General features: G+C 43.0%; 54 protein-coding genes, 1 pseudogene and 1 riboswitch (1 of these 56 running past the window's edge). Of the genes and pseudogenes, 31 read left to right on the forward strand and 24 right to left on the reverse strand.

Annotated features, from left to right (window positions below; genetic code table 11):
• The first annotated feature begins 172 nt into the window (after positions 1-172).
• The 4 genes from dfrA (at position 173) to OW495_RS13445 (ending at position 2,692) form a co-directional block, all read left to right on the forward strand.
• Positions 173-658 (forward strand): trimethoprim-resistant dihydrofolate reductase DfrA, encoded by a 486-nt coding sequence (dfrA, locus tag OW495_RS13430; protein ID WP_136996270.1) that lies wholly within the window; start codon positions 173-175, stop codon positions 656-658.
• A 138-nt stretch (positions 659-796) separates the two neighbouring features.
• The gene (locus OW495_RS13435) at positions 797-1,189 is read left to right on the forward strand and encodes a hypothetical protein (protein ID WP_065104056.1); all 393 of its coding nucleotides are present in this window, start codon (positions 797-799) and stop codon (positions 1,187-1,189) included.
• 137 nt (positions 1,190-1,326) lie between these two features.
• Positions 1,327-2,172 (forward strand): MBL fold metallo-hydrolase, encoded by an 846-nt coding sequence (locus tag OW495_RS13440; protein ID WP_289886982.1) that lies wholly within the window; start codon positions 1,327-1,329, stop codon positions 2,170-2,172.
• 238 nt (positions 2,173-2,410) lie between these two features.
• A complete protein-coding gene (locus tag OW495_RS13445) occupies positions 2,411-2,692 on the forward strand; it encodes a hypothetical protein (protein WP_099165482.1) in 282 nt (93 codons plus the stop codon).
• A 409-nt stretch (positions 2,693-3,101) separates the two neighbouring features.
• On the opposite strand, the gene OW495_RS13450 is transcribed toward OW495_RS13445, so the two are convergent.
• Positions 3,102-3,590 carry a DUF1993 family protein gene (locus OW495_RS13450; RefSeq protein WP_289886986.1) on the reverse strand — a complete coding sequence of 163 codons (489 nt, stop codon included), beginning with the start codon at positions 3,588-3,590 and terminating at the stop codon, positions 3,102-3,104.
• 494 nt (positions 3,591-4,084) lie between these two features.
• Between OW495_RS13450 and OW495_RS13455 the strand changes: the two genes are divergently transcribed.
• The 16 genes and pseudogenes from OW495_RS13455 (at position 4,085) to OW495_RS13535 (ending at position 13,576) form a co-directional block, all read left to right on the forward strand.
• Positions 4,085-4,456: a DUF4440 domain-containing protein gene (locus OW495_RS13455; RefSeq protein WP_289886989.1), complete on the forward strand. Its 372-nt coding sequence runs from the start codon at positions 4,085-4,087 to the stop codon at positions 4,454-4,456.
• Between the two features lie 145 nt (positions 4,457-4,601).
• Complete coding sequence (locus tag OW495_RS13460) at positions 4,602-5,048, forward strand: DUF4262 domain-containing protein (RefSeq protein ID WP_289886991.1); 447 nt, start codon at positions 4,602-4,604, stop codon at positions 5,046-5,048.
• Positions 5,049-5,084: 36 nt separating this feature from the next.
• Positions 5,085-5,483: pseudogene (locus OW495_RS13465) on the forward strand (NUDIX domain-containing protein).
• 34 nt (positions 5,484-5,517) lie between these two features.
• Positions 5,518-5,883, forward strand: a complete 366-nt coding sequence (locus tag OW495_RS13470; protein ID WP_029223528.1) for a cupin domain-containing protein — start codon at positions 5,518-5,520, stop codon at positions 5,881-5,883.
• Between the two features lie 397 nt (positions 5,884-6,280).
• Positions 6,281-6,727, forward strand: a complete 447-nt coding sequence (locus tag OW495_RS13480; protein ID WP_102578832.1) for an Imm26 family immunity protein — start codon at positions 6,281-6,283, stop codon at positions 6,725-6,727.
• A gap of 271 nt (positions 6,728-6,998) precedes the next feature.
• On the forward strand, positions 6,999-7,355 hold the full coding sequence (locus OW495_RS13485) for a hypothetical protein (protein ID WP_289886996.1): 357 nt from the start codon (positions 6,999-7,001) through the stop codon (positions 7,353-7,355).
• A 133-nt stretch (positions 7,356-7,488) separates the two neighbouring features.
• Positions 7,489-7,947, forward strand: coding sequence for a GNAT family N-acetyltransferase (locus OW495_RS13490; RefSeq protein WP_102315283.1), 459 nt, complete (start codon positions 7,489-7,491; stop codon positions 7,945-7,947).
• 245 nt (positions 7,948-8,192) lie between these two features.
• On the forward strand, positions 8,193-9,194 hold the full coding sequence (locus OW495_RS13495; protein WP_289887002.1) for a metal-dependent hydrolase: 1,002 nt from the start codon (positions 8,193-8,195) through the stop codon (positions 9,192-9,194).
• A gap of 62 nt (positions 9,195-9,256) precedes the next feature.
• Positions 9,257-9,676 (forward strand): GNAT family N-acetyltransferase, encoded by a 420-nt coding sequence (locus tag OW495_RS13500; RefSeq protein ID WP_289887003.1) that lies wholly within the window; start codon positions 9,257-9,259, stop codon positions 9,674-9,676.
• 164 nt (positions 9,677-9,840) lie between these two features.
• A complete protein-coding gene (locus OW495_RS13505; protein WP_289887005.1) occupies positions 9,841-10,323 on the forward strand; it encodes a tetratricopeptide repeat protein in 483 nt (160 codons plus the stop codon).
• Between the two features lie 101 nt (positions 10,324-10,424).
• The gene (locus OW495_RS13510) at positions 10,425-11,015 is read left to right on the forward strand and encodes a Crp/Fnr family transcriptional regulator (protein ID WP_289887006.1); all 591 of its coding nucleotides are present in this window, start codon (positions 10,425-10,427) and stop codon (positions 11,013-11,015) included.
• A 60-nt stretch (positions 11,016-11,075) separates the two neighbouring features.
• Positions 11,076-11,522 carry an isoprenylcysteine carboxylmethyltransferase family protein gene (locus tag OW495_RS13515; protein ID WP_289887007.1) on the forward strand — a complete coding sequence of 149 codons (447 nt, stop codon included), beginning with the start codon at positions 11,076-11,078 and terminating at the stop codon, positions 11,520-11,522.
• A gap of 193 nt (positions 11,523-11,715) precedes the next feature.
• The gene (locus OW495_RS13520) at positions 11,716-12,048 is read left to right on the forward strand and encodes a YnfA family protein (RefSeq protein WP_289887009.1); all 333 of its coding nucleotides are present in this window, start codon (positions 11,716-11,718) and stop codon (positions 12,046-12,048) included.
• A gap of 83 nt (positions 12,049-12,131) precedes the next feature.
• A complete protein-coding gene (locus OW495_RS13525; protein ID WP_192854305.1) occupies positions 12,132-12,602 on the forward strand; it encodes a GNAT family N-acetyltransferase in 471 nt (156 codons plus the stop codon).
• 241 nt (positions 12,603-12,843) lie between these two features.
• On the forward strand, positions 12,844-13,086 hold the full coding sequence (locus OW495_RS13530; RefSeq protein ID WP_289887014.1) for a hypothetical protein: 243 nt from the start codon (positions 12,844-12,846) through the stop codon (positions 13,084-13,086).
• Between the two features lie 139 nt (positions 13,087-13,225).
• Positions 13,226-13,576, forward strand: coding sequence for a hypothetical protein (locus OW495_RS13535; protein WP_289887015.1), 351 nt, complete (start codon positions 13,226-13,228; stop codon positions 13,574-13,576).
• 208 nt (positions 13,577-13,784) lie between these two features.
• On the opposite strand, the gene OW495_RS13540 is transcribed toward OW495_RS13535, so the two are convergent.
• The 3 genes from OW495_RS13540 to OW495_RS13550 all read right to left on the reverse strand — a co-directional run bounded on the left by OW495_RS13540 (position 13,785) and on the right by OW495_RS13550 (position 18,079).
• A complete protein-coding gene (locus OW495_RS13540; protein WP_289887016.1) occupies positions 13,785-14,618 on the reverse strand; it encodes a universal stress protein in 834 nt (277 codons plus the stop codon).
• Between the two features lie 9 nt (positions 14,619-14,627).
• Positions 14,628-16,115, reverse strand: coding sequence for a SulP family inorganic anion transporter (locus OW495_RS13545; RefSeq protein ID WP_289887017.1), 1,488 nt, complete (start codon positions 16,113-16,115; stop codon positions 14,628-14,630).
• Between the two features lie 491 nt (positions 16,116-16,606).
• Positions 16,607-18,079, reverse strand: coding sequence for a carboxypeptidase M32 (locus tag OW495_RS13550; protein WP_289887018.1), 1,473 nt, complete (start codon positions 18,077-18,079; stop codon positions 16,607-16,609).
• A gap of 296 nt (positions 18,080-18,375) precedes the next feature.
• On the opposite strand from OW495_RS13550, the gene OW495_RS13555 reads away from it, so the two are divergent.
• Complete coding sequence (locus tag OW495_RS13555; protein WP_065104032.1) at positions 18,376-19,011, forward strand: LysE family translocator; 636 nt, start codon at positions 18,376-18,378, stop codon at positions 19,009-19,011.
• Positions 19,012-19,116: 105 nt separating this feature from the next.
• Here the strand turns inward: OW495_RS13555 and OW495_RS13560 are convergent, their stop codons facing one another.
• The 4 genes from OW495_RS13560 to OW495_RS13575 all read right to left on the reverse strand — a co-directional run bounded on the left by OW495_RS13560 (position 19,117) and on the right by OW495_RS13575 (position 24,147).
• On the reverse strand, positions 19,117-20,592 hold the full coding sequence (locus tag OW495_RS13560) for an aerolysin family beta-barrel pore-forming toxin (RefSeq protein ID WP_289887019.1): 1,476 nt from the start codon (positions 20,590-20,592) through the stop codon (positions 19,117-19,119).
• Positions 20,593-21,148: 556 nt separating this feature from the next.
• On the reverse strand, positions 21,149-21,610 hold the full coding sequence (locus OW495_RS13565; RefSeq protein WP_017110824.1) for a hypothetical protein: 462 nt from the start codon (positions 21,608-21,610) through the stop codon (positions 21,149-21,151).
• Positions 21,607-22,413: a winged helix-turn-helix domain-containing protein gene (locus OW495_RS13570; RefSeq protein ID WP_102308367.1), complete on the reverse strand. Its 807-nt coding sequence runs from the start codon at positions 22,411-22,413 to the stop codon at positions 21,607-21,609. The genes OW495_RS13565 and OW495_RS13570 overlap by 4 nt, the downstream gene beginning before the upstream one ends.
• Before the next feature lie 363 nt (positions 22,414-22,776).
• Positions 22,777-24,147: a sodium:alanine symporter family protein gene (locus tag OW495_RS13575; protein ID WP_102344120.1), complete on the reverse strand. Its 1,371-nt coding sequence runs from the start codon at positions 24,145-24,147 to the stop codon at positions 22,777-22,779.
• 128 nt (positions 24,148-24,275) lie between these two features.
• Positions 24,276-24,395, reverse strand: a riboswitch (glycine riboswitch).
• A gap of 609 nt (positions 24,396-25,004) precedes the next feature.
• Here OW495_RS13575 and OW495_RS13580 point away from each other — a divergent pair.
• Complete coding sequence (locus tag OW495_RS13580; protein ID WP_102353182.1) at positions 25,005-25,739, forward strand: chromosome partitioning protein ParA; 735 nt, start codon at positions 25,005-25,007, stop codon at positions 25,737-25,739.
• A gap of 122 nt (positions 25,740-25,861) precedes the next feature.
• Here the strand turns inward: OW495_RS13580 and OW495_RS13585 are convergent, their stop codons facing one another.
• Positions 25,862-26,764, reverse strand: coding sequence for a LysR family transcriptional regulator (locus tag OW495_RS13585; RefSeq protein ID WP_102513395.1), 903 nt, complete (start codon positions 26,762-26,764; stop codon positions 25,862-25,864).
• A gap of 104 nt (positions 26,765-26,868) precedes the next feature.
• On the opposite strand from OW495_RS13585, the gene OW495_RS13590 reads away from it, so the two are divergent.
• Together OW495_RS13590 and OW495_RS13595 are read left to right on the forward strand one after the other, a co-directional pair.
• On the forward strand, positions 26,869-28,131 hold the full coding sequence (locus OW495_RS13590) for an MFS transporter (RefSeq protein ID WP_102513392.1): 1,263 nt from the start codon (positions 26,869-26,871) through the stop codon (positions 28,129-28,131).
• 233 nt (positions 28,132-28,364) lie between these two features.
• Complete coding sequence (locus tag OW495_RS13595) at positions 28,365-28,547, forward strand: hypothetical protein (RefSeq protein ID WP_102315299.1); 183 nt, start codon at positions 28,365-28,367, stop codon at positions 28,545-28,547.
• A 96-nt stretch (positions 28,548-28,643) separates the two neighbouring features.
• Here the strand turns inward: OW495_RS13595 and OW495_RS13600 are convergent, their stop codons facing one another.
• The 6 genes from OW495_RS13600 to OW495_RS13625 form a co-directional block, all read right to left on the reverse strand.
• Positions 28,644-30,185, reverse strand: a complete 1,542-nt coding sequence (locus tag OW495_RS13600) for an alanine/glycine:cation symporter family protein (RefSeq protein ID WP_065104025.1) — start codon at positions 30,183-30,185, stop codon at positions 28,644-28,646.
• A 681-nt stretch (positions 30,186-30,866) separates the two neighbouring features.
• On the reverse strand, positions 30,867-32,027 hold the full coding sequence (locus tag OW495_RS13605; RefSeq protein ID WP_102513391.1) for an ABC transporter permease: 1,161 nt from the start codon (positions 32,025-32,027) through the stop codon (positions 30,867-30,869).
• The gene (locus OW495_RS13610; protein ID WP_102513390.1) at positions 32,024-33,295 is read right to left on the reverse strand and encodes an ABC transporter permease; all 1,272 of its coding nucleotides are present in this window, start codon (positions 33,293-33,295) and stop codon (positions 32,024-32,026) included. Before OW495_RS13610 ends, OW495_RS13605 begins: the two co-directional genes overlap by 4 nt.
• A 7-nt stretch (positions 33,296-33,302) precedes the next feature.
• The gene (locus tag OW495_RS13615) at positions 33,303-34,277 is read right to left on the reverse strand and encodes an efflux RND transporter periplasmic adaptor subunit (RefSeq protein ID WP_065104022.1); all 975 of its coding nucleotides are present in this window, start codon (positions 34,275-34,277) and stop codon (positions 33,303-33,305) included.
• 3 nt (positions 34,278-34,280) lie between these two features.
• Positions 34,281-35,735 (reverse strand): TolC family protein, encoded by a 1,455-nt coding sequence (locus OW495_RS13620; RefSeq protein ID WP_017108186.1) that lies wholly within the window; start codon positions 35,733-35,735, stop codon positions 34,281-34,283.
• Between the two features lie 215 nt (positions 35,736-35,950).
• Positions 35,951-36,178: a hypothetical protein gene (locus tag OW495_RS13625; protein ID WP_017110762.1), complete on the reverse strand. Its 228-nt coding sequence runs from the start codon at positions 36,176-36,178 to the stop codon at positions 35,951-35,953.
• Between the two features lie 641 nt (positions 36,179-36,819).
• Here OW495_RS13625 and OW495_RS13630 point away from each other — a divergent pair.
• The 5 genes from OW495_RS13630 (at position 36,820) to gnd (ending at position 43,342) form a co-directional block, all read left to right on the forward strand.
• Complete coding sequence (locus tag OW495_RS13630; protein WP_198599785.1) at positions 36,820-38,430, forward strand: sensor histidine kinase; 1,611 nt, start codon at positions 36,820-36,822, stop codon at positions 38,428-38,430.
• A gap of 69 nt (positions 38,431-38,499) precedes the next feature.
• The gene (locus OW495_RS13635; RefSeq protein WP_017108183.1) at positions 38,500-39,195 is read left to right on the forward strand and encodes a response regulator; all 696 of its coding nucleotides are present in this window, start codon (positions 38,500-38,502) and stop codon (positions 39,193-39,195) included.
• Between the two features lie 454 nt (positions 39,196-39,649).
• On the forward strand, positions 39,650-41,152 hold the full coding sequence (gene zwf / locus OW495_RS13640; RefSeq protein WP_065104020.1) for a glucose-6-phosphate dehydrogenase: 1,503 nt from the start codon (positions 39,650-39,652) through the stop codon (positions 41,150-41,152).
• Complete coding sequence (gene pgl, locus OW495_RS13645; RefSeq protein WP_102513388.1) at positions 41,149-41,865, forward strand: 6-phosphogluconolactonase; 717 nt, start codon at positions 41,149-41,151, stop codon at positions 41,863-41,865. Before zwf ends, pgl begins: the two co-directional genes overlap by 4 nt.
• 28 nt (positions 41,866-41,893) lie before the next feature.
• A complete protein-coding gene (gnd, locus tag OW495_RS13650) occupies positions 41,894-43,342 on the forward strand; it encodes a decarboxylating NADP(+)-dependent phosphogluconate dehydrogenase (RefSeq protein WP_004733587.1) in 1,449 nt (482 codons plus the stop codon).
• Between the two features lie 159 nt (positions 43,343-43,501).
• Here gnd and OW495_RS13655 read toward each other — a convergent pair whose 3' ends face one another.
• The gene (locus OW495_RS13655) at positions 43,502-44,662 is read right to left on the reverse strand and encodes an HD domain-containing phosphohydrolase (RefSeq protein ID WP_017110757.1); all 1,161 of its coding nucleotides are present in this window, start codon (positions 44,660-44,662) and stop codon (positions 43,502-43,504) included.
• Between the two features lie 423 nt (positions 44,663-45,085).
• Here OW495_RS13655 and OW495_RS13660 point away from each other — a divergent pair, with 423 nt between their 5' ends.
• Positions 45,086-45,499 carry a VF530 family DNA-binding protein gene (locus OW495_RS13660; RefSeq protein WP_065111249.1) on the forward strand — a complete coding sequence of 138 codons (414 nt, stop codon included), beginning with the start codon at positions 45,086-45,088 and terminating at the stop codon, positions 45,497-45,499.
• Between the two features lie 185 nt (positions 45,500-45,684).
• Here the strand turns inward: OW495_RS13660 and OW495_RS13665 are convergent, their stop codons facing one another.
• The 7 genes from OW495_RS13665 to OW495_RS13695 all read right to left on the reverse strand — a co-directional run bounded on the left by OW495_RS13665 (position 45,685) and on the right by OW495_RS13695 (position 55,403).
• Complete coding sequence (locus OW495_RS13665) at positions 45,685-45,876, reverse strand: hypothetical protein (RefSeq protein ID WP_009846584.1); 192 nt, start codon at positions 45,874-45,876, stop codon at positions 45,685-45,687.
• Positions 45,877-46,159: 283 nt separating this feature from the next.
• Positions 46,160-46,918, reverse strand: a complete 759-nt coding sequence (locus tag OW495_RS13670; protein ID WP_102513387.1) for a sulfite exporter TauE/SafE family protein — start codon at positions 46,916-46,918, stop codon at positions 46,160-46,162.
• 195 nt (positions 46,919-47,113) lie between these two features.
• Entirely contained in the window at positions 47,114-48,634 is a 1,521-nt protein-coding gene (locus OW495_RS13675; RefSeq protein ID WP_009846586.1) for a tripartite tricarboxylate transporter permease, read from the reverse strand.
• A gap of 10 nt (positions 48,635-48,644) precedes the next feature.
• Complete coding sequence (locus OW495_RS13680; RefSeq protein ID WP_065111250.1) at positions 48,645-49,145, reverse strand: tripartite tricarboxylate transporter TctB family protein; 501 nt, start codon at positions 49,143-49,145, stop codon at positions 48,645-48,647.
• 245 nt (positions 49,146-49,390) lie between these two features.
• Positions 49,391-50,362 carry a tripartite tricarboxylate transporter substrate binding protein gene (locus tag OW495_RS13685; protein WP_009846588.1) on the reverse strand — a complete coding sequence of 324 codons (972 nt, stop codon included), beginning with the start codon at positions 50,360-50,362 and terminating at the stop codon, positions 49,391-49,393.
• Between the two features lie 290 nt (positions 50,363-50,652).
• Positions 50,653-54,327 carry a response regulator gene (locus OW495_RS13690; protein WP_102513386.1) on the reverse strand — a complete coding sequence of 1,225 codons (3,675 nt, stop codon included), beginning with the start codon at positions 54,325-54,327 and terminating at the stop codon, positions 50,653-50,655.
• Between the two features lie 32 nt (positions 54,328-54,359).
• Positions 54,360-55,403 carry a two-component system response regulator gene (locus OW495_RS13695; protein ID WP_102513385.1) on the reverse strand — a complete coding sequence of 348 codons (1,044 nt, stop codon included), beginning with the start codon at positions 55,401-55,403 and terminating at the stop codon, positions 54,360-54,362.
• 321 nt (positions 55,404-55,724) lie between these two features.
• Here OW495_RS13695 and OW495_RS13700 point away from each other — a divergent pair, with 321 nt between their 5' ends.
• On the forward strand, positions 55,725-56,954 hold the full coding sequence (locus tag OW495_RS13700) for a hypothetical protein (RefSeq protein ID WP_065111253.1): 1,230 nt from the start codon (positions 55,725-55,727) through the stop codon (positions 56,952-56,954).
• A 97-nt stretch (positions 56,955-57,051) separates the two neighbouring features.
• Here OW495_RS13700 and OW495_RS13705 read toward each other — a convergent pair whose 3' ends face one another.
• A protein-coding gene (locus OW495_RS13705) for an AarF/UbiB family protein (protein ID WP_102513384.1) crosses the window boundary here: on the reverse strand, positions 57,052-57,671 show its 3' portion. 148 nt of this gene lie beyond the right edge of the window; the window shows 620 of its 768 coding nt (coding positions 149-768); its start codon lies beyond the right edge, outside the window; its stop codon occupies positions 57,052-57,054.

Below are 57,671 nucleotides of genomic sequence, written 5' to 3' on the forward strand. Positions count from 1 at the left end.
GATCTACACCAACTACAAAGCGAACTGGTGTGAATTACAGCCAGATTGACCGATGTATTCAGAAGGGCGGACAAGCTAGTCGAGCTTTCAATTCAATTAAAAATTAGTGTTTAAGACACAATGGTTAGGTGTGTTGCTCATGGCTTTGCTGCACTCGTTCTCTGGAGGGAAAATGAAAATATCTTTAATGGCAGCAGTGTCCGAAAACGGAGTTATTGGCTCTGGGCTGGATATTCCTTGGACGGTAAAAGGGGAGCAGTTGCTGTTTAAAGCGATGACCTACAATCAGTGGCTTATCGTGGGGCGTAAAACGTTCGATTCGATGGGTAAATTACCTAATCGGAAATATGCTGTAGTAACTCGCTCGAAAATTACTTCATCTGAGCCAGATGTTCTCTATTTCACGAGCATTGAGTTTGCGTTGGCTTATTTAACTCAAGTGACTGAACATGTTTTTGTATCTGGCGGTGGTGAAATATATAAAGCATTAATCGATCAGGCTGACACAGTGCACCTTTCGGTCATTCATAGCGACATTTCTGGGGATGTATTATTCCCTTCGCTTCCTGATAGTTTCAATCAGGTGTTTGAGCAGAAGTTTAACTCGAACATTGATTATACGTATCAAATTTGGTTAAAGGGGAAATCAACCGTATAGGGTGATCATCAGGACTCGACGTTTCAATCCTGCAGAGTCAACCACCAAAACGAATATGGCGAGTTACTATCACGTTAGTTTTTCGTTTAACAACTAAGTTGTTCACATCTTCACCATACTGTATTACCAAGAGGAATCATGGACAGTCGTATCCAATTAAATATTATTAAATACGTATTTTCAGAGTTGTCATTTATTGCTGTTGCACTGGCGCTTGTCTATTGGCTCTCAGGCGGTGATCATTCGTTACTGCAAACTATTGGGTTGATATATTGCGTCGCGGCAGCAGCAAAAATCTTAACGTTATGGTGGCAATTCCGCGGTAGCTCATTTGAAATATCAGGCGGTCATCTACGTTTTAATGGTTTTGCTTGCGACATAGCTTTGAAAAGTAGTTTCTTACCTCGTCAAATCGGGTCAGTCGTGAAGCTTTCTTATACTGTAGATACTATGCAAAAACGTAATATTTACCTTCCAAAATGTGTATTGAGTCCTGAAAATTGGACGTTAATTTTGAAACTACGAACATAGGAATTTGTTCCATGTTGATTCGGAATACCGCTATTCCCCACTTCTGATCTCAGTACCACAGGGGCGTAGTAGACCCTCGATAAGGGAGCCGATATTATTCTCTAGGCGTAAGCGTTAGAAAGAGCCTGAAGGAAGCCATGAAAATAACGACATTGGTAGATAATACCCGATTAGATGAAAGGCAAGATTTAGCCGTTGAGCGAGGGCTATCGCTGCATATTGAAACTGAGTGCTCAAAGATACTATTCGATATGGGAAGTGGCAGTACGTTTTGCCAAAATGCTGCTCTATTGGATGTTGATATTGAAGATGTCGATTTAGCCGTTATATCGCACAGACACCATGATCACTGCAATGGCACTGGCGCTTTTGTTGAGCATAATTCCACAGCGAAAGTGTATTTAAAAAACTGCGAAGAAAAGAATTATTACTTTCGATCTTATGGATTTAGAAGTGATGTTGGTATCAATGCAGAGCTCCTAAAAAATAATAATGATCGGTTAGTCTTCATCAATAAAACGACTGAAATTGCCCCAAATGTTTTTGCCGTCACAGATATCAACTCTAAGCATGAGAAGCCAAAGGGAAACCAATACCTTTATACAAAATCTCAAAGTGGATGGGAGCAAGATTCGTTCGATCACGAGTTATTATTGGTAATCAAAGAGTGTGATGGTTTAGTTATCTTCACCGGCTGTGCGCACAGTGGCGTTCTCAACATGGTTGATACGGCGATGGATCTTTTCCAAGGAGAGAAGATTAAGGCGGTTGTTGGGGGCTTTCATCTCGTTGGGTTACCACTATTCAATAGTATTGGCGGAACCAAGCAAGGCATCAAAGATCTCAGCATTGCACTATCACAATATCCGATTGATAAACTTTACACAGGGCACTGTACCGGCCAGAAGGCTTATGGTTTGTTGAAAGAAGTACTTGGAGACCGTCTGGAGGCGATGCCTACAGGCAGATGCATTGAGGTGTAGCTTCAAAGAGTACGCAAAGAAAAACGGGCAGTACATCAGTTCGATGTGGTTAGAAAAGGTGTTCAATCTAGAGTCAGGTTGATAGCTAAGCTCTGAAAAATGATTCCTATTGCTTGGCATTTTTAGCCCTTAATGGTTTTACTGCAAAGGTGTTTTACGTGAGGTTCAGATTTGTGTTGGTTTACTAATGAATTGGGCGTTATATTGGTCTTAGGAACACTATTAAACAGGAAGTAATATGAACTTGGATAAAGCTAAAAAACGTATCGCTAAACAGGTCAAAAAAGGCTTCAACGGTTATCCTAAAATTACTCTAGCGTACTACGGCGCTACCAAAGAATGCGCAACTGAAGTGGCTGTTCAATTCACGCTAGGCGAGGGCGATAGTGTCCAAGAAGAGCGCTTCTCATGTGAAACTGAAATCAGAGACAATGAGCTCATTCAAACAACCTTATTAAAAATAATCGAGAGAGCGAACGCTAACTCAGTGATCGAGATTGAAGGCGTCGCAGTTCTTTAGTTTTTTAGCAGCGCTGGCTGATGATGTGATGGTTTAAACTAGGCGGCAGTGCTGCCTAGATCTTAATGTAATACCCGTTAAGCTGTTTCTCTTTATCTCCGAGTTTGTGAAATCCTAGCTAACGCATTTTTGCCCCATTCGGTGTTAACGCAATTACTCAGTTGTAGATCGTGCCACTGAAATCGCAGTACTTTTCCTCATGTATGGTACCGAAAGAGCTATGCGCACTTTCTCCCATTTCCTTCCATCACTTAACAATTCCCGCTTGATTTCATATTTGCATATCTATGTGATACGTAGCTATGAAGAGTTCAATGGTAAACCAGAAAAAGTCAGCAAAATAGGGGGATTTGGCACCTAATCTACTTAGACGAATCTTGAATACCTTAGCTCTTGGTTGAGGTAAGGCTTATTTAATAAAGCTAAAATCCTTGGGATAAACATGTAAACCATCGAAATCACCTTTACCCAACTCTGCACCATTAGCTTTCGCTATTGCGTAAACCATACTCATGTGGAACAACATGTTAGGCACAATATACATATTTATGAACTCAGACTGACATAACTTTACCTCAGCAAAACCAGCTTTATCGGTGATAACTTTACTATCATCATATTTATTAATATCAGGAGCATTTTCTAGATAGATAACCGTTTCATCTATCTGATTTAAAAAGGCTTTTTCTCCGCCCTCGTCTTTATAGAAAGAAACCGTCTCAACATTTAATAATGGACAATATCCCCGCAAAGCAAAGTTAGATGCGATTTTTGCATGCATTTCTAGTGAGAACATGCCATCTGATAGAGAGTAATGATAAATAGTGGGTGGTACTTTGGACACAATGATTTTTAACTGTTTTAGATAGTGTGTTAGCATTTTTTTTGTTTCAGCCATAAATCCTCAAATGAAAAGCATCGTAAATTAACGGTGGTCGCTGTGTTTTAATATACCAGAAGTTATCCGAAGGGTAGATTCCGTCTTTCATCGCTAAATGATTTGTGCCCCAAAATGAGCCAGAGAGGGATTGAACTCTTTTTCAAACCCTGCAACTTACCTTACTTTTCCTCATACCTAAAGTTCCAACAATGTGGCTAAATTTTCTAATCCACAACAGACTGACTTTCAATCGTAGTTAGGCACAAATATGTTGTTCAACTATTTCTAAGCTATTGAGTAATAGAGAACTAAAGGGAAGTTTTTGATTGATAACGTGCTTTGAATCGAAAGCAACGTGTACTTGAACGTTTCTTAACTAGAAATTAGATCCAAACTGAATTATAGGTATACTTTTCAGTTGGTTAGATAGGGGGCTTGAGATATTCTGAATGCATCAATTCGTGCTGGCACGATATTAAAATGTTATATGCTTTATCAGTTCAGGAGAATAAATGGATATTTTAGTCGAACAAGAAGTCGAGCTTCACCAATACGAAATACGTCAAAGTCGATCTGATATTGAGCGCCTAATCCACCCAAGCTTTTCTGAAGTTGGTAAATCAGGCATCAGTTATGACTTTGCTTCTATCATTAAAATGATGAGTTCAGAAGAGCCTTCAGATGTTCGGATTCATTCGCAGAACTATGAATGTATTCAACTTGAGCTATCGGTTCAGCTTCTAAAGTATGAGTCAGCTTTGGTAGCAGCGTCTGGTGAAATAAGCGATTTTGCCAAGCGTTGCTCTATCTGGGTTTTTACCGGTACTTGCTGGCAGTTGAAGTATCATCAAGGAACACCATGTCCAGCTTTTGAACTGATGTAAAAATAGGCTTGGTGGTCGGGCATATAACAAGTCGTTCAAATCGGACGCATTACGGTTGCCGCCATTTTTGCTAAAAGGAAAAACAGAAAAAATAACATCACCCTACGCGGCGTTTAACGCGGCGTTAGTTTTGCAAAGGTAGATTATGGATCAATACGAAGAAAAAGCGCTTAAAGATATAAAACAGTACGGATGTTATATCCTCCATATCATGGAAGAGGATGAGTACCCAGGATTCTCTTATTCAATTGGTATAGAGAAAACAAGCAGTCAACCAGAGATAATAATCACCGGTTTAAATCAAGAAGTAGCACATTGGGTTGCAAACGAATACAACAATAGAGTTAGAGCTGGTGAGATATTTAAGCCAGATGAATACTATTCAGACTTCCTTGAAGGATTTGATATAACTTTCAAAGAAGTAAGTCCAGAATACTACGCTGAATACTTTGGTTGGGCTAACTGGCTTTACAAAGGCAATAATTTCAAAGTCCTTCAGTTCATCTATCCGGATACTTCTGGTGTTTGGCCTTGGGATTCTGAAGCATCCGCAAATTTTAAGTGGTTTTTACCTAAGTTATATGCAAACTAACAAGGCATTATGTTCTCCAGAGGAAATATCATATAGATGAAAAACGTAGTCCAAATTGTGTTTGTTTCAGGAAATCAGTTATTGCTTGCTTTTCGACAAAATACCGAAGCGTTTGATAAGTATTGGGGCTTTCCTTCTGGAAGAATTGAAAACGGTGAATCTTCAATAAATGCGGCAGAACGTGAAGCTTTTGAGGAAACTTCGGTGAATACTAGAGCATTGAACTTAATTGCCGAAATAGATGACCCTAGTTTGCCTATCCGCCATTACTTTTACTTCTGCCTTGATTAGGTTGGAAAAATAGAGAACGCAGAGCCTGATTTGTGTGGAGAGTTGCGTTGGTTTAATGTCAACGAGTTGCCGGAAAAGTGCACTCCAATAACCTATTTAGTAATGAAGGAAATAAAAGCGGCCTTGCATGAGAGTCAACAATGAACATAACAAGGCGTTATACGTTAAGGAAAGTTACGTGAATAAAGTAAGTATCAATGAAAAATTTGGTCTGTTCTCTGAAGAATGGACACCAAAAATCATAGCTGAATCCAACGGGCAACTGGTGAAAATTGCAAAAGGAAGTGGCGAACTTGTTTGGCATAAACACGATAACGAAGATGAACTTTTTATAGTATTCAAAGGTCAGCTAACTTTGATGATGAAAGCTGGAGATGTTGTTCTTAATCCGGGTGAAATGTATGTGGTTCCCAAAGGGGTTGAACATTGTCCTAAAGCGCAACCAGATACACACTTTATGATGGTCGAGCCATCTTCAACAGCACATACTGGCGAAGATAAAAGTGAAGTTACAGTGTCAGCCGAAGATCAAGTTTGGATTTAACGTATAACAAGGGCGTTAGATAATACATATGAACTTATCAGACATAAATCTTAGACCAAGAGATATCAGGCGAGTAGTTGAACCTGACTTGTATCGCATTGAATGGGATTCCGGAACAAACCGAACCAGTGAATGGGTTACGGTGTCAACAGAGACGGAATTCGATATTGCTAAGCTTCATACTTGGTTTCTGCGCAGAAAAAGTGGCTAATCAATTATGATTGCATTGGTATTGTACGGTTCGGTTACTTACCGTACGACAATATTACCTAACAATCTGTTTAAGAGTGATTCGCAATGCGTGGCATTTTCACTGTGCGTTGTGTTTAAGTGTTTATGGTGATATGCGGTGTTGCGTTGCTCACACCTTAACAGGGCATTATGCCGATGGAGTAATATGTCTAGGAACTGGAAACCAGGTAATATAGTTGAGATTCCCTTAAAAAATGGAATTTATGCATATGGAGTTATAATTGAATCTCCGCTAATAGCCTTTAGCACTCTATATTTTAGTGAGCCTCAAACTGAATTTGATACTCTATTTAATGAGTTATCGTTTAAAATTTGGGTTATGAAACATGCTATTAGTAAACGTCATTGGAAAGTTGTAGGGCATATTGATGTGGATATAGAGAAACCCGTGTTTTATAAGTTTGATTTAATTCCTAAAAGATACTCTCACTATTTTGATGACCAAGAGGTTGAATCCTCTCTTGACGAATGTATCGGCTTAGAGTGTGCAGCAGTCTGGGACCCTGAGCATGTTGAAGAAAGGCTCTTTGCAGTAAACTTAGGCAAAGAGAGTATTTGGGAAAAATCCCTTCGAGCAGAAAATCGGGCATGACAAGCATTTAAGGTTTCAAGATACTTTTTCTAATCTTGTATGGATGATTTAGAGCTATAGTTGTAAATTGATTTTGTTCAGACATGAGTCAAAACTTGCCTGTTGTTGGCTTCAAACATGTAGAATTATCAAGCTACAAATTTGCTACACGAAACCTAGGTTTAAGGTTTTGTTCTTAAGTTATTGAAATAAAATATTTTATGTTAATCGTTTTTCGCTTTAATGAGGCGTGAATACTCAAATTCAACATTGGTCTCGGGAGTAATTGAACGTGATCTTTTCTAGTTCGTCTAAATCTTTAGTTCGCGGTTCAGAGTTATGCTCTGAATTGGCCGTTTTCCTCACTGAAAAAAAGAGTGACTTTGAAAGCAAGTTAATCCCTGACCTTTCTCACATAGATCATATGGCTCACAACGCGAACGGTATAAAGATCGAAAGTGTGCATTACATAAAAGGTATTCAGTATCAGCTCAATTATTCGTTTGATTGGGAGGTCTTCCGTGGATGCTCTGACATGAATGAATCGGGAATAGAACGCGGGAGAGTATCATTTACTCTCGATGAAAATGGCTTTCTGAAAATCGACTTCCCTAACTACGATGAGCGAGATACGAGCGACGAGTTTTAGTCTAAATAGGTAATTTAGGTTGATTCATAATGCATGGCACTTTAGGGTTGGGTTTCAGTGTTAGTGGCGAACGATTAAGTAGCAACTTACTACTGATAGCCATTCATTCAAGCATTCGTTGGTAAAGGGAGTTATGGAAGAGTATTTAGAGCTAGACATGCTTACTCTGGAGGCAATCTCGAAAGAGGCTGGTTTTCCAATCGAGAGAGAAGTTTACTTAGCGTCACGGGCTGAATCCATTGAGCAAGGGCTACTTTTCGAATATCGCAGGAAAGACCAATTAATAGGATACACAACGCTGCGTAACTTGGGTGATGGGCGATGGTTTGTGCCGATGTTTGTTGTTCATCCTAATTACCGAAGCAAGGCCGCTTTTCTTGCGTTATTCCGTTCAATTGCCGAGACACTCAAGAACAATCAAGCGAATGTTCTGGTCAGTAATGTGTTACGCATAAACGAATTGTCAGTACAGTTTCACAAGCATCTAGGCTTTGAGATTACCCGCGAGAACCATTTAGGTTATGAATTTACCTTGGATTTGACGTCCGACGTGAAAGACAAATGGTCGAACTTTTTGAGGGTTCGTAGGTAAATCTGGAGAGCATTTACGTCCAAGCTAAGACGCTAAACGAGAAAGTTAAGAAAGTTAAGAAAGGTAATAGGACAAGAGTGACTACTGCTCATAGCTTCTCATCTGATGCTTCTTTTTGTTTGCCAGTCTACATTTATACGATTATGTCTATGAGTCTGTTGATAAAATCTTGTTGTTTGACTCGATTCACTGCTATAGCTAAATGTACTTACTAGATTCAATGGAATGCTAAAAATGAGTGACGTATGGATCCGTTAACGCAGGGCGTGTTAGGCGCTTCGTTGTCACAATCGGTGAGCAAAAAGCAGCACTTGGTGGTTGCTGGAGTTTTGGGTTTACTCTCTGGATTAGCGCCAGATTTAGATGCGTTTATTCGATCGCAGAGTGATCCTTTGTTGGCTTTGGAGTTCCATCGGCAATTTACTCATTCACTTCTGTTTATTCCCATTGGCAGCTTGATTTGCGCGTTGGTTTTACACCTACTGATTGCCAAAAGGCGTGGTCTCTCTTTTAAACAAAGTTGGCTGTATTGCGCGTTGGGTTATGGCACTCATGCTTTGTTGGATTCATGCACTACTTACGGCACTCAGTTGTTTTGGCCTCTCACCAACGAACGTTATGCTTGGAACACCATTTCGATTATCGACCCTGTCTATACACTGCCTATTTTAATCTTGCTTGTGTTTGCTACATGGAAACGAATCCCTTGGTTGGCTCGTGCCGCGTTTCTTTGGGCTTTGATTTATCCAACGCTTGGGATGATACAAAGGGATAGAGCAGAGGTTGTAGGATGGCAATTAGCGCAAGAGCGACAACATACGCCTATCCGGTTAGAGGCTAAGCCGAGCTTTGCGAATATCTTGGTTTGGAAAGTGGTGTACGAAACAGAGAATCGGTACTACGTAGATGCTGTGCGGGTCGGTACCTCTGTTAAGACATACCCTGGCGAATCAATCGCTAAACTCAACGTTAGCAGAGATTTCTCATGGCTCGATCCTGATTCTCAACAAGCAAAAGATATTGAACGTTTCCGCTGGTTCTCAAATGGCTATGTGGCACAAGATCCAGCGGATGAAATGCGTATTATCGATGTCCGGTATTCGATTGTACCGAACCAATTGAGAGCACTTTGGAGCATTAAATTGGAGCCATCGGTGGATTCAGAAGCGCACGTAAGTTATGAAACTCACAGAGATAATACACCAGAGTCCAGGCAGCTTTTCTTAGACATGTTGAAGGGTGATTGATGCCTTTGGGTTTTGGTCGCGCTAAAAGTGGCTTAATTCGACATCTGGTATAAAGGCGAATAATGGAAATAGAAAAGTATCATCGTGATTATTTACCTGCACTTAGGCAGTTATATTTAGATTCTCGATCTGCAACGTTTACGTGGCAAGATACCACCGTATTTGAACTGTCAGATTTTGAACGAGATACTGACGGCGAACAAATTTGGGTTGCTGTTGAAGGGAGCGAAGTATTAGGGTTTATCTCGATCTGGGAACCTGATGGTTTTATCCACCATCTTTTTGTTAGCCCTCATAAATTACGTCATGGAGCAGGTTCAAGACTATTGAATCTCAGTAAGCAACATTACTCTACATTGAGCTTAAAATGCTTAGTTGCTAATGAAAGCGCTACTGATTTCTACCATTCAAATGGTTTTGTGATTGCTTCAACTTATGATGATGGGCTAGACAGTTATCACCTAATGACGTTCTCTTCATAAGCTTCATTTTAGTTAAGAGCCATCCTATTCCCGTCGATTGGTTAGGTTATATGTACTAGTCAGCAGTAGGGCGGTAAATTTTGATGGTTGATTCTCAACATTTGTTAGGATTAATCGTTAAGGTTAACCACTAGTCGATAATCGTTATAAGTTTCGAGGGAATTATGAAACAGATCATCAAAGAAGCCATCGAATTACGTAAAGAAGCTAAGTATCAAGAATCTCGCTCTTTGTTAGAGACATTGCTAACCAACAGTCATTATGCGGCGAAAGCTCATTTACAGATTGCGTGGTCATATGACAACGAAGGTAAAGAGCTTGAAGCTATCGATCATTACCTCTTGTCTTTGTCTGGCGAGTTGTCAGCGACAGAACGCTTTGATGCTTTATTTGGTTTGGCTTCTACTTATCGAAGCTTGGGTCAATATCTAGAGGCTTTGAGTTATTTCGAGCAAACTCTGAGTGAGTATCCTGATTCAATAGAAGTTCAGCCTTTTTATGCTATGTGTTTGTACAATGTAGGGCGTCATAAGGAAGCGATGTCTATATTGCTCGACCTTTTGGTGTCGACAACAAATAGCGATGCCATTAAAGAGTATCAGCGAGCTATTTTACTCTATAGCAAAGACTTAGATAGAAAGTGGTAAGCGATATACACAGTAATACGCGCAAACCGAGGGAGAGGTTATGACAATGGCATTAGGCATCGCGTAGTTGTGCTGCCAACGAATTAGGTTGAGTAGGAACTATGGATAATTCCCACAAAATACGATTACACGATACTTTTTCAGCAATAGCTCCATTGAGCGAAAACGATGTGGAATTGGCTGTTCAATACTTCACGACTCAGACATACCAACCGAAAGAGTACATATTTCATAGTGGTGATTTGGTATCAGATGTTCACTTTGTTCTCGATGGGATCGGCCGGTATTTTTATATCGATGAACAGGGACATGAGCGTAACAAATCTTTGGTGAGAGTAGGTGGCGCGTTCACAAGTATGGGCTCATTGATCGAATCGAGTCCCAGCCCGTTTTTTGCTCAAGCACTGACGGAATGTACTGTTGCTTCAATACGTTATGAAAGTTTGGTTGAGCTATCGAGAAGTCACCGTAATTGGGGCGAGTACCTGCGTAAATTATTCGAACGTCTTGTGCTCAAGAAAGAGAGAAGGGAAGCAGGATTTCTCCTGTTGAGTGCTAAAGAACGCTACCAAGAATTCTTAACTGAATTTGGTGACGAAAGTAAGAATATACCGCTTCGCCATGTGGCTATGTATATAGGGGTTACTGACGTGACTCTATCGAGAATTCGTCGGGAGATGGGCTTAACATAGGTTAAGGTGAAGGCAATTCGGTTTTTATATGCTTGATGACTCTTTTAACGGAGTATCGAAATGAAAAAACTATTACCTCCCATTCTCTTCCTGATTTTCGTCATTAGTATGAGCTTAATATGCTGGTGGCTTGGCTCTCCTCATCACATGCTTTATCCGTATAACCTAGCTGGACTGGTTGTCATTGGTGTTGGGCTTTTACTGGCGATGTCTGGCAAGCGACTATTCAAAAAACGAAACACAAACATCATGACGTTTGATGAGCCAACCCTATTGGTAACAGAAGGGGTCTATAAGTACACTCGAAACCCAATGTATTTGGGGTTTGTTGTTTCATTGTTGGGTTTTGCAGTACTGACCGGTGCCGCGAATTCCTCTTTTTTGCTTACGGCGATCTTTGTCCTTGTGACTGACCGATGGTACATAAAATTTGAAGAACAAATGATGCGCGATAAGTTTGGTCAAGACTACGAGGACTATTGCCGAAAAGTTAGGCGGTGGTTCTAAATAGCAATATACGGTAACTAAACAAAATATAGTGCGTCTAAGTTGATTCATTATGCTCGGTATTTATCTTTGAGTTTTCCTCTAACGGTTGATGTCGATTGCTTGTAACATAAAAGGAATAACGGCTTTGGCTGAATGCCTCACTTTAGGAGCATTTTAGCGAGGTATCGTCTTTCACCATTTCGAGGTTTTTATGTTTGAATTTAAAACCGTGGGTCTTTTCGTTTTAACGGCAATAGCAGAGATAGTAGGTTGCTACTTACCTTATCTGTGGCTTAGGCAAGACAAGAGCATATTACTTTTAATCCCTGCAGCGCTAAGCCTAGCAGCGTTTGCTTGGTTATTAACGCTTCATCCGACAGCAACAGGCCGTGTTTATGCCGCGTATGGCGGTGTGTACATTTCAGTTGCACTGGTATGGTTGTGGCTTGTTGATGGCGAAAAGCCGACGATGTGGGACTTGGTTGGTGGATTAATAGCACTCTTTGGCATGGCGATCATCATGTTTGCCCCCAAGCATGGCTAAAAAAACATGCTAAACCACTCCTAAATGTTGCAAGTATTGCTTCGCTTGAAATACGTAAAATTCATCACTATCTCGGAGAGAATATGGACGTTGATTGTAAAATCGTAGCAAGTAAAGATAGCCTAAAGTACCGTGCTGTAAGGCTTGAAAGCTTGAAGTTACACCCTGAATGCTTTGGTTCAGGTTACGAAGCTCAATCGCAATTGCCGACTCTGTATTTTGAGGGGCTTATTGAAAGCGGCAATCAAGAAAGTGTCATGATTGGTGCTTATGTCGGTGAGGGTTTGGTTGGCTTATGCGGTTTAACACCAGTTGGTGGGAACGCTTTAGAAATTATTCAGATGTATGTCTCTGTAAAATTCAGAGGGCAAGCCATTGGGTCCAAGATGTTGGCTAAAGCTAATACAATTTTAGAGTCACGCTCTGAAAAAGAGTTGAGACTGACTGTCTTTGCCAGCAATGTCGCCGCTATTAAGGTTTATCAAGACTTTGGTTTTGAAACTAAGACCACCGATGGAAATGAGTTGGTGATGACTTTCCAGCCATCAACCTAACGCATCAACATGTGTTATGTAGAATTCTAATGTGTTCTCTTTTTGATGCTTCTTTCGAATCGAAAAGATTACCTCTGACGAGAAAACAAGAGCTTCTAAGGATTTATGGTGACCTTGAAGGTCTAAATTATCGAATTGCTGATGCCACTTAACCAAATGGTGCCTTGAATATGATGTTAGAGATTTGATTGATAAACTGATATTGTGCAGTTCGTTTTATATCTTCGCTTGGTTTATATAAATGTTTGATAATAAATACATTAAGCACCCGCATAATTGCGAAAAGTGTCAATGTTTGACTCCGCATGTTCCTGTCAAAAAATCTGAAGATTCTGCATTAGAGGTTAAGCAATCTAGCTTTCATATCTTATTCGAGTATTTAACGACTTTGTTGTTTAAAGGTGATTCTCATGCCGGGTCATTCCACCTTGATCACGAAGAAGAATTTAAGTGTGAAAAGTGTGGAGCTAGATCGTGGCATTGATGCTTACTAACAAGTTTATACTGGTGTCTAGGAAGTACGACGGTGATTGGCCGTTTTAAAATGATGTATTCGAAGTAGTTCTGGAGTCGCCAATTTGTATTGTGCTCCAGTCTGAAATTTATAAGTATTTGGTCATAAAATGAAAGTTATATCTCTACTATCAGCCTTGGTTCTATTAGCTGGCTGTTCTGATGCTGTTACAAATCAATACGCGACATATGCAGAAGCGCAACAGGATAACTTGTTCGAAAGAGGGTGGTTACCTGATATTTTGCCTGAATCGACTATTGATATTGAGGTGGTTAATAACCTCGACAATAACACCTCGCATGGTGGTTTTTTGATTGAAAAGTCAGGCCTTCAGGCTTTCTTGCAACAAGTGAAACCGACTGACTCAGACAATCAGTATCGTTTCGTTGAAGGTGACCATGTTTGGACTTTCACCGTTAACAATGATGGTTTGGTGACTTATAAGTTGGGTGACTTATAGGGTTGATAGCTTTTAGGTTAGGTAATTTATAGGGTCGATGACTTATAGAATGGGTTGCTAACTAAGCCGGAACAAATGGCTAATGGAATACGACTGACTGTTAAAATGGCTAAACATGCGTGAGTAAATCACGATGTTTAGCCATTTTTTATTGCATTAGATAAGTATCTATCGGGATTTTACCAATGAATTGGGGCCCGACGAAAACCTATCGAATTAACAATAGAGGAACGGAACTGTTCGACAGAACTTTGGTGGTATTACTTCCTACAAAAAACTGTCTCAGTTGAGAATGCCCATAAGCACCCATCACCATCATGCCAATCTCATGCTGTTGTTGGTAATCGATAAGTGCTTTATCGACTGCACCGGTTAGTGAGGCTGCGGTTACTCTGATCCCTGATTCTTCGAGTTGGACTCTTGCCTTCTCGAACGCGGCGTCTTTAGTTCCGCCATCATCAATCATCACCAAGTGGCAATCTAATCCTTTTAGCAAAGGGGTTTGAATTGCCTTGTCGATCAGCTTCTCGCTAATGGCACTGCCATCAAACGCAATCAGGTATGAGTCTGGAAGCTTAAAGCCTTCACACACAACGAGTATATGAGATTTAATCGAGCGAATGACGGTTTCAAGTTGCGAGCCGACCGAGTGAGAATCCCCTGATCTGCCGATAACCAACACACGTAACTCTTCTTCAAGATCCAAGAGTCCTTCTAATAAACTGCCGTGACGCTGCAATTTGCTCACGTCTTTCACGCCTTGGTTTAATGCCCATTTTTGAGCCTCTTCCAGTAACGTATTACCGTGTTTTAGCATGATTTTACTGCGTGCTTCATCCAGCTCGGCCAGCTCTTCAAGTAACTCTTCTTGGCTCCCTAAACCTATTTGGCCAGAGAACTCACTCACTACGGGCTGAGTCGAATGATCCAAAGCGTGGAATAGAACCAATGGAGCTTCTACTTTGTTCGCAACCCAAGCACTGGCTTCGCAGGTGGAAGTTGTTGAGTTAGCGCCATCAATACAAGCGATTATATTTTTCATGTGTTTTCCTTAATGTCCGGCTAATAACTTTTCAACTTCTTCGGGTTTATCGTGCACGCCAAATTTGTCGACAATGGTACGTGTAGCTTGGTTCATTCCTATCAAGTCCACATGTGTACCTTCACGGCGAAACTTAACCACCACTTTGTCTAATGCTGAAACGGAGGTGACGTCCCAAAAGTGTGCTGCCGATAAATCTATCGTCACAGATTCAATCACTTCTTTAAAATCAAACGACTCAATAAACTTATCGGATGAAACGAAAAAGACCTGTCCGATAACGGTATATCTGCGGCTGTTTTGTTCCGTGTTGTCATTTTTGATGACCATCATTCGACTGATCTTGTTAGCGAAGAACAGTGAGGCAAGCAGCACGCCAACAAGTACGCCAACGGCTAAGTTGTGAGTAGCCACAACAATAATGACCGTAGCAAGCATCACAATGTTCGTCGATAAAGGGTGCTTCTTTAGATCGCGAATAGAGCCCCAAGAGAAGGTCCCGATCGCGACCATGATCATCACAGCGACCAATGCTGCCATTGGGATTTGCTTTAGCCATGGGCCAAGAAAAACGACCATAATCAATAAGAATACACCAGCTGATAGCGTCGATAATCGGCCGCGACCACCTGATTTAATATTGATCATTGATTGCCCGATCATCGCACATCCAGCCATACCACCTAAGAAACCAGTAAAGACGTTAGCAATGCCTTGCCCTTTACATTCTCGGTTCTTGTCACTGCTGGTGTCGGTAAGGTCGTCAACGATCGTCGCTGTCATCATCGATTCCAATAAACCTACTACAGAAAGTCCAACGGCATAGGGGAAAATGATAAACAAGGTTTCTAAGTTGAGAGGTACATCTGGCCATAGGAAGATAGGCAGAGTGTCGGGTAAGTTCCCCATGTCGCCTACGGTACGAATGTCAATATCGAACCACATTACGATCGCAGTAAGGATGATGATGCACACCAAAGGAGAAGGGATTAATTTGCCAATAACAGGAAGGTAAGGGAACAGGTAAATGATCCCTAGGCCGCCAGCGGTCATCGCATACACATGCCAAGTCACGTTGGTGAGTTCGGGCAGTTGAGCAAGGAAAATTAAGATAGCGAGGGCATTTACAAAGCCAGTTACGACAGAACGCGAGACAAACCGCATGAGGCTACCAAGCTTCAAATATCCTGCCAATATTTGCAGAACACCGGTCAGCACGGTCACAGCCAATAAATATTCTAGGCCATGTTCTTTGACTAAGGTGACCATTAATAATGCCATGGCTCCAGTGGCGGCTGAAACCATCCCTGAGCGGCCTCCGGTGAAAGCAATTACAACAGAAATACTGAAAGAGGCATACAAGCCAACTTTAGGGTCAACGCCAGCGATGATAGAAAAGGCGATGGCTTCAGGGATTAAAGCAAGTGCAACAACGAGACCGGCAAGTAGGTCTCCACGGATGTTCGACATCCAATCAAGTTTGATATTTTTGTACATTGAATTCTCAATTTGGGCACGGCAAAACGCACCAGAAATAGATCTGGGGTACGGATGAGTGCTTCTTTGATAAAATTTTGGCGCGAAAAAGCAGCCTAAGATAGGCGGATAATTAACAAGCGCAAAGAGTGAGCAAGATACTAAAGGTTAGTACTAAGCTTCGGTTAGCAGTGAGAGCTATAGGGGGGATGGAACGTTTAAGGCGGCGTAATTAACACAGGTATTAATATCCTCTCGTTGTATTTTAAAAATGGTCACTATACGCCGATGTATTTATTTAACAATCGCTGGTGGAATGAGTCCTGAGTACGTCAGTGTAAACTTAAATTCCATTTTTCGACGCTTTAGCTTTTCGTCTTATGGCCTACAAGAGCTCTTACTATCAAAAGAATGGGCGTATATGGTTCAAGAGGAGACGAAGTGAGTAAATTTGCATCTCCCACATAACGAGCAAAAAAAAAGAGCAGCGAAAGTGCTGCTCATTGAGGTGACTATAAGTAACGACTTCTCAAGTGATCTTTGAAGTACTGTGCATTCAAGGTTTCACCCGTAGCGCCTTTCACCAAATCATCGGTGGCCAGCAGGCTGCCTTTACTCCAAATGTTTGATTCTAACCAAGTGAAGATAGGGGATAGATCACCGCTTTCAATTACTGAGTTCACATCGACCGTCTTCTTCATTGAAGCCATGAACTGAGCCGCGTACATCGCACCCAATGTGTACGATGGGAAATAACCAAATGCGCCGTCTGTCCAGTGGATGTCTTGCATACAACCGTTAGTGAAATTACCTTGAGTGCTGAAACCAAGGTATGACTGCATTTTAGTATTCCACAATTCTGGAACATCGGTGTGTTTGATGTTGCCGTTGATCAAGTCGCGTTCAATTTCGTAACGCAAGATAACGTGTGCAGGGTAGGTCAGTTCATCAGCATCGACACGGATGAAATCTTTCTTCACTCGAGTGTAGATCTTCTGGAAGTTCTTCTGCTCAAACTCAGAACCAGAGAACTGCTGTCCCGCTAAGTTTGCTAAGTGCCCGATGAATGGGTCGCTTCGGCCAACTTGCATCTCGAAGAACAAAGATTGAGATTCATGGATACCCATCGAGCGCGCTTCACCAGCGGGTTGGCCTGCCAGATGTTTTGGTAAGCCTTGTTCATAGCGTGCGTGCCCAGTTTCGTGGACGATCCCCATCAATGATTGAACGAATTCAGCTTCGTCGTAGCGAGTCGTGATACGCACGTCTGAAGGCACGCCACCACAAAATGGGTGAACACTTTCATCTAATCGGCCATGTTCAAAATCGAACTGAAGCAGCTTCATCACTTCTAAGCCAAGTGCTTTCTGTTTTTCAGTCGAGTAGATGCCAGATGGCGCGTTAAATTGCTCGCTCGATTGCTTTTCGATCACTTCGTCAATCAAGCTTGGTAGCCATGTCTTAACGTCTGCAAACAAAACATCAAGTGAAGCAGAGCTTGTGCCCGGTTCATAGATATCAAGCATGGCATCATAAGGTGTTAGGTTCGCTGCGTCTGCGCGGATCTGCGCTTCTTCACGAGACAGTTCAACCACTTCACGCCAGTTCTTTTCGAACCCAACCCAGTCGTTGTTACCACGTTGACTGCGCCATGCATGTTCACACTTTGAGCCTGCTAGAGATTTAGCTTCAACCAACTTTTCTGGGAGTAGGTTGGCTTGTTGCCATTGGCGTTTAATTTCACGCAGAGACGATTGTTGTTCGTTATTTAGCGCTTCGTTTTCAGCGTCTGAAATCCAATCGCCAAGCTGTGGTTGAGTCATTAGCCCGTGAATATGAACAGAGAGTTCGGCCATCGCTTCACTGCGAGCTTGATTGCCACCAGATGGCATCATTGAAGCTTGGTCCCAACCACAAATCGAGGCTAGGTGTTGAAAGCGTGAACATTTTTGAGAGTGTTCGACTAGTTTTTTGAATGCGCTCATTTGACTACTCTTAATTTGGTTTCTTTAAATGATCCCTAAATTTCTTTTCGGTTAAGGTTCATCTCTCATGTACTTTGATTATGGCTTTGCTTTTTAATGCGCTGTACTTCGTAGTCGAAGATCTAGCGATAAAAGCAGGAAGCGATACGATGCCTTGAATTTACTATTTCTTAACAAATTAAACTGTTCCATTGTGCACAAAATCAGTGACTTGTATAGCAGATGGCAATTGTTGCTTGCGAATTGTTCAGATACACGGTATTGATGATAGATCGCTGAACAAGAATGACAATGATATGGATATTTTGAACTTTGAGGCATTTCTAATTGCCATCACTATTTTAACGCTAACGCCGGGTTTAGACACGGCATTGGTGATTCGCAATACTAGCCGCTCGGGCTTAGCTGATGGCTGTATGACCAGCTTTGGTATTTGTGGCGGCCTTTATGTGCATGCCTTTTTCTCTGCTGTGGGGATCTCCGCGATTCTTGCTCAATCTGCTGAACTCTTTCAAGCCGTTAAAATGGTGGGTGCGGTTTACCTGATTTGGCTTGGCTTAAGCAGTTTACGCGCTTTGATGAAAAATGGCGGCGGGATGCAGGTTGGGGAGCAAGCTAAGCAAGCATACAGTGCCAAGCGCTCTCTACGCGAGGGCTTCTTATCTAATGTGCTGAACCCGAAAACGGCGGTTTTCTATTTGGCCTTTTTACCTCAATTTGTAAACCCAGAAGGTTCACCTTTATTGCAATCCATGGTGATGGCGTCGGTGCACTTTATGATTGCGATGGTGTGGCAATGCAGTTTGGCTGGGGCTCTGAACTCCGCTAAAAACTTGCTTAAAAACGCGAGCTTTATGAAGTGGATGGAAGGTGTGACGGGCATGGTGCTGGTGGGGCTTGGCGTTAAGCTTCTGATGGAAGAGCCTGCGTAGTTTTCCTTTTCTGTCGCAGATGAATAGATGAATAGATGAAAGCCCACGACGTATCGTGGGCTTTTTTGTTATTGGTAAACCGAGTGTTAGATGTGAGCCACTGTGTTATTCAACAACGCTAATGTTCATCTCAGCGCCTTCGAAACCTAAGTCACTCAACTCATCTGCATTGAAGTTGGTGGTAACTTCGATATCGCCAATGCGCTCAGTGGTTTCGTTGACTGAATCAACACTTCTTTTGCTTCGAACACTGTTGGTAATTGGCGTTGCTTGTCCAATCTCAATGGTGCCTGCAAATTGAGATTCAGCCTTAAAATCGCCAGATACGTAAGAGTGGAATGGGCGTAAGCTTCCTCCAGTCGCGTACTGCATGCTCGATAAACCGGCTTCTTTGATCGCCCAGCCCCAGTCCCACCATTTCGTTTCACCTGGGATGTATCGGTGATCCCATTGGTAACGAATATCGGCTGATTCATTGCTGCTACGGCCCATAGTGAAGGTGTGAGCTTTGTAAGGGCGGTTGTCTGGATGGGTGTGCCATGCGTTACCACCCCAACGTAGGAAGCCGTTGAATTCAACATCGTAACTGATGTCAGCGTTGAATCGGTAAGGATAAGAGATGGTTGAACGATACAACTCAACTCGAATCGGAAGCTCTGAATTTGCCGGAACCATAGGACGAGCTTGAAGTGTTACTTGCTCGCTAGTGGAGTTGCCATTGGTTTCAGCAAAGCTCTGGTTCGCTTCTAACTTAATCGTTAGCTTAGTCTCGCCAACCAAAGGCCACTTGAATGTATTCTCTGTTTGAACACTCTCAGAGAACCCATAGCTATTCGTTTTCGACCAATTTGTAGACTCATCGACTTTCAGATCGACAACGACTTGTTGCGCGATGTTACTTCTGTTTCTTGCCGTTGCATAAACGGTCTTAACCAGTTCACGATCGGACTCGACGACATCGCCGTGCCAAAAATTATTGTCGTTAACCGTGTAGGTGAAGTTGTCGACGGTGATCTTAGTTTTTTCCCCACAGCGATAACCATCACAAGAACCACTGTTGTTGCCTTGTATTACCCAAGAGTCACCTGAGCGTTTAATCGTCATGTCCTCGCCAACATACTGACTATTATTCCCGCCAACCCATGCATAACCTAGGTTGTGCGCTAGATAGCTAAGAGGACGTACAAAATCATTGCGGTTGTTCACTAAGTCATATTCAACATCTATCTCGCTGCCTTCTGGGACGGCTTTAGCAGAGTAGTTTGGAATTTCAGATTGGTCATTGTTCGGGTAGCAGAACGTTGACCCGCTGTTTGATTGTTTAATTTCGCCATGATAGCCAGGCCCCATGATCACCCAGTTTCCTTTCAACCCTGTGATCTGCCAAGTGCCCATACGAGCAACCAAAGCACTCTTCTGTTCTTCAGCCTCATAACGGTCTAAAGGACGATAACCAGAGCGACATACATCTTCACCAAGTTGGTCGAACACTATTTGGTCTGGGTAAACCTTTGCATTCACACCGGTAGATAGAACAGACAACACTGCGGTTGCTAAGAGACTTCTGTTTATATTAATCATTAACAATTCCCTCGTTTGTAATTTTTCTATTTTGATAATGTTTTGTGCGCCGTGCAGTTAACAAGACCAATTCACTTTTTCATGTTGATAAATAGATAGATACTGAAAAGGGTTGAATTAAATTACCGAATCAATTCAATAACTTGTATTGCTAGAAGTGTTTCTATGGTGAAATTGTATGCAACTGGAAGTCAATTGTTTGATGGGGCTCAAACCGTTTTTAGAAAAATGAGGTGTTATTCTCGCGACTTTAACGTCAAATTATTTTGACGTTGTTTAATCACATGTGAGGTGAATGAGTAAGTACAATAGGAGACATATTATTCACATCGCCTACAGCTTTATGTTGATATGTGAATTAACAATAACGATATAAATTTAACTTAGGTTTTTAAATGCAATCAGTTGTTTTAAACATCCGATTAATCGAATGTTTAAATGTGAGAGTTACTTACTGACATAGTCATAAAAATAACCATCCGTTTTTTATGTGTAATATTTAGGATGGTGTTAATTAAACGTCGATAAATTCAGTTGGTAGCCAAATGACGATAAATTATCGTTTAGCCAGTAGTTGTGTTCGGCCCGTATTACACGTTCGAATAATGGCAAATAAATCATTCGAACTTAAGACATCAACCTTCAACGTTAATGGATCATTGTTGATGAGTAGATAGGGCGACAATAAGCTGTCATTCATTGTTTTACTTATTTTTTGTACTGAGACTAAATCAATGGTGCCAGATATTGAAAAGAAAAGTGATTGAGAAGGGCCAGCCTCACCTCTAAACCTTAGAACAATAGGGTCGGGCATGTTGTCATCTTGAACCGACATCAGGTGCAGAACTTTGTTGTTACTTATTTTGGTGAGCCCATCGGTACGTAATACATTTCCATCGAGTATGAGGTCTACCACGCTATGTTGGTAACGGTGCTCTTCTTGCGGTGGAGAGTTAGGAATACTCCATATGCCAACCAATAGAGCTAACGCGGAAAATAGAGCAACAAATGGCATCATAATTGGCCTCTCTCTAGGAATAACGCTATCTCGCTACTCGCACGATCTAGTTGCGTGGGTGTGTAAAAGATATTGACGGACTGGCGTGTTTCTTTATTGAGTATTGAAAGCTCAGAGTAGTCAGGCTCTTCGCTAATGTATGCCACGCAATCACATTGGTATTTATAGAGAATGGCTTCGAGTTCAGGGCTCATGGCCATCTCAGACTCTTGGAACACTTGTACCTGACCAACCCAGTGTTCATTGAGTCGGTTGACTGAGTTGATATCGCCAAGGCTTCTGTCGTGCACCTTAGCAAAAGCCAACAGCGCTGATGCAAACAGTAAACAACCAGTTGTAAAGTAACACAGTCTATTTCTGTGTGATCTGATTTTCTGGTGAGCAGGCGACGTTGGTTTAGGTATAGATTCATGGCTACTTGCAATAGAGTTCGCAATACTGCTGTTATCGAGTGGAACTTGATCGCTCACTGGAGTGAGAGGAATCGTGGTTCCGCTTTGTGGTTGCGACTCAATAAAGACGCAATCATCGATAAGGCGGTAACCAACCTTTGGTACCGTCACGATTGGCGTCTCTTTGATGCCGAGCTTCACGAATCCTTGGCGGAGTAAACTGATGCATTTCGCAAGTGATGTATCACCAATGAATTCGCTTCCCCATGCGAAACTAATGATCTCTTGCTTATTCACAATCTCTGGTGAGTTTTTAAGTAATAACTCTAAAACACGAGTCTCACGATATCCTATTTTAATAGAACGTTCGTCGTTATAAATACGGTTTTTAATTGGGTCGAATCTGATCATATAGCCAACGCTTTATTTTTATTATAATTCTCTCAACAATGTAGATGACTATAAACGGACTATTATATGAATTAAAGTCACATGTTTTATTCTAGTGATTTTTTGTGTGGTAGAAACAAAACGTTGTTTATTCGTTTATGACTAAAAACGGCCATTTATACATAATCTGTTAAATATAAGTAACATCTAATTAAGAGTTGGTTTTATTAGCTTTCTATGAGGCATATTAATTCGCACAGCGGCCTAATTAATATAATTTTATATGTTAGGGGATAAGTGTTCGTCATGATTTTTTTAGTTTAACGTTTGAATAAATATAAAAAAGCCCGCATTTTAATGCGGGCTGTATTCAATCAATTCAGGTTACGCTTTAACGGCTTCACAATCACTCGAAGAAGTTAAAGGTTTGAAGAAGAGCTTTGTTTCTTCGATGACGACGCGACGTAGCAAGATCAGGCCGATTAGGTTTGGAATTGCCATTAGGCCGTTCACGATATCGGCCATCAGCCAGATCATGTCGAGCTTTAAGAAGGCACCAGAAGCAACCAATGCAATGAAGATGATCTTGTAAGGCAGAACCGCTTTAGTACCCAGCAAGAAAACAACACAGCGCTCACCGTAGTAGTTCCAACCTAAAATCGTGGTAAATGCAAAGAAGATTAAGCCTACAGAAACCAGCATTGGACCGAGCGTATCTGCATTTAAACCGACAGCGAATGCATGAGTGGTCATCGCAGCGCCAGAAAGATCAGTCTGCCAAGCGCCCGTTAAGATAAGAGCCAGACCTGTCATGGTACAGATGATGATGGTATCGAAGAAGGTACCTGTCATAGAGACAAGACCTTGTTTCACACATGAGTCCGTTTTTGCTGCCGCCGCCGCCATTGGTGCGCTACCAAGGCCTGATTCGTTCGAGAACACACCACGAGCGATACCTGATTGGATAGCAAGCATGATGCTCGCACCAAAGAAACCACCGGTTGCTGCCGTGTTGGTAAACGCAGAGGTCACAACAAGGGTAATAGCATTGAGTAGTTGGTCTGCATTGGAAACCAGAACACTCAAACACGCGACGATGTACATGACAGCCATGGTAGGAACGACTTTTCCTGCCACCTTAGCGATAGATTGAATACCACCAAGGGTTACCACTGCCACCAATATTGTAAGAACGACAGCAGACATTTCACGCGAAGCACCAAAGGAAATTTCAGTCGCGTCTAAGATAGCGTTAACTTGTGGGAAGGTACCAATACCGAAGCAGGCAACACCCAAGGCGAACACAGCGAACATCACCGCTAAGACTCTTGAGCCGACACCGTATTGCAAGTAGTACATTGGGCCGCCAACCATTTCGCCATTGCTATCGGTTCTACGGTATTTAACAGCAAGTAGACATTCTGCGTATTTGGTTGCCATACCAAAGACAGCAGCAAGCCACATCCAGAATAGGGCACCAGGGCCACCAATCTTGATTGCGGTCGCTACACCTACGATATTACCGGTACCAATCGTTGCAGAAAGCGCTGTACACAAAGCGGCGAAGCTTGATACGTCACCCGTACCAGATTTGTCTTTGCTAAACACCATTTTTAGCGCAGTTGGAAGGTGTCTAAACTGGAGTAAGCCTAAGCGAAAAGTAAAGTAGATCCCCGTTCCCACTAGCAGAATAAGTAGTGGTGGTCCCCAAACGAATTGGTTGATGGTTTGTAGTGTAGCTTGTAGGTGGTTCATAGTTTCCCCTTAATAAATTAAAAATTTAAGGAGAAGAGGGAAGGCAGTGCAGATCACAGGGATCGATAGCACTACTTAATACATACGGATTTCTAGATAGAATTCTTTTGTTAATTAAGGCTGTTGCTTTCCACTCCTCTGTCCTTTTGCCTGAGAGTTTCACTTAGCGAATCACTTATAGATAAGTAACGGGCACTAAGCTTGCTCCTTCGGCGACCGATCTAACGGTTCTCTCCAGAGGTTCCTCCAACGACAGTCCTCACTTTTCTGGATTTCTCCAGCATAAAGCGCCTGAAAGATTTACTTCTTCGGCGGGTTAATCTAACTAAATGTTAAAATTTAGTTAAAAACCACTCTCCTGCAGTCTTCATCGGAACAATTACCTAAATAATTAGGTAATCTGTAGGCGTATCCTAGATCATATAAAATGTGATGTCAGCTACAAAATATCTGTTTGCTCAAATGTTGTTCAACTAAATGATCAAACAACGAGTCTCTGACGTAACTTGCTTATTTAAATGGTATAAAATAGAGAAACAAGGAGGAGTTATGACTCGATTAATAGCGATTGTTTTTTTATTGGCTTTGGCATTTGTGCTGTTTCGTTACCGGACAAACGAAAAACTGCAAAAATGGGTAGTGATAGTTATCGTTAGCAGCTTCCTTTTGTATACTGCCAGCTTGATGATTTCGGAGTTAACTCGTTAAATCTGTCTGTGAACAGATAGGATGAACGTGTTAGCAAAGCTCAAGTGCTTCTGACTTGAGCGATAGGTTTAACTGAGCCTACACTATCAGTATTGGCATTGGTGCCAGTGACCGCGTAACGTTAAACATTTTTTTGGGAGTACCCGCTAGTGAACCAGCAATCTGGACAAGGCGAACAAGATGAAGTGGTTGTTATTGAAGAACGCGATAAGCGCAGTCAGCTTTATATCGGCATTGCTGCGGTTATAGGTTTAGCTCTTGGTGGCTTAATCGGTTCTACAGTGACGGCTTCCAAGTGGGAGTCTACTTATCAGGTACTCGAAACTCGTTATCAAGAACTGCGCGACAGCAAAACCGAATTGATGACGTCTGTTGAAGCTAAGGTGGCAAAAGTCGATACCGAGATCGATGCAAAAGTAGAAGCCGCTTTAGTGAAGCAGACCGAAGAGCATCAAAAAGAACTGAAAGATTTAGAGAAGCAGTCTGCCGTTTTAGAAAAGGCGAATTATTCATTAGAGCAGCAGCTTAATGAGCAGAAACAAGCGCTAGAAGAAACTCAGCAAAACAACCAAAAGCTGAACCGTCAGGCTGATATGCAGTCGACCCTTTTCGAACGTTCACGCGAAGTCTTCCGAAAAGAATTACAGATATCTCAAGAGCTTGAAAAGCTACAGAAAGAAAGAGACGAACTTGAACAGAGCCTTGGTTCATTGAAAAAGGCATGTGATGTTTTCTTAGATGGCACATCATGGGATGCAAAATCTGACGCTTGTGAGAAACAAGATAACGCGAACTCTCGACTGAGTGATATCAGACAAATGATTGAAGTTCACACCATGGATCTCAAGCAAATTAAAACGCTAACTGAAGAGATGGGTTTATAAACTCAAACCTATAATTCAAACATCTTTGGTTATAGCTATAGCTATTCAAACGCCCACATCATGAAAATGGTGTGGGCGTTTTTCGTTACGACGATCAATAGTATATGGCGAATACGTTGAGGCTATTTCTGAAGGGGAGCAGGACTAGTTTGTAAGTGTTCAATAAACATCGATATTTTCTTTGCTAGATGTTTTCGCGATGCATAAAACGCATATAAAACTAAATCTTCAGGTTTATGCTCGAGTTCTACGACCTCTAAAGATCCTGCTTTGATCTCTTCAACACAGACTTCGATTGGCAGTATAGAAAACCCAAGGCCAGCTAAGGCTCCTGCTTTGGCAAGGCTTCCACTATTTACTCGAAATGAAGAACTAACTTTTTGCGTAATAAGCTCTCCCTCTGTGCTTCTAAATACCCAAGGCGTTCCACTCAACGCTGTTAAGCTACTGATACATGGGACGTGGACTAAATCTGTTATTTGATATGGACGTTTAGAGTCCTGAATTAACTCCGGCGATGCAACGACAGCACTTGGCCAACGTCTAATTTCTCGGGCTATCCAATTGCTGTCTGGTAGCTTGCCTCGGCCAAAGCTCAAGATAAGATCAAAACCATCGAGCAGATCGTCTTTAGGACTTAAACTCGTGTCACAACACAATGAAACTTTGGGGTGCTCAGTACAGAATGAAATGACAGCCTGTGCGAGTGCAGGTGTGTCTGGCATCAATATTCTTAGTTGTCCCTCTACGCCGTGTGAATATCGAGTTACTTCCTCTAGCGCTTCATCAAGCTGACCCAGTAAAGATTGTGTCGATTGGTATAGCTTCTCGCCAGCTTCTGTTGGCGCAATTTTACGAGTGGTTCTTTCAAACAGCCGAGTATTGAGCTTTTCCTCTAGCAAGGCGATGTGGCGGCTAACGTTTGATGTTGGTAAATCTAAAAACTCCGCCGCTTTTTTAAAGCTGTTGTTCTCAAAGACACAGTGAAAGCTTCGAAGCCATTGTTGTTCTATTTGATTAATCATCTTTATCCCGAAATGTTGGATTATGAAACCAACAATAGCCACTTTGTTGACCGGTTTCACTTTGTACAATAACACCATTATCAATCAATAAAGTAGAGTAAAAATTGTTAAGTACAAATCGAATTAAAGCGTTATTTCTAATTAAGTATTTAATGAAATTCAAGGCTTTATTACCACGTCGTACCATTTTATGTTGTTTTGTAATCCACTTTCTAGTCGCTCTTGATGCTCTTATTATTGTCCCATTGAGTTCAACAATAAGCCTGAGCTTAAGAGATGATGCCTCGCAAGCTGGCTACCTTGTTTCAGCCTATGCTATCGCGGCTGCAGTGATATGTTTATTCACGAAAGGCAGTTTAGACCCGAATAGAGAAATTAAACGAGTCTATATTTGCGTTGTAGGTTTAGCGGTAACGACGTGGTTGACATCAGTGGCCTCAGATTTTGATCTCTTGATCGTTTATAGAATGCTCTCGGGACTATTTGGTGGGGCTTTAGCCGTTCTAAACCTGAACTATCTTACGTTGATCTCTTGTGATGACGATAGAAAGCGAAACATTGCTGTTTTACTGAGCTCGTTTCCATTGGCGTTAAGTGCGGGCGTACCGGCGCTTATCATGCTGTCTTCAATGGGGGAATGGCAACTCAGTTTTCAAGTTATTGCAGGATTACTGTTGCTGATTGGCACTGTGGTATCTCTGTCACCATCTATCCAATTAAAAGAGGGGTCTGCAGAATCAGAATTCACTGATAGTCAAAAGTTTAAGTTAGGTGACTATTTATGTAGTCGGGATCTTCGTTTTGCAATTGTGTTGGCTTTCAGCGCTGTACTGGGTACTTTTCTGGTCTCTACGCAGTTCCCAGTGATGCTTGAGGTGAACCTCGGAATATCAGCAACGTTATTAGGATACTGTTATGCCATCAGCGGAACCTGTACCTTCATAGCGATGCAAGCTTTCGCACGTATTAGGGTTACTGATAAAGCAGTTTTTCGCCTCATTGTGTGTTTATCATTGGGCATGGTCATATCTATCGTTTGGGGCTTTGGTTCGCTTAATGTGGGCAGCGCTGCTGTGGCTTTTGTTGTCTTTGTCGTGGTGAGCTCTACTCGGACTTTAGTTCTATCTGTTGAATTAATTAACGCTCTTAGCGTCAACAAACGCACGCTTTTGATTCGTTTACAAAGTTCGTTGCAACATTTTGCTGTGGGTTTTGGGGGATTGCTCAGTAGTGCTCTGGTACAGCCACAATCTGATGCGTCTTTGGATTTCAATACCTTGGTTTATGTGGCGGTTGGTATCGTGCTTTGTACTCCCTGTCTTTGGGTGGCTTACAGCAGAGGGTTAGGCTTGAATGATGCAAAGTGAGTGAAAGTGTTCATTGTGTTGTTGAATGTCTAGGCTACGTTTGCACGTTGTTACTAAGGTTATCTGTGATTAGAATCGTAAAACTGCTTTTCATATGTGGTCAGTTGAATATTGGGTGACTTTGCACGCATAATTGCTCGCTAGGGAAACAGCATAATAACGGTGTTCTAGGATGAACACGCGGTCTGTTGTCATTCTGTGATTAGACCATCTCAATGGACAGGGATTAAACCATGAATGAATATCTGTGTGAGAACTGCACTGTAGCCTATTGTTTTGATGATTGTAACTCGCCATTAGCGCAACGAGATATGATTGAAGTAGAAGAGGCGGTGGATCGTAAAAAAGTAAGCCAAGATCCTGAACTGCTTGAACAAGAAAATTCAGGCATAAAAAATCCCCACAAGCTAAGCTAGTAGGGATTTGGATAAGTTGCAGTCCTGTTCTCGCTTTCTCAAGCAAAGGGTCTTACAAAAATTTTTAGAACAGTGTTATTAACGACAATCGATAAGCTACTTGTCGTAAGTCTTGATTTCACCTGATTTAACGCGAGCAACAAATGATTGCAGTTCTTTCTTCACAACAGGCATTAGGAAGTACAGGCCAAGAATGTTGAAGATAGACATCGCAAAGATAGCCGCATCAGAGAAGTCGATTACCGCGCCAAACTGAATCGTCGCACCAATAACAACAAACACACAAAACATCACTTTGAAAATCAGTTCCGTTGTTTTGCCTTCACCAAATAGGTAAGTCCACGCCTTTAGACCGTAGTACGACCAAGAAATCATGGTAGAAAATGCAAACATGATTACCGCGAGAGCGAGTGTGTATTTAAACACTTCTGCAGTTTCAGTAAACGATGCAGCAGTCAGCGTTACACCCGTTAAACCAGTTCCATCATATGGACCTACGTTTAAGCCTGCGATAGTGATAACCAATGCTGTCATTGTACAAATGATTACCGTATCAACGAATGGTTCTAATAGTGATACAAGACCTTCGGTGATTGGTTCTTTTGTTTTTACGGCTGAGTGAGCGATTGCTGCTGAACCTACACCCGCTTCGTTTGAGAACGTCGCACGTTTCAAACCTTGGATTAAGGCACCAATGAATCCACCAACTACACCTTCGCCAGTAAACGCACCTGTAAAGATTGCACTGAACGCAGGACCAACTTGATCAAGGTTAGAACCGATAACGATGAGAGCCATACCGATATACAGAGCAGCCATCCAAGGAACAACTTTTTCTGTTACAGACGCAATAGAAGGCATACCGCCAACGATAACGGAAAACACTAAGGTTGCGAGTACAAGCCCTGTGATGACACCGTATTCACTCGGTACATCAAATGCGTAAGTGAGCATGGCATGTGCTTGGTTAGCTTGGAACATGTTACCGCCGCCCAACGCACCTAAAATACACATTAAGGCAAAACCAATAGCAAGGGCTTTACCTAATCCACCCAATCCTCTTTCACCAAGACCTTGGCTTAGGTAGTACATTGGACCACCCGAAACAACGCCTGAAGGTAGGATAGTTCGGTATTTTACACCTAAGGTACACTCACAGAATTTAGAAGCCATGCCTAGAAGACCACACAAGATCATCCAGAATGTTGCACCAGGGCCACCAATCGCAAGTGCCGCACCAACGCCGGCAATGTTACCAAGCCCGACGGTTCCAGAAAGAGCCGTTGTAAGAGCTTGAAAGTGAGAAACCTCGCCATCCTCTTTGGAGTTAGGGTCGGTATACTTACCTTTGATAATGTCTATGGCCATGCCAACACGTTTAAATTGAACGAAGCCAAAATAAACAGTAAAGATAATCGCGGCGAGCAAGAGCCAACCAACAATGATTGGGAAGTTCGCTTCACCAAGCGGAACACTTTTAAAAATTAATCCAACGAACCACCCTGTGTAGTCATTGAAAAATCCATCAACACTTTTACTCAAGTTACTGATACTTTGACTAAATGATCCTTCTTCTGCAAATGCACTGGAACTAAATAATAATATAAACCCAAAAAATAATTCACGTATGTTTTTCATGGTTTTCCCTGTCTTTTTATTAAATTATGTTTGTTGCTGTTGTGTTTGTTTCTATTTGATTTTTTATATTTCAGTGGTTTATTTAGTTCATTCGACGACAATATAAACGGCTGTATCTAGGTCGAAAAACGAAACAAATATAAGTACTGATCTTGCTTTGTATGGATATCCTTTTGGAATGTGAACCAATAAGACTATGGCATTCGGCTTGCCACGTCCTACTGATAATCCTATACATAAAAATAATACCATCAAAGAATTTTTTACAATAAATTTACATTTGTTCGGGTTTTGTCATTGTTTTGGAATAAGTCGATGCTTTTTGGATTAGAAAAAGCATATGCAGTCGTAGCTATAGCAACTGGTGAATTGCGCTATGTAGGCTTTTTCCTTTGCTTAAAACGCTTCCCATGAAAACCTGAGCCGTGATTTTGCAGTCAAAGTAACCTAAATCTTAGAGCAACGGACGAAAGTGAGGGTGAGGAGTGGTGGATATGACTAAGAGGGGCAGATTATAAGGAAGTAGGCGAAGTTGAATGTTCGATACGTTTTTGGCGGTTTTTGACTATTGACGACTGAAGATGTAATCCGATCTGAGGATAATAAAAAAGCCCTTTATCAGAGCTTTTAAATGGTTTTTTGAAGAACCATAAATCTGATGGTTCAACATTCTTAGCTAAGCTAGTGGGGACTGACTCGACTGATGCTCTTACTTGATTTATGAAAGAGCTTGAGCGCTAACAGCGATCCCCATAGAGCGACTTGCCCCCATAACAGAGTCCATTGAGACGCCACTTCTTGCCAAGAAGCACCCATCTGATTAAGTGCTAAGAAACCTTGGATCGCCGGTGTACTCGGAAATAGCTGTGATAGCAGTACTAACCATTCAGGCATCATTTCAACGGGCCAGATAAACCCAGAAGAAAAAATGAGTGGCATTGAACTGATTAACACCACAACCGTGACTAACTCTCTTCTTGGAACCAGCTCACCGACAAAAATCCCAATCAAACAACTGGCCAATAAGAAGGGCATGAGTAAGGTCAAAATGTTTGTTATGGAGGCAAGCAGGTTAATGCCATACATCGAAAAGCTTGCGCCGAAGTAATACATCGACAACAGGTAATAAATGCCAACTAAGGTACAACAGCGAGCAAGCATCAGTTTCGCTGGAGAGGTCTTACTCCAATAGCCAAACGTCGATTGAGCGTTTTGTGTTGCACCGACTAAGCCAGAAGCCATAGCCAAGGTTTGTTGTAGGATCAGTACAAAGACGGCTGGAACTACGTAATCGATGTATCCCATGCGACTATTGAAGGTTGGTTTCAGGTTCAAGCTAAACGCGCTGTAGCCTTTTGCAGCCGATTCTAACGGCACACCTTCAACTAACAAGTGGCTGACTTTAACTTGTGCAGCTAACGTGCCACCAGCCTTGGCAAGCCCTTCAACAATGGTTCCGTAGACCAAGAAGTAAGATGCATCACCAGCGTAAGAAAGCGTCGGGCTCTTACCTAGGAGCAGGTCTTTATAGAAGTTCTCTGGGATGACGATGAACCCGCCAATCTCTTGATTAAGAACAGCTTGCTTAGCATCGGCGATGGTGGAGTCTCGGCGTACCAAGTCAATTTGAGACGTGGCATCTACCATTCTTTCTAACTGGTAGCTGCTTTGGCTCTTATCCAAGTTCACAACGGAAGCTTTAAGTTGTTGAGGAACTTGGTTTGCGTAAGGCAACGGATACAAGAATGAATAGAAGACCACACCACCAAATACCGTTAGAAGTACAACAGGGTTGCGCACTACCGCTAACAGTTCTTGCTTGAGCAGTTGAGTAAAGCTCATCGTTTTACTCCTTGTTGTGCTGATGTATCTGGCTGTGCTGACGATGTTGCTTTTGATGATATAGCCAAGTGTTTCTTAATTAATAACACCACCACGAAAGTAGGAATTGCATACCACAACATTGAGGAGAGGCTGATCAGCGATTGTGCCGCGCTCACGCCATAACTGGATTGTGCTGTTTGTACTTCGATGTAGTGACTCACGGGCAATAAGCTTCTCCAGATTTGCGCCGCCGTGTTCATGTCGGTGACTGGAAAAGTAATACCCATGAACGCAAAGCTTGGTGCTGTAAAGGCGCCAGCGAAACTCATCGCCCTTGCTGGATCAAGCGTTAAGAAGAAAAACAAACACCCCATGATGATACAACTGATGACGGTAAGCAGTTGGGCAATGGTTAATGCCACAAAACTGCCGTTAAACGGCCAGTCTAAGAGGACATAGAACCAAAAGCTAAATGCGATACCAAACATCAAAAACAAGACAACATAGGGCGTTAATGTTGACGTTAGTGACTTCAGCGGGGCATTGGATAACCAAGCGTGCAGGCCACGAGCTCTAACGTTCGCCGTTAAAACCAATATCGTGCCCACCACAATCATGATCTGCCATAGAGCCGGAATAACCGCAGAAACCAAGAACTGAGCATAGCTGGTGTTCTTGTTAAACAGTGGCGTAATCTGGCTTTGTACCGTTACCGCTTGCCCCAATGCAGATTGTACCGTGGTATCACCGTGCGAGAGCTGTTTAACCACTTCAAGTTGCGCGTTAAATGTCCCTTGAGCTTGCAACAGAGCCGAGTTCACCAGTTTGCCGATCAAGATAAATTGACTGTTATAGAAAACGGACACTTGCGGGTTCAAGCCTAGGAAAAGGTCTCGGTCAAAGTGTCTTGGTATCACGACGTAACCATAGATATCGCGTTCAATCATCGCTTTCGCCGCTTCACTCGCCGAGCTGTATTTCTGAGTCACTTGTAGGGTAGGTGACGCATCAACAAGGCGCGTGAACTGTTGCGAGATTTGGCTGTGTTCAAGGTCGACAACCGCAACCGGTAAGTCTCGAGCGATCCCTTGTGAAAAAATCAGCCAAATACTGGCGGCAAGCAACAAAGGAATCCAAGTTAGGCAAGACAACAACCATTTGTCTTTACGAACAATCGCCCACTGCCTAAGCAATGTATTTTTCACTCGACGGTGATCAGGTGATTGCGCGCCTCTAGATTGCGAGGCTGTAGATCGAGAGCCTATAGATCGAAAGTTAGCAGACATATGTCACCTAAAGCTCAACCACAAGGCTCATACCCATGCGCAGAGTCTCGCTTGTATCGACGGGGCGAGCTTCTACTTCAAAGGTACGTAAGTCGAAGCCTTGTGCTGCATCCGTTGAACGCCAAGTCGCGAAATCACCCATTACGGCAATATGAGTAACTTGAAAGGTTAACGACTTATCCAGAGCAGGAAGGTAAGCCTCAAATTGGCTGCCTTTCTCAAAATGTTTCAACATATCTTCACGCACGTTGAGCACCGCCCATGCATCTTTAGTGTCAATTACGGTCACAACAGGGAAACCTTGAGGTGCTAACTCGCCACTACTTAATAGTACTTGAGCCACTTCACCACTAAACCAACTGTGGATCTGTGTGTCTTTTGCGTAGGCTTCAACTTCTGCCACGGCGCCAGCCGCCATTAATGCTTTTTGAGCTGCCGCGACTTTGGTTTCGTCACGCGCACCTTCTCGCGCTAACTGGTACATTTGGAAAGCGGCACTCTCGGTGTATTTCGCTGCTTGCCATTGTGTTTTAGCTTCGTCACGTTTTTGCTCGGCAACCACACCATCGTTGTAAAGGTTGTTTACACGTTGGTAAGTTTTGTCCATAAGATCGGCTGCCGCTTTTGCTTTCAACCATTGGTCTTTAGCGGCTTGGATTTGCTGAGTACGAGCACCATTCTCTGCTTGTTTTGCTAAAGCACCAGCGGCTTTTTGACCTGCTTTTGCTTGCTCTAATTTAGCGTCAATTTCTGGGCTAAGTAGGGAGAAGATCAATTCACCTTTCTCAACAGAGTCACCTTTTCGTACGAAAACTTCGTCTATTCGGCCGGGTACTTTAGAAGATATGCTGTATTGCTGCGCATCGATTTGGCCTTGAAGCTTAACCGGCTGTGGTTGGTACGCTTGGTAAAAGCTGTACCCAACCCAGCCAATAATGCCGATGCCAACCAGAGAGAGAATAAGTGGCTTAATAGGTTTCATGAATTATCCTTTTGACTGGCTAGCGGTGTCTGCTTTTGAATCGAAGTCAGACGGGACAGAAGACGTTAAGTAACTTGAATAAGCATTCATTTCACTGGTGAGAGCTAACAGCTTATTAAGAGAAATTAGGTATTTGAATCGAGCAGCAGATTGTTGTGTTTTAATGCTTGCAAGGTACAGCTCAGCATCAACCACTTCTAACGAATTAGATAAGCCTTGAGTGAAGGCTTTTTTACGAAGTGAAAGGTTTTCTTGAGCTAAAGACAGACTTGAGTTGAGGCCTTGAACTTCTTCAATTGCTTGGTTCGCTTCAAGATAGGTCTTTTGTACCAAAACGGTTAAGTCTTGCTTGGCTTGCGACTTGAGGAACTGGACTTGAGACACGGCGCTATGAGCGGCAGCGACTTTGTCGGAACGACCTGATGTGTCAAGTAGCGGTACATTCACACCAATACCGACCAACCAATCGGGTTTCATTTCACTGGCTAGCGAGTCATCTTCGTACAGGCTGTAATCACCGTAAAGGTAAACTTCTGGGTAGTATTTGCCTTTTTCTGCCTTGATTAAGCTACTCGCTTGTTTCTCTTTTGCATCGAGGATTTTAAGGCCTGGGTAGGTCATGAGTGTTTGATCAACAAATACGTCCATATGAGGCAGGTTTTTGTTGATAAAGAGTTGTTCTGAAGGTTCGACACTTTGGCTCTGACCAAGGATCTGTGTCAGCGCTAACTGAGCGATCTTAAGGTCGTTCTGCGCTTTGGTGCGTTCAACAACGGCTTTATCTAAAGAGGCATCCGCCTGCAGGCGTTCTACTCGTGCAATTTGCCCTTGTTGTTCAAGCTTGATAGCGAAATCACGGTGTTGAGTTAAGCCTGCTTCAACGGCTTGACGTGTTTTTACTACATCTTCCGCTAAGATCACCGAGAAGTAATATTTACTTAAGTCTTCGTAGCGAGCTTGTCTTTCCATCAACAACTGGCTTTGCGCCTCTTCGCTTTTACCTTCGGCAGCAGTTTGCGCAGCGGTAATTCTTCCGCCGGTAAAGATAGGCCAAATAGCACGGATGGAAGAGCTGAAGATGTCTTGTTCAGTAATGGTTGAGGTAACGCCGCCAAGCCCACTTAATATAGGCTGAAGAATACCTCCAACTGCGCCTAAGTTTGGCACGCCACTTAAGCTGTCAGTGAACTGTTCACCATTGATAGTCACATCACTATCAAGGTGCGTGTAGTTAGCCCCTAAGGTAATTGAAGGCAAGTTGAGACTACTTGTTGAGTTCTGAAGGTGCTGATAACGCTCAACATTCGCTTGTTGAGCGGCAAGAGAGTTATTGTTCTCTTGTAATATTTGCCACGCTTCTGGGAAAGAGAGCGGGGCTGCATAGCTTGGCGCGCCGATAGTACCGATAAGAATACTGGCAATCGCAAGGCATCGTAATTTTGGTTTGGTCATCTGCATTAAATACCAAATTAGAGTATTAGCTCTAATGTTAACAGGGGGATCATCGTTTGTCTTGAGTTGATTGTCTCACATGAATAGAAACTCTCATAACTCGTTAATTAAATGTAATATATTACGTGATATGGATATTAAAGATCACTGAGACGAAAAGAGCACGACAAAGCGTGCTCTTTAAGTTCAGTATAGAAGCGTTTGTTACAAAATGAAGGGCTTTATTTGAAGCTTGGGCAATGGTGATCGGCACGCCACACCAATTGTCTTGAACCTTGCATGGTTTGTAATAAATCTCTGCCTGACATTTGTGGGAAAGCTAACAACACTTTTAGGTCGAGTGGGGATGTCTCGTCCTTCTCATAAGCTCTGACATGAGTAAAAGTAGATTGTAAGTTTTTGAACAGCATAGCCTTAGTAAGGCAAATTCCAAAATTATCGCGTTTCATTGCCTGGTTTCCTTTTCAACAATGTTTGTACGTTATGTTTTTTATCCTGTTTCGTGTCGACGGTGTCACTCTGCCTATCAGTGTTATTTTATTGGGCGCCGATTGATACGTAGCGCCTCTTCGTTCTCATACTGATTTGTTGTATCAATGGGGTTGGAGAGGTACGCACATTGATAAACGTTCGGTAACGGCGAGTTTGTTATTTCGTAACGTGCTGACACGTCCACTGAGTGAATGATTGTTACCTTTCTGTTAACTGAAAATTCAGTTATCAATGCTGTCTTAAAATTGCGACGCATAGCTTAGTAACAATGAACTTCTGCATATGCAACCATTATAATTGTATTTATTTTAAACAACCTAAAAAACACCTAAAAGCTTAGTGATCTAGCTCAATATTTACTCGTTTATTTGTCTTTTAGAGCTAATCAGTTCTAAAAACAAACAGTCAATCTGGTTGCATAACGTAAAGGAATATCAATTAACAATCCGCTCAATAATTTAGTTGAGTAACAGTCACAAATTCGCATAAGCAAAAAGGCTATACCTTTAACTTGGTGTTAACATTGATGATTAAGCACTAGGGACGGTTTTGTATGAAATGGAGTAATGTCAGCTTTCGAAAAAGATTGTTGATTATCATGACGGTGACTGGCCTTGTTGAACTATTAATACTATCAGCAGCCGGCTTTTCTTATATCAAACAATCTCAAGAGCAAGAGATGGGTTTGAAAGCACTAGGTGTTGCCGATTTTCTTGCCGAGTCTCCAGTTGTCTTGCGTGCTATCCAACAAAACGGAACCATTGATCCCAATGGTGATCCTTATGTTGTATCCGACGAAACTCAAATCAAATTCCGAAACCTGACTCAACTGATTGGCGCTGCCTTTATTGTTGTCGGTGACGAGAAAGGCATTCGCCTGGTTCACCCCTACGACGATAGGTTGGGTAAGCCAATGCGCGGTGGTGACAATCAAAAAGCGCTGATCTTAGGCGAGTCTTATGTGTCGACGGCTAAAGGTTCACTTGGCTTCTCTGTCCGTGGTAAATCTGCGGTAAAAGACCCCCAAGGCACCGTTATTGGGGTAGTGTCAGTGGGTTATCTATTGGATTCTTTGCAAGATCGAATCGAACCTTACTTAGCCTTTTTGATTGTGATGGCGTTGCTGGTGGTTGCCGTCAATGCGGTGATTTCAAGCTATGTGTCTCGTCGTTTTCAGCGCGCTATATTAGGCTTTGAGCCTGAAGAGATAGGTCGCTTATATGTAGAACTTGATGTGACTATGAGTACCGTGAAAGAAGGTATCTTGAGCATTGATAAGAACGGTATTTTGCGCTCAATAAACAAAAGCGCTTGCGATATTTTGTCTATCGACCGAGATAAAGCACTCAATCAGCAACGTCTATCAGATGTGTTGGTGGGCAGTGACTTAGAACAGCTGTTATCGACTGGCGATACCGATCACGATGTTGAGCTGTACCTGAACAATAAGCGAATCATTGCCAACCGCAGCCCAATTATAGTGGCGGGTGAAGTGGTTGGCGCGGTGTCGAGTTTCCGATTACGAGATGAGATTAACGATTTAACCGATCAGCTTTCTCAAACTAAAGAGTATGCAGACTTACTTCGTTCGCAAACGCATGAACATCAAAACAAGCTCAATACGATCAGTGGCTTGATTCAAATGGGCGAGCTGGACTCTGTTCAACAATTGATTGGTCAAGAAACCGCTCATTACCAGAGCTTAATTGAATTCTTAAGAGAGACGGTGAAAGACCCTCTTATTGCAGGCATGCTTTTAGGCAAAACAGAACGAGCTCGAGAGATTGGGTTAGAGCTTAAAGTCGAAGAGGGATCAAGGCTTGAGGCATTACCCGCTTGGTTAAACGCAGAGGATGTCGTGACGATTCTTGGCAACCTGATTGATAACGCGTTTGATGCCACCATGATGTCGATTAAACAAGAAGGGCCAATAGCACCAGCTCGTCGAGTAATCGATGTGTCGATCAGCGATTTTGGCAATGAAATCATAGTGGAAGTCGAAGACAAGGGGTGTGGTCTGCCAAAACACTTGGCAACCAATGCGCTTACCGAAAAAGGCGTATCGAGTAAAGCGAAGCAGAACCGAGGGGTTGGTTTGTATCTCATTAAGCAACTTGCCGATCGTTATCAAGGGCAACTAGAAATGGTTGATAACCCTGATTTTGGGTCACGCATGACGGTGTATTTACCGAAAGAAGAACAAAAATAATAATTGAGCACGGAGCGATCGAATAAAGATCGTCGTGACAGGAATACAATGGTTAAAGGAAGAACATAAATGAACGCAATCACGAGAGTCATGGTCATTGAAGATGATATTGCGATTGCAGAGCTTCACCATCGCTATTTAGAACAGATGGGTGGCTTTGATGTGGTCGGGATTGCGACCACACAGTCTGAAGCGTTAATGCAGTTAGATATCTTAAAACCTGATTTGGTTTTATTGGATGTGTATCTGCCGGACGGATGCGGACTTGATATTTTGAACCACGTTCGTGGCAGTAATCAGGGCTGTGATGTGATTCTGATTACCGCCGCTCGAGATGTCGACACACTGCAACAGGCGATGCGCGGTGGAGTCGTCGACTATCTACTGAAACCTGTGATGTTTCCTCGCTTGGAAGCGGCACTGAAAAAGTACCAATCGCAACAACAAGAATTTGAAAGTGTGTCTGACTTAAACCAAGGCTTGGTTGACAAGATGCTGCAAGCCAATGCCAAGGCCGATTCTCGAAAGGTTTCTACGTTACCTAAAGGGATCGATGGAGTAACGCTTGATAAAATTAGAGCCATTTTTCAACAAGCCGACATCGCTGATATTACTGCGGATGAGGCAGGCGAACGCATTGGAGCAAGCCGAACGACAGCTCGACGCTATTTGGAATTTCTCATCACAACTGGCGAGTTAGTGGCTGACTTAAACTATGGCACAGTAGGGCGACCTGAACGTTGCTATAACAAGCCGAGAAAGTAGTCGCGCTCAACAAATGTGACTTCCCCAAGACAAATAACAACAGACACAATCCCGTTCTTATTCAACTGTAAAACAAGTTGAATAAGAACGGTTTACTTTTTAACACCAATCTACTACTCACTCCACAGACCAGATGGCATTCTTTCTTTACTACAATGTTTGAGAATGCCTAATTACTGCTATTTCTACCTTTGTGAACTTCGCTATCGACTAGAATTTGTTCGAAATGAGTCAATATTTAATCGATTGCTTTCACAGTGGTTGATGTAAATCAAATACTCATAGACAATACTGTCCCGAATAGAGGTGATAGCATTCACCCTCGTTTACCAAACGCATTCTCAAGTGTAATAGGCACTCGCTATTGATGTAATAGCTAAGACCTATTATCTATTTTCGTATGTCGCTGATACCTTTGGCGAATACTAAAAACCTTGTTTTTATAGGAAAGATGATGGTAATACCTGAAAACAGCAGCATCGTTATTTTTGGTGCGTCGGGAGATCTAACTTACCGCAAGTTAATTCCTGCTTTGTACCACCTGTATGCTAGCAATCAACTTCCAGAATCCTTTGCGATTCTTGGAGTGAGCCGTACTGAGTACAGCGACGAGTCTTACCGTGAGAAGCTGAAGAAGTCTCTTCAGGAAATGGAAAAAACTGAGCCAGAGACGCTGAATGCATTTATTGAACATCTGCATTACCAAGCGATCAACACTTCAGATGTAGACGATTACGCTCGTCTAGCCCAACGTCTGGATAAGCTTGAGCAAGACTACCAATTCGAAAACCATAACACACTGTTCTACTTGGCAACCCCGCCAAGCCTTTACGGTGTGATCCCAGCAAACCTTGCTGCACATGGCCTAAACGATGAGAAGAACGGCTGGCGTCGTCTGATCATTGAGAAGCCATTTGGTTACGATCTAGCATCAGCTCAAGCGCTGGATGAAGAGATCCATCATCACTTCCAAGAACACCAGATCTACCGTATCGACCATTACCTTGGTAAAGAAACGGTACAAAACCTTCTAGTGCTTCGTTTCTCAAACGCGATGTTTGAACCACTGTGGAACCGTAACTTCATTGAATACGTTGAAATCACAGGTGCTGAGTTCCTTGGCGTTGAAGAGCGTGGCGGATACTACGACGGTTCTGGCGCTGTTCGTGACATGTTCCAAAACCACCTGCTACAAGTGCTAGCAATGGTTGGTATGGAGCCACCTGCACAAATCAATGCGGATTCAATTCGTGACGAAGTGGTTAAAGTACTTCAGTGTCTAAAACCACTGGAAGAAGACGACTTACGTAAAGATTTGGTTCTAGGTCAGTACACAGCGTCGGACGTTCGTGGTCAACATTTGCCTGGTTACCGTGAAGAGCATGGTGTCGCAGATGACTCTCGTACTGAAACGTACATTGGTCTTAAAGCACACATCAACAACTGGCGTTGGAATGGGGTTCCTTTCTACGTACGTACGGGTAAACGCTTACCAACGCGTGTGACTGAAATCGTGATTCACTTTAAGAACACGCCACACCCAGTGTTTGGTCAAGATGCACCAGAGAACAAGCTGATTATCCGTATCCAACCGGATGAAGGTATTCAGATGAGCTTTGGTTTGAAAGAGCCAGGTGCAGGTTTCAAAGCAAAAGAAGTGAAAATGAACTTCTCTTACTCTGATCTGCCTGAAACTCAAATGCTAACGGCTTATGAGCGTCTTCTACTTGATGCACTGAACGGCGATGCGACTCTGTTTGCACGTACCGATGCAGTAGAAGCATGTTGGAAGTACGTTCAACCGATCTTAGATTTCAAGCAAGACCCTCAAGCACTGTTTGGCTATGCTTGTGGTACTTGGGGCCCACAAGAAGCCGATGAGCTTCTGCAGCGTGATGGCCGCGCATGGCGTTTCCCATGCAAAAACTTAACAGACACGGATTACTGCGAACTATGATCAATCACAAGATCTTTGCAACGCCTGAATTAGTCGTTGAAAACCTAGCAAACGAAATGAAAGCTTACAGCGAGCAGGGTAAACCTGTTCACATTTCACTGTCAGGTGGCAGCACGCCAAAAATGCTTTTTAAGCTTTTAGCTCAAGCGCCATACGCAGAAGGCATTCAATGGAATAACCTTCATTTCTGGTGGGGCGACGAACGTTGCGTGGCACCTGATGATGCTGAAAGTAATTTCGGTGAAGCAAACGCACTGCTGTTTACACAAGTAAACCTTCCTGCTGAAAACATCCACCGCATCCGTGGTGAAGATGAGCCAAAAGCAGAAGCAGAGCGTTTCGCGAAAGAAATGGCAGACGTGATTCCAACAGAAAACGGCACGCCTGTTTTCGATTGGATCCTGCTAGGTGTTGGCGCAGACGGCCACACAGCTTCACTATTCCCGGGTGCAACTGACTACCAAGATGAGAACCTATCTGTATTAGCTTCTCACCCAGAGTCAGGCCAGATCCGTGTTTCTAAAACAGCGAAAGTTTTAGAAGCAGCAAAACGAATCAGCTACCTAGTACTGGGTGCAGGTAAAGTTGAGATCGTTCAAGAAATTCATACAACTCCTGCTTCAGAACTGCCTTACCCGGCAGCGAAAATCCAGTCTAAAACTGGCGAAACAGAGTGGTTCCTAGATTCAAATGCAGCAAGTGCTATCGCATAAGTGCGAATAGCCGCAAGGAGATAAAATAATGAAAGGTGATATCGGTGTAATTGGCCTAGCAGTAATGGGTCAGAACCTTATCCTAAACATGAACGACCACGGCTTCAAAGTTGTGGCTCACAACCGTACTGCTGCGAAAGTAGACGAGTTCCTAGAAGGCCCAGCTAAAGGTACTAACATTGTTGGTGCTTACTCTCTAGAAGAGCTAGTTGAGAAGCTAGAAGCGCCACGTAAAGTGATGCTTATGGTTCGTGCTGGTGACGTTGTAGATACGTTCATCGACAAGCTTGTACCACTTCTAGACAAAGGCGACATCATCATTGATGGTGGTAACACTAACTTCCCAGACACTAACCGTCGTGTTGCTGCTCTTCGTGAGAAAGGCATCCACTTCATCGGTACGGGTGTTTCTGGTGGTGAAGAAGGCGCTCGTTTCGGTCCTTCTATCATGCCAGGCGGTTCTCCTGAAGCTTGGGAAGCGGTTAAGCCTATCTTCCAAGGTATCTCTGCGAAAACTGACGCAGGTGAGCCTTGTTGTGATTGGGTTGGTAACGACGGTGCTGGTCACTTCGTTAAGATGGTTCACAATGGCATCGAATACGGTGACATGCAGCTTATCACTGAAGCATACCAGTTCATGAAAGATGGCCTAGGTATGAACCACGACGAAATGCAGGCTGTATTTGCTGACTGGAACAAAACTGAGCTAGATAGCTACCTAGTAGAAATCACTGCTGACATCCTTGGCTACAAAGATGAAGACGGTGAAGCGCTAGTTGAGAAGATCCTAGACACTGCTGGCCAAAAAGGTACAGGCAAATGGACAGGTATCAACGCACTAGACATGGGTATCCCACTGACTCTAATCACTGAGTCTGTATTCTCTCGTTGCCTATCCGCACTTAAAGATCAACGTGTTGAAGCTGAGAAACTGTTCGGCAAGACTGTTGCTCCAGTTGAAGGCGACAAGCAAGAGTGGGTTGATGCAATCCGTCAGGCTCTACTTGCTTCTAAGATCATCTCTTACGCTCAAGGTTTCATGCTAATGCGTGAAGCGTCGAACGAAAACGGCTGGGATCTAAACTACGGTAACGTTGCACTTATGTGGCGTGGCGGTTGTATCATCCGTTCTGCATTCCTAGGCAACATTCGTGATGCTTACGAAGCGAACCCAGAGATCGCTTTCCTAGGTTCAGATGCATACTTCAAAGGCATCCTAGACAACTGCATGGGCGCTTGGCGTAAAGTTGCAGCTAAGTCTATGGAATCAGGCATCCCAATGCCATGTATGACTTCTGCACTAACGTTCCTAGACGGCTACACTACAGCTCGTCTTCCAGCGAACCTTCTACAAGCTCAACGTGACTACTTCGGTGCTCACACTTATGAGCGTACTGACCGTCCACGTGGTGAATTCTTCCACACAAACTGGACTGGTACAGGCGGCGACACTGCTTCTACAACTTACGACGTATAATCGTTAGTTAGAATCAGTAAAGAACACGTTCGTTCTTTCAGCTGAGACTAGAAAACAAAAGGATGCCAATTGGCATCCTTTTTTGTTGGTTCGCGTTTTCTTTGGTCTACACAACCAAGGCGTTACAGTTCAAGGTGTCATAGTTCAAGGCATCACAGTTCAAGCTGTCATGACGTGCGGTTGAACATCGTCATTGTATTGTTCCCTAATTGCTATAAAGCCATCTAGGTTCTGTTTAAGAGCCACAACACACTCAGGGTCGAACATCGAACCCGAGTGAGCCTCAATGTAATCCATGACTTCATCGAGTGTCCACGCGTGCTTATAGGCTCTTTTGCTCATCAGCGCATCGAATACATCGGCTAATGTCACGATGCGTGCTTCGAGCGGTATCGCTGTGTTACTCAAAGCATCGGGCAACCCTGTGCCATCAAATCTTTCATGATGATGACGTACGATATTCTTAATGAATTGAATTTCCTCAGAACACATAGCGCTATGGCATGATAGGGCAACCACATTGTTAATCATTTCTTCACCGTACAAGGTGTGGTTGTCCATGACGGCTCGTTCTTCTTCATTAAAGCGTGCGCTACTGAATAGCACTTTATCTGGAATTCGATATTTACCTATGTCGTGAAAGGGTGCATACAGCCGAATTCGGTGAATGAATTGGTGTGTAATTTCTTCCTTGCTGTGCGAAAGAGTACGAGCAATGTGTTCACTGTATTTACCCATGCGAATAAGGTGTTCTTTAGTTTCTGGGTCTCGAGCATGACCCATGTTTAAAGCAATCGCTAAAGAGGATTGAAAGTGACGCTGGCGCTCAAACCATTGGACGAAAAGGCTAGAGATCACTTGAGTGAGATAAGCGATATCACACTGGATAGTTTGGTTAGCAAAGAACCCCGCTGATGAAGCATTGATAAACACAAACCCAAGATTACTTTCTTGATGATGAATAGGTGTTGTGTAACTGCTTTGATGACCGATATCGAGCAGGTGAGATATTTGTTTGGTTGGGCTAATGGTGGTGAGGTCGTGGATGATTCGAGTATCTAAAGACTCAGCCATTCTAGATAAAGCTGATTCTGGCTTAAGTTCTTGCTCGATGTAGCGATGCTCAGCTTCTTGGCACAGAGTATCCGAAACAAAATAATTCGATGCTCTATTTTCATTGCATAGCACGACCGAAAGCCTAGATAGAATGGGGTAATGTTCGCGAGCTAGCCGAAAGAGATCATCAACGATAGCGATAATGTCTTTATCTTGGGCGGCTACTCTGCTGATTTGGGAGTAGTCAAACATGGTCAAAGCCAACCTTTATTTATAGTTATATCATTGTTTAATATCATTATTAGTAGGTTTCTATACCACTTCTAACATAGCACCTCACTGTTAATTAGCAACACTGCGTTCTAATAAATTTAAATTCCATTGGTAAAGTGGGGATATTTCATTCTTCTATCATGGTTTTTGTTAACTTAAGCGAGTTTGGTGGATCTTTAAGAGAGACCCTTTTAAGGAGGGGCGGCTGTATTACACGCAACATCAGGATGGTAAGTGACCATTTTAAAATTAAATTGAAAGATAAATAGGATAACGAGCATGCTTTATGCCATCATAAAGGCATAGATAAGGGCAATGGATGATATGCCCAAATGATTGAGCTAGAAGCGGTCAGTGATGACGGTGTTCTAGAGTAAATTCAAGGCCTTTAGTTGCCTTGGAAAAGGTAATGTTATGACTGAAGAAGAAAGAATCGAACTGCAACAAAACAACCCACTGCATGGCTTAAAACTGGACACCATGATCAACGAATTAGTGGATCATTACGGTTGGGAAATTTTGGATGCAGCAATGCGCATGAACTGCTTTAACACTAAGCCGACAGTAGCAAGTGCCGTTAAATACTTGAAGAAAACAGAGTGGGCTCGTGAGAAAGTAGAGAATTTCTACCTTTACCGTTTCAAGCGCATGCCTAAAGCTTCAGATATCGAATACCAGATGCCTCCGCGTTCACGTACATTCCGTCACGGGTTAGAGCCTCGTGAACCAATGGAATTAACGGTTGAATCGATTCTAGCATCACAAGCGAAAGCGGCATCTGCATTTAAAGAGCGTCGTGGCGGCAACGGTCGTAACTTTCGTCGTTAATAGAAAGGCGTCGCTAGCAAAAGGGCGTCGTTAATCGAAAGGCGTCGTTAAGTAAGACCTTCGCCAATAGAAAGGCGTCGCTAGATAAGCCGTCGAAATAGCCCAATCAGCTAAAGCGATAAGCATAAAATACAAAAGGAGCCTAAGTGCTCCTTTTTTAATGCGTGTCGATTTAGTCGTTCGCCTTAAGCTTCGCGGTTCTTTCTTTGATTCTTCCAAAGGTCAACGCCATAGACAATAGCGCTGATCAGTAAGAATAGCGCTGACACAGAAAACAGAGCGGGCATTTTTAGAATCCACGCGAATGTGGCAGCAAGAAAAGCGACAAAGCAAATGAGTCGACTTGATGACATGACATGACCGAGTTTAATGTTCATAACGCCTCCTAATGAAGTCTCACTTTCGACAGGAGAATTATCCCACCTTTGGCAAAATAAAGGCTAAAAAACAGTCTAAATTGTTATCAAATTTGCTAATTAAAGGGCTCGTCTCACACATTTTGGCTTGGTTATTTTATGGTTCATAAAATAACCAACCGAGGGCTTTGTCAGTTCTTCATGCATAACGATTTACGTTGTGTTTTGCTAACGAAAATCGTGATTACTGTAATAATTTGTTTGAATGAAATCTAGTTTGCATAGAACGTATTTCGCATAAAACTTAGTTGGTATAGAAAAAGTAAGCGGTAATCAAAAAGCTCGCGATGATCACTGTGGTGCGAACATATTGTTGAGGAATACGACGAGAAACTTTTGCTGAATAGTAACCACCGACCAATGTCCCAAACAAAACGGCCATGCCTGACGGCCAATCAATCGAACCATTCACAACAAAGAACACGATTGCCGCGAGTGATGCGCATGCCGATACCAACAATTTGATACCATTCATCACGTTGATATTGGTATACCCTGCCAGTGCCAAGTAGCTCAATGTCACAATGCCTAAGCCTGCATTAAAATAACCACCATAAACACACACGATCAAAAGTAATAACGCTGAAAAGAACGCGCCTGCGCTGGTGGCGTGCTTATGTTTAGCGGTTACTTTCTTTAGCCATTTATTGAGTGTGCCACCAAAGGTAAAAAGCAGAGCGGCGAACAGTAATAACCAAGGCACGGATTGGGTAAATAGCGCTTCTGGCGTGTGTAGTAGTAAAAATGCACCAATGCCGCCGCCAATTACACATAGCCCAACAACGAGTTTGAGTTGTTTGGTACCAGATTGAATTTCATGGCGCAATGCATAAGCACCACTGATGTAACCAGCACACGAAGCAAAGGTATTGGTCGCGTTGGCTGCTATTGGTGGAACACCTGCAAACAATAGAGCGGGGAAGGTGATGAAGCTGCCTCCTCCTGCAATGGAATTCAACACGCCACCGATCACGCCTGACAAGAATAGAATCAACCAATCCATAGTTTTAGAATCCAATACGTTAACTGACTGGCTACCTTACTTGATTTTGTTATTAATATCAGGGCAATGTGCAGTGAAGAGGTGGGTTTGTGAGTTTGCTACCATCTTAGAGCTGTGGTTTTTTGAAATGGCTGATACGAAAAAGGAGCCTGAGGCTCCCTTTATTTCGTTTTGTTTTTCTAAACTAAGTCAAGCTTACACTTCAACAGGCTTTGCTCTAAAGCTCTTGAACAGCTTAACCAGAATCGGACTAGATAGAACCAATACCGCTAAAATAGTGAAGGTCATAGTGATAGGGCGTTCCCAAAGGAAGCTGAGTTCACCATCACTGATCATCAGCGCGCGTCTCAAGTTCTCTTCCATCAAACCACCTAATATGAAGCCAAGCAGTAACGGTGCGAGCGGGAAGTTGGCCAGCCTTAACGCTATCGCCGCCATTGCCACAATTAGCATCACAAACACATCCATCGTGTTGAAAGACACCAAGTACACGCCTGTGATTGAGAAGAAAATAATCATTGGCAGTAGTACCGTTCTTGGTACCGCTAGCAGTTTAGAGATGTAAGGGATCAACGGTAGGTTTAAGATAACCAGCACGATGTTGCCAAAGTACATCGAGATAATCACCGACCAAAATACGTCTGGGTGCTCAACGAATAGGCGTGGACCCGGCTGAATACCATAAGCGATGAGTGCACCAAGCATAATTGCTGTAGTACCAGAGCCCGGAATACCGAGTGTCAGTAGCGGAACGAATGAACCACTTGAAGCTGCATTGTTTGCTGATTCAGGAGCAACAAGACCACGAATACTGCCTTTACCAAACTCTTTCTGCTTGTCTTTTGGCGCTAGGCTGCGTTCCATGCCGTAGCTTAAGAAAGCTGCGATAGTCGCGCCAGCACCCGGAAGCACGCCAGTGAAGAAGCCAAGAATTGAAGAGCGAATCGAAACGGGCGCGACTTCTTTGAACTCTTCTTTGGTCACTTTCATGCTGCCAATATCGGCCATCTTTTGGCTTTCTTCGCCGCTGGTGTCTTTCTCAGGTTTCAAAATACCCATTAAAGTCTCACCTAAAGCGAAGGTTGCCATAGCAAGAAGTAGGAAACTAAAGCCATCCATTAGGTCTGTTAGGCCAAACGTGAAACGCTCAACACCAACGCCTTTGTCGATACCAACAGTAGATAACATCAAACCAAGAATGGTCATCATCCATGCCTTTATTACCTGACCTGGGCCTGCAAACGCTGCTACAGCCGATAGACCTAACAACATCAATGCGAAGTAGTCTGACGACTGGAAGCTCAATGAGACGCTTGCTAGAGCCGGTGCTGCAATCAAAAGCATGATTGCTGATAGCGTACCGCCAGTGAAAGAAGAGTAGGCTGCTAGTGCCAACGCTTTACCAGCTTGGCCTTTTTGTGCCATTGGGTAGCCGTCGAATGCGGTTACTACCGTTGAAGAGCAACCCGGAGCATTGATTAAGATTGATGACGTTGAGCCACCAAATACTGCGCCGTAGTACACACCTGCCATTAAGATTAAGCCAGAAGAAGGATCTAGGCCGTATGTAATCGGGATCATCAACGCGATTGCTGAAATTGGACCTAGCCCCGGAAGCATACCGATGAAGGTACCCACGAAGCAGCCCACAATTACCATCATGATGTTCATTGGCATCACAGCGGTCGAAAGTCCTTGTAAAATTCCGTCTAACATAATGTTATCCCTACCAAAGAGTGAAGATTAAGCCAGGCTCTAGGTAGATATCTAAGCCTTGAGTTAATAATAAAAAGAACGCGATAACGAAAGGAAATGACGCGCCAAATAAAACAGATTTACGGCGCTCACCCAATAGGTAAAAGCCAGCAAGCAAGAAGAAGCTGGTTGCTAAAACAAAGCCAAGATAAGTCAGTCCAACACCGTACAAAGCCATTAACACTAAAAAGCCAATAAGCAGCTTCCAGTTCAGCGGCGTGGTGTCGCATGAAACCTTCTGGTCCGGTTGTCCTGTAACTAGTAGGATCAACGACAGGCCGATGCCGATAAACGTTAATAGGGTAGGTAAAGTTCTTGCAGTGAAGGGTTCGTACTCGTCACCGGGAAACAAGGGAATTAGCGTGGTTTGGTAGCCATAGCACAAGCACGCCAGCATAAAGATCATGGCTCCGATGCGATCTTTCGATAGCAAAGATTCCTTACTCAAAAATTTGGTTGGTAAGTCCGACATATCCAACTCCATTTGGGATGGTATAGAAAGTAAAAAAGCCGTACATGAGCGAGTCAATGAAATGTCTGGGATCACTAACCAAAGGTAAGCGAATTACGGTACTGGTTTATCAGCCACTTGCGTTTACAACGAATCGGCAAGCGTTAGTAATACGTCTACGAATAAACAAAGGAGTTTGAAGTTAACTCATGTACGGCGAAACAAGGAAAGAGTAAGAGGGCACATAGACCCTCTATGGTTGCTGGTTATTTCAAGAAACCAAGCTCACGCATTAGGTCGCCCATCTGTTTTTCTTGGTCTTCTAGGAAGGCGTAAAAATCTTTGTCAGCTTTGTAGTTGTCAATCCAACCGTTACGGTCACGAACCACCTGCCATTCATCAGTCTTGTACATTTTGCCAAGCGCTACATTCCACTCGTCGATTTTTGCTTGGCTAGTACCTGGTGCAGCGAAGAAGCCACGCCAGTTAGCAAATACTGTTTCGTTGCCGTACTCAGTTAGTGTTGGGATGTTTGGTGCCGCATCAAGACGTTTTGGTGCCGTTACTGCCAATACTTTTACTTGGCCTGATTTAGACATTTCTAGCACTTCACCAAGGCCTGTCGAAAGCAGTTGCGTTTCGCCAGATAATAGAGCCGCCATTGCTTTACCACCTGCATCGTAAGCAATGTATCGCACTTTCTTTGCATCAAAACCTTCGCCTTTGAACGCTGCCGCTACAACAAGGTGGTCCATGCTGCCACGAGCCGAGCCGCCTGCGATTTTCACTTTACGTGGGTTGCTTTCAAATTCTTTTACTACGTCTTCCCAAGTGTTGTACTTCGAATCAGCAGACGCAACGATTGCGCCATAGTCGGCAATAGTTGCTGCTACCGGAGTCAGGTCACGGAAAGATTGAGGGAAGATACCGGTCAGCGAGCGCACAACGATAGGTGTTGAGTTCACCATCAGCGTGTCTTCTTGACGTTGAGCCGTCTCGATTAAGTGTGCAATGGCTTTACCGCCGCCACCACCAGACAAGTTTTGAAAAGAGACATTTTCTACGATGTCGGATTTCACTAATACATCACCCGTACCACGAGCCGTCATATCCCAACCGCCACCAGCGCCGCCAGGGATTAGGAAGTGGATTTTCTCTACGTCAGCAGCAAAAGTGTTAAAAGAAAAGGTTGCTGCGATGATAGAAGCCGCAAGAGTAGGTTTCAGTGCCTTGAACATGGTTCACGTTCCTTATGTAGGGGATCTCTTCAATGGAGAGAAACTTATGTTTTATATCCAGCTACTAAATACACGAATCGGGTGTTTAGTAGATGAGGTTAAAGTTAACGATGTGTTAACGAATTGTCTTTAATGCGGCGATATTGAGGATAAAGAACATTGGGTGAATAAAGTTCATAAAGTTCACAGAGAGGTGAGGATGTCCTAACTGTTGGAGACAGATGAAAAAAGAGAGCCACTTGGGCTCTCTTTAACAGTTTGTAACTTATGACATATTTAGTGTTTCTCGATCATGATGAACTAGCCAGCGTTGAGCCTTTTAGCAGCTCAGTTGCGCTATCGAAATCGAACTCCTCGAGTGCGCTTTCCAACCTTTTAAATTCCGAAGGTGTTAGCCCAACCACAGCACCGTCCTCAATGTTAAGAACAATGTTAAGAGCTTCGGTGTCATCATTGGATACCGCTTCTAATAATTGGCCGTATAGTTCAGTACTTGGCTGATTAGGCGATGTCTCCGGTTTTGCTTGCTGGCCACGTGTATTCTCGGTGGCGACTGTTGTGTGGCAGATCGAGTTAGCGATCTCTTGGCTGAGTTCAATCGTGGTTTTGATGACCTTTTCTTTTAGGTCGTCATCGGTGATTTCGGACTCTAGGTTTTCACATAGACTATGCAAGTCGCTAGCTCCGAGGTTACCGGCCACACCTTTGAGAGTGTGCAAGTAACGTTGTTGAGCACTACTTGATAGTTCGACAGTTAAGGTGCTCTTATCAGAGTAGGCTTCAACAAATCGTTTCAATAGCTTCGTATATAAGGTGTGATTATTGCTCGCTCTCATTAATCCCATGTTGGTATCAAGACCGTTAATGATTGGTAATGCCTCAGGCACTTTTTCTGCGTTGTTGCTCTCTTGTGGAGCGTTAGGGGATTCTTGCACTACAACATTAAATTGCACAGGGTTAGAAGGCGACACCCAATTGGCTAAGGTCGCGAACATCGAGCCGACATCAATCGGTTTCGCGATAATGTCAGTCATCCCGCAGTTGAGTGCTTTTTCTTTATCCCGCTCCATCACGTTTGCTGTCATCGCAATGATTGGGGTTTGTGTGTCTTTTATCTTGTTACGAATATGCTGGGTTGCTTCGTAACCGTCCATCACTGGCATTTGGCAATCCATCAAAATACCATCGAAAGGCACGTCGTCAGTTATGGCTTGTTGATAAAGGTCTATCGCCTGCTGACCATTCTCTGCGATGGTCACTTTAATTTGTTGCCCTTCTAAAAGCTCTGTTGCGAGCTCTTGGTTTATCTCATTGTCTTCAACCAGCAATATGTTAGCTCCAGCCAGTTGTTGCACGTTAGCGAGTTGATTCTGTTGTTCCAATTCGCTGCGAGATACGCGGTCTGAGTCGAGTCCATAGAGGGAAACGATAGAATCATAGAGATGAGAGGAGGTAATGGGTTTGTCGAGAATGCTCGGAATCTCAAAGCCGCGTTGTTGGATAGCTTCTGCAAGTTCTTCTCGATCGTAAGCGGTCAACATCATCATCTTAGGCATAATGCTTAACGGTTGCCCGACGTTTAGAGCTTCAAGTAAGTCGACACCATCTCGCTTAGGCATCTTCCAATCCGATATCACTAAATCGAATGGCTGGCTTTGAGCGTCGGCAGTGTGTAACTCAGCAAGCGCTTCATCAACGGATGAACTCAGCGTTGGAGTTAGTTTGAGCGACTCTAGGATATCGCCCATGATCAAACGAGCACTGGAGTTATCGTCGACGACCAAGACCTTCAAATTGTTAATTGAAGTAGGTACTACAACTCGATGCTGCTGAATTGAGTGACTAACGCGAGTGGCAATCGTAAACGAAAAGGTTGAGCCCTTACCAAGTTCTGTTGAGACGTGAATGTCTCCACCCATCAATTGGCTGAGCTCTTTGCTGATCGCTAAGCCTAAGCCTGTACCGCCATATTTTCGAGTGGTAGAGCTATCCGCTTGAGTGAACTTATTGAACAGTTTAGCGGCTTGCTCTTGTGTCATGCCTATTCCGCTGTCTGAAACAGCAAAGTTCAATTTGATATCATCGCCTTGCCTTTCCGCGACAGAGATAGAGATCTTCACTTCACCTTTTTCCGTGAATTTGACGGCATTGTTACTTAGGTTAATCAATATTTGCCCAAGCCTTAAAGGGTCGCCAATAAGATTGGTCGGCACATCTCTATCGACCTGGATAAGCAGTTCTAGACCTCGTTCTGACGCGCGTAGCCCGACTAAGTTAGTTATGTTGTCGAGCACATTCTCTAGATGGAAATCGACTTTCTCTATGTCGAGTTTTCCTGCTTCAATTTTCGAGAAATCGAGAATGTCATTGATTAGCCCGAGCAGGGTGTCGGAGGAAAGTTTAACTTTGTGAATGTAGTTACGTTGTGCCTTGGTTAGATCTGTTTTCAACGCGAGGTAACTCATACCAATGATCGCGTTCATTGGCGTACGAATTTCATGGCTCATATTAGCTAAAAAATCGGATTTTGCATGATTGGCGGCATCGGCTTCATCACGTGCAGCAGCTAGGCTGTGCGCGAAGGTTTCTAACGCAGAATGCGCTTTGTTAGCGAGCAAGCCCATCAACAAAATAATCACAAAGAAAATCATTCCACCGATGGCTAAATGGAACGTCACGCTAGAAGAGTCTTTTACATTGACGCTTTCTGAAAGGTGACGTTGAGAGACGAAATCTCGAAATTCTAAGAAGCTCTCATCCATCGCCTTGAGTAACTGATGACTCAGCCTTTGTGAATTCACTAACTCAGTGAATTGTGCCTCATAAACGCTGATATGGTCGTCAAAGGCAGTAATTTTTACCTCTGGTGCGTACAAGGCAATCAGTCGTTGCGCGTTGCTAGATTTGGATTGCATCTCATTAATTACATGTGACACTTTGTCGGCGATGAGCTTCTGTTCTTTTGAATTTGCGAGCAGAAAATCTCGGTTGAATCGATTTGAGCGGCTTAGTAGCGTGCGAATTGCCAATAGGTCTTGTCCTATGAGCAATTGGGAAGAGAGTTCTGCTTGAGATTGAGAAACGAGATGACTCAGTTCCGCGACTTGGCTCTGTTTGGTTTGATAGAGCAAGCTAACTGAGCGTGAGAATTCAGAGCCGCTTAGGGTGACTTGATTGATAAGGGATGCTCTTAAATTTTTCGAAGACGTCGGTATGCCTTGCAGCTGAACTAAGTTAGTGTAATAGCGATTTTTTGCCTTATCTACAACCTCTAAGAGTTGTTGTCCTTTGTCATCCAAAATCTGTTCTTGCAACTCTGAAATGAGCCGTGAAGCCTTTTGCATCTCAAGTTTGACTAACGAGTGAGTCTTTAGGTCGCCGTCGAGTAAATACTCTTTTTCAAGATTTTGTATGTTAACGGCTAGAGTGGCAAGTTGACTGGTTTTTAGTGCAACGTTGGTCAGTTCTTCGCTGTTTAGTCGTAGACCGCGAGTTTTCTGATTGTTTTGATTGATCGCTTGATTGTGTAGATCCCTCATCTCTCGCAATAACTCTGTCGCGGCATTGGAGCGCTCGTCCATAAGCGTTCGAGTTGATTGGTTCAACTCAACAATGTCGACATATTGCTTGAATTGAACCAAATATTCCGTGAGCAAGTTGATAGGAAGGGACGTTACATATTGGTCGGAATAATCATTGGCTAGATCCACAGTCTGTTCTGCTTCTTGATCAAAGCTAGAGATGACTTGTTCGCTGTAGTCGTTACTGAAAGACAACTCATAAACACGCAGCTTATCGAGTGAGGTCAATAAGCGAGTACTGGAAGCGTATTCTTCAACGCCGATGAAGCGATCGTTGAGATTGATCCAAGCGCCTACAGCGACAGAAAACACCACGATGGCTGCTACGAGAAAAGAGACTAAGATTATTTTCGAATCGTTAGCAAATCTTGAAACAGTATTCATAAAATACCTGTATTGATAAAGTACCAGCGAACTTAGCGTTCTGGTTCATCAGAAAAAGAGTCTTTGATCGCTAACATCTCGTCGAGCTTACTTATGAAGATAGGCACTAAGTTAGGATCAAAATGATGGCCAGCTTGTTCTTGAATCAGCTCAATGGCTTTTTGAATAGGCCAAGCTTCTTTGTATGGGCGTTCGCTGGTCAGTGCGTCGAATACGTCGGCAATCGCTACAATTCGCGCGCTGAGAGGGATATCTTCACCGGATAGCTTGTGAGGGTAGCCACTACCATCCCATTTTTCATGATGATAGAGCGCAATTTCTTGCGCAAGCTTGAGTAGTTTAGAGTCATTGTCGCCAATAATATCACCACCAATGGTGACGTGTGTTTGCATGATTTCCCATTCATCAGGATCCAGCTTTCCTGGTTTTCCTAAGATGGAATCGGGGATACCGATTTTCCCTATGTCATGCATTGGTGCGGCTTGGAAAAGAAGTTCTACCCAATCGTCATTAACGTCCAAGTGTTGAGCAAGAATTTTCGAGTAGTAACTCATTCTTACAACGTGCATTCCCGTTTCATTGTCTTTGTACTCTGCTGCACGACCGAGCTTGCGGATTATCTCCAATCGACTCATTGCCAGAGCTTCCGTTCTCTGCCTTACTTTACGAGAAAGTGCCAAGTTGTGGTCATACAGAGAAATATGGGTAGCAACACGCGCTTTGACGATTGGTGGGCTAACAGGCTTGGTGATGTAATCCACGGCGCCCAATTCAAAACCACGTTGCTCATCGACTACATCTGTCTTGGCGGTAACAAAGATCACTGGAATGTCAGAGGTGACAGGGTCGCTTTTGAGTCGACGGCAGACTTCATAGCCGTCCATAATCGGCATCATGATGTCGAGAAGAATTAGATGAGGTTTTGGTGAGGAGGAAGCTATCTTTAATGCTTTTTCGCCAGATGTCGCCGCTTTGATCTTAAAATCGTCGTTGAGGATCCCTGAGAGTGTATGGATGTTGTCTGGGATATCATCAACAACCAGAATAATGGGTTTATCTGTCGTAATTTGATTCATTTTTCGTCCCTAAAAAATTTAATCAGATTGCTATGTTCTATGCTTTTAAAGCGTAGTGGAATTTGGTGGAAATGCATGATTTCTGGAGGGTTAATTATTGGTTTTGGAATCTAAAAGGAAATAATGGAGTCCCTTTCTATGAATAGATATTTTATATGTTAACCTTTATTTAACAAAGAATAACGACATGGATTGTGTAGTAGTGCGATCAAGGTTGAATAGTTCAGGATCGAGTTTGCTAAGACTGAATAATTCAGAGGTACTTAGTCGTTCAAGTAACTTTTCAAATCTAAAGTGGACTTGTTACAGGGAGAACGTAGGATGCCGAATACAGGGCTGACCATCATTCAGAAAGACATGCTATCGCTGTTTGCGAATGCAGATTTGGTGGGTGTGACTAAAGTTGATAAGGTTAAAATTGCTGTTGCCGCTGCAACAGAAGTTGACAGCTTAACGGGCACCATTACCGAGGCTGTGACAGGGAGTGGAACAAGTCTTGCTGGTATGATTGAAAACATAACCGAGCAGATAAAAGAAAAATTCTTGGACTATGCGAAGAGTATTACATCCATAGCGATGGATGATATTAAGGCTCAGATTCTCGCTATGATCCCTAGTTTGGTTAAACGAATATTTGCCGACCTAGCCCCTGCGATTGATGATATCAAAGAAGCGGCAACACGAATTTACTCGGCGCTGGGTAAAGCGGTTAATAATCATAAAACTCGTCACCTTAGTTCAATGACAACGACGCGCGTTGGTGCTGATGTGATTGATAAAATTCGAGGTGAGATTCGCGCTGTTGCAATCGAAGACTCAATGATTGCACTAGCTCATGGTGGTGTAATCGCGATTAACTTAGCCAGTTCAGGAATTGGTGCTACCGTAACCAGTATTGTTAAAGCCGTTCTTTCTATCTTCAACTTTTTCCGCGGTTTATACGACAAGTGGGTAATGGAGCGTAAGTTTCGTAAGTTTAAGCAAGAGTGCGTGATGCTTAACCAGAAGAGGGATGTTATTGGCGCGAACTTTTTCCGAGACTGGTTCAAAATGAAGATGGAGGAGATTCCCGTCATCGCTTCTTACATGGTTTGCATGCCTTGTTACAGTTCTCCATACAATTTTCTCTCAATTACCGATATCACGCCACCACCTCCGAATATGAGGACTCGCTTAACTCGAAGAATTAAGCGTAAGTTTGGCCGTAAGGTGAATACTGACCCATCCGTGATTAAGTTATCTTTCCAGAAATCGACTTTAAGTGCTTATGCCACATTGCAAGAAGAGGCTAAGGCGTTTATTGCCAATAGCGAAATCGCTTTAGAGAGTAATAAACCGGGAGTGAAGCAGGCGTTAAATGCCGCGCGTGGTGAACCGAACTTTATTCCGGGAACGGATGAAAAAGCGTTTACTAAGGCTGTGCGTAAACAGCAGGTCAAAAATCTCTTCAATGGCACCACAATTAAAGAGAGCGTAAAAGAAAGTCTTGCTCCCAAAGCATTGGCAGCCACGGTGGCTGGTGGACTGGAATCGCTCCTAGTACCTGAATAATAAGGCTACCTGAATTATTTAACCACCGAGGCTAAACGAAGACGTAATGTGCTTAAATGAAATGTAAAAGGCGGATGACTAGTCATCCGCTTTTTTGTTACCTGCTGGTATGTTTGGTATTCCGGTTCTGCTTCAATAGAATTTTATATCGACTTGGCAGGACTGCTGAATCATCTACCCATTCCTCTAACATAATCGCGAGAGCGAACCAATCGTCAAGCTTGCTAGTGACCAAGTGCTGTCTAGAGTATCTAGGCGTGTAACTCTCAAATCGAAGCTGTTCGTGTTCAGTACCTATCTTAGTAACAGAACCAAAATCAATGAGTTGGGCTTGGCCTTGCGGGCTGAATACGATGTTGGAAGGCTTAATATCACCATGAACGAAACCTAACGTGTGGACTTGGTTAATCGTAGCTTCTAAAGTACGAATCCAGTGAGAGGGTAAGTATTCCGTCAAATCTGAATCTGCTCGTATCTCTAGAAGTGTTTTACCATTCATGTAAGAAAGAACTAAACAGTCACTCTTGTGGCTAGAAAAATAATCACAATAGTTCGGCCAGATATCTCTGTTATTGGAGTCGGTATTGAAATTGGTATTTGAATACAGAAATTCCGCCTCTTGTTTTAAGAAATGACGGTGTTTTAACTCTTGAGCAGATTTTATCGTAACCAGCCCCCAACTAGGGTGCTGGGCTTTGAAAACCCGTGAACTTAAAC

The sequence above is a fragment of the Vibrio sp. 14N.309.X.WAT.E.F5 genome (assembly GCF_030397615.1).
GTDB classification, from domain to species: Bacteria; Pseudomonadota; Gammaproteobacteria; order Enterobacterales; family Vibrionaceae; genus Vibrio; species Vibrio lentus.

Coding starts and splice junctions, on each gene's coding strand:
- dfrA (WP_136996270.1), top strand. CDS start 173: ATGAAAATATCTTTAATGGCAGCAGTGTCCGAAAACGGAGTTATTGGC.
- OW495_RS13435 (WP_065104056.1), top strand. CDS start 797: ATGGACAGTCGTATCCAATTAAATATTATTAAATACGTATTTTCAGAG.
- OW495_RS13440 (WP_289886982.1), top strand. CDS start 1,327: ATGAAAATAACGACATTGGTAGATAATACCCGATTAGATGAAAGGCAA.
- OW495_RS13445 (WP_099165482.1), top strand. CDS start 2,411: ATGAACTTGGATAAAGCTAAAAAACGTATCGCTAAACAGGTCAAAAAA.
- OW495_RS13450 (WP_289886986.1), bottom strand. CDS start 3,590: ATGGCTGAAACAAAAAAAATGCTAACACACTATCTAAAACAGTTAAAA.
- OW495_RS13455 (WP_289886989.1), top strand. CDS start 4,085: ATGGATATTTTAGTCGAACAAGAAGTCGAGCTTCACCAATACGAAATA.
- OW495_RS13460 (WP_289886991.1), top strand. CDS start 4,602: ATGGATCAATACGAAGAAAAAGCGCTTAAAGATATAAAACAGTACGGA.
- OW495_RS13480 (WP_102578832.1), top strand. CDS start 6,281: ATGTCTAGGAACTGGAAACCAGGTAATATAGTTGAGATTCCCTTAAAA.
- OW495_RS13490 (WP_102315283.1), top strand. CDS start 7,489: ATGGAAGAGTATTTAGAGCTAGACATGCTTACTCTGGAGGCAATCTCG.
- OW495_RS13495 (WP_289887002.1), top strand. CDS start 8,193: ATGGATCCGTTAACGCAGGGCGTGTTAGGCGCTTCGTTGTCACAATCG.
- OW495_RS13500 (WP_289887003.1), top strand. CDS start 9,257: ATGGAAATAGAAAAGTATCATCGTGATTATTTACCTGCACTTAGGCAG.
- OW495_RS13505 (WP_289887005.1), top strand. CDS start 9,841: ATGAAACAGATCATCAAAGAAGCCATCGAATTACGTAAAGAAGCTAAG.
- OW495_RS13510 (WP_289887006.1), top strand. CDS start 10,425: ATGGATAATTCCCACAAAATACGATTACACGATACTTTTTCAGCAATA.
- OW495_RS13515 (WP_289887007.1), top strand. CDS start 11,076: ATGAAAAAACTATTACCTCCCATTCTCTTCCTGATTTTCGTCATTAGT.
- OW495_RS13520 (WP_289887009.1), top strand. CDS start 11,716: ATGTTTGAATTTAAAACCGTGGGTCTTTTCGTTTTAACGGCAATAGCA.
- OW495_RS13525 (WP_192854305.1), top strand. CDS start 12,132: ATGGACGTTGATTGTAAAATCGTAGCAAGTAAAGATAGCCTAAAGTAC.
- OW495_RS13530 (WP_289887014.1), top strand. CDS start 12,844: ATGTTTGATAATAAATACATTAAGCACCCGCATAATTGCGAAAAGTGT.
- OW495_RS13535 (WP_289887015.1), top strand. CDS start 13,226: ATGAAAGTTATATCTCTACTATCAGCCTTGGTTCTATTAGCTGGCTGT.
- OW495_RS13540 (WP_289887016.1), bottom strand. CDS start 14,618: ATGAAAAATATAATCGCTTGTATTGATGGCGCTAACTCAACAACTTCC.
- OW495_RS13545 (WP_289887017.1), bottom strand. CDS start 16,115: ATGTACAAAAATATCAAACTTGATTGGATGTCGAACATCCGTGGAGAC.
- OW495_RS13550 (WP_289887018.1), bottom strand. CDS start 18,079: ATGAGCGCATTCAAAAAACTAGTCGAACACTCTCAAAAATGTTCACGC.
- OW495_RS13555 (WP_065104032.1), top strand. CDS start 18,376: ATGGATATTTTGAACTTTGAGGCATTTCTAATTGCCATCACTATTTTA.
- OW495_RS13560 (WP_289887019.1), bottom strand. CDS start 20,592: ATGATTAATATAAACAGAAGTCTCTTAGCAACCGCAGTGTTGTCTGTT.
- OW495_RS13565 (WP_017110824.1), bottom strand. CDS start 21,610: ATGATGCCATTTGTTGCTCTATTTTCCGCGTTAGCTCTATTGGTTGGC.
- OW495_RS13570 (WP_102308367.1), bottom strand. CDS start 22,413: ATGATCAGATTCGACCCAATTAAAAACCGTATTTATAACGACGAACGT.
- OW495_RS13575 (WP_102344120.1), bottom strand. CDS start 24,147: ATGAACCACCTACAAGCTACACTACAAACCATCAACCAATTCGTTTGG.
- OW495_RS13585 (WP_102513395.1), bottom strand. CDS start 26,764: ATGATTAATCAAATAGAACAACAATGGCTTCGAAGCTTTCACTGTGTC.
- OW495_RS13595 (WP_102315299.1), top strand. CDS start 28,365: ATGAATGAATATCTGTGTGAGAACTGCACTGTAGCCTATTGTTTTGAT.
- OW495_RS13600 (WP_065104025.1), bottom strand. CDS start 30,185: ATGAAAAACATACGTGAATTATTTTTTGGGTTTATATTATTATTTAGT.
- OW495_RS13605 (WP_102513391.1), bottom strand. CDS start 32,027: ATGAGCTTTACTCAACTGCTCAAGCAAGAACTGTTAGCGGTAGTGCGC.
- OW495_RS13610 (WP_102513390.1), bottom strand. CDS start 33,295: ATGTCTGCTAACTTTCGATCTATAGGCTCTCGATCTACAGCCTCGCAA.
- OW495_RS13615 (WP_065104022.1), bottom strand. CDS start 34,277: ATGAAACCTATTAAGCCACTTATTCTCTCTCTGGTTGGCATCGGCATT.
- OW495_RS13620 (WP_017108186.1), bottom strand. CDS start 35,735: ATGCAGATGACCAAACCAAAATTACGATGCCTTGCGATTGCCAGTATT.
- OW495_RS13625 (WP_017110762.1), bottom strand. CDS start 36,178: ATGAAACGCGATAATTTTGGAATTTGCCTTACTAAGGCTATGCTGTTC.
- OW495_RS13630 (WP_198599785.1), top strand. CDS start 36,820: ATGACGGTGACTGGCCTTGTTGAACTATTAATACTATCAGCAGCCGGC.
- OW495_RS13635 (WP_017108183.1), top strand. CDS start 38,500: ATGAACGCAATCACGAGAGTCATGGTCATTGAAGATGATATTGCGATT.
- zwf (WP_065104020.1), top strand. CDS start 39,650: ATGGTAATACCTGAAAACAGCAGCATCGTTATTTTTGGTGCGTCGGGA.
- pgl (WP_102513388.1), top strand. CDS start 41,149: ATGATCAATCACAAGATCTTTGCAACGCCTGAATTAGTCGTTGAAAAC.
- gnd (WP_004733587.1), top strand. CDS start 41,894: ATGAAAGGTGATATCGGTGTAATTGGCCTAGCAGTAATGGGTCAGAAC.
- OW495_RS13660 (WP_065111249.1), top strand. CDS start 45,086: ATGACTGAAGAAGAAAGAATCGAACTGCAACAAAACAACCCACTGCAT.
- OW495_RS13665 (WP_009846584.1), bottom strand. CDS start 45,876: ATGAACATTAAACTCGGTCATGTCATGTCATCAAGTCGACTCATTTGC.
- OW495_RS13670 (WP_102513387.1), bottom strand. CDS start 46,918: ATGGATTGGTTGATTCTATTCTTGTCAGGCGTGATCGGTGGCGTGTTG.
- OW495_RS13675 (WP_009846586.1), bottom strand. CDS start 48,634: ATGTTAGACGGAATTTTACAAGGACTTTCGACCGCTGTGATGCCAATG.
- OW495_RS13680 (WP_065111250.1), bottom strand. CDS start 49,145: ATGTCGGACTTACCAACCAAATTTTTGAGTAAGGAATCTTTGCTATCG.
- OW495_RS13685 (WP_009846588.1), bottom strand. CDS start 50,362: ATGTTCAAGGCACTGAAACCTACTCTTGCGGCTTCTATCATCGCAGCA.
- OW495_RS13690 (WP_102513386.1), bottom strand. CDS start 54,327: ATGAATACTGTTTCAAGATTTGCTAACGATTCGAAAATAATCTTAGTC.
- OW495_RS13695 (WP_102513385.1), bottom strand. CDS start 55,403: ATGAATCAAATTACGACAGATAAACCCATTATTCTGGTTGTTGATGAT.
- OW495_RS13700 (WP_065111253.1), top strand. CDS start 55,725: ATGCCGAATACAGGGCTGACCATCATTCAGAAAGACATGCTATCGCTG.